This is a genomic window from Bradyrhizobium ingae, assembly GCF_055791185.1.
In genome coordinates this window covers 224,114-281,141 of sequence record NZ_JBVUBB010000001.1, presented here as the reverse complement: position 1 = coordinate 281,141, position 57,028 = coordinate 224,114, and the positions used below count along the sequence as shown (strand labels likewise).

The following is a 57,028-nucleotide window of genomic DNA, read 5'->3' as shown; positions in this document are numbered from 1 at the left end:
CTTCGATACGATGATGGTCGGCCTGCCCCACCCGGACGCGACCGCGATGATGCTGAGTGGGTCGACCACAATCAACGGCTACTTCGGCAACGATCCCTTCATTACGGTTCTGGAGAAGAATCCCAAGCTCCATGTCGTCACGACATCGGACGAGATCCTCGGCCACCCCGCCACCAGCGGCCTGCTTGCAACGACCGGAAAATTTGTCGACGCCCAACCGCAAGCCGCGCGGGGGATCGTCGAGGCGGTCCGCGAGGCAGAAGATTTCATCCGCGCCAATCCGGCCAAGGCGGGCGAGATCTACCTCAAGTCAGAACCCTTCGATATCTCCGGCGAAACGCTGACGGCGATGATCCGGGACAACAAATGGTCGACCGAACCGCACGGCATCATGGCTTACGCCAACTTCATGGCCAAGCTCGGGATGATCAAGACGGCGCCTGCCAAATGGCAAGACGTGTTCTTTGCACCGGTCAGCGAAGGATCCGGCGACTGAGATCGCGATCCGGCACGCCGGTCAACCAGGGAAAGGAATGCTGATGACAGCTCTGCCGGTCGAGCAAGCAAGACCCGACCTCACGACCGCGTTGGCTAAGCCGCTGCTGTCGGTGCGAGATGTCACGCTCCAGTACAAGACGCGCGATCGGCTCGTTACCGCAACCTACCGCGCTTCGTTCGAGGTCCATCGCGAAGATCGCTTCATCCTGCTGGGTCCGTCCGGCTGCGGCAAGTCCACCCTGCTGAAATGCGCTGCCGGCTTCATGAAGCCGACCGAAGGCAGCATGACCATCGATAGCCATGCAATCGTGGGGCCGGGGCCCGATCGCATGATGGTGTTCCAGGAATTCGATCAGCTAATGCCCTGGCTTACCGTTCTCGACAACGTGATGTTTCCGATGCGCCGCTCGGGCCGCTTTCCCAATGAGGAGATTCGTGACCGGGCGCGCCGCGCCACCGTGAAAGTTGGACTGGAGCGCTTCCAGGATGTCTACCCCCATATGCTGTCCGGCGGCATGAAACAGCGCGTCGCGATCGCGCGTGCGCTCGCGATGGAGCCGCGCATCCTGCTGATGGACGAGCCATTCGCAGCTCTGGACGCGCTGACGCGCCGCCGCATGCAGGAAGAGCTGCTCGAATTGTGGGACGATGTTCGCTTCACCCTGCTGTTCGTGACCCATTCGATCGAGGAAGCGATCATCCTCGGCTCCCGCATTCTGGTGCTGACTCCTCATCCAGGTCAGGTCCGCGCCGAACTCGATGCCACCGCGTATGACTACAGCCATCAGGGCGATGCCGCTTTCATGGCGTTCAACCGCAAGATTCACAACATGCTGTTCGGAGACGAGGAGACCGCCCATGGCTGACTCCGCCATCCCCACCTGCGCTTCGTTGTCGCGTCCTGACATCGAGCGTACTCCCGCCGACATCAGCGAAATCGGCGACATCAGTCGTCCGATCGGCCTCCTCGAGGCCATCATGTCCGTCACCGCCGTCCGGCGAGGACTCGTCCTGCTGGTGCTGGCGATCATATGGGAGGTCTATGCGCGCTACATCAGCAATCCCCTGATGTTCCCCTCGCTGAGCGACACCCTGTCGGCATGGTCGGCCGATGTGATCGCGGGCAAGCTGCCGGCCTCCGCTGCGACGTCGCTGCGGATCCTGGTGATCGGCTATGCGACAGCGATCGCGATCGCGGCCGTCATGACAACCCTCGCGGTTTCGACGCGGATCGGCACTGATGTGCTTGCGACCCTGACGGCGATGTTCAATCCATTGCCGGCGATCGCCATCCTGCCGCTGGCGCTGCTCTGGTTCGGGCTTGGTACGACCAGCATCGTGTTCGTGATCGTCCACTCCGTGCTATGGGCGGTGTCGCTGAACACGTATACCGGCTTCCTCTCCGTGAGCCAGACCCAGCGCATGGCGGGCCGAAACTACGGGCTCGGCGGCCTGCGCATGGTGTTGTTCATCCTGATCCCTGCAGCATTTCCCTCGATCCTCGCCGGCCTCAAGATCGGCTGGGCATTCGCCTGGCGAACCCTGATCGCGGCCGAGCTCGTGTTCGGCGTTTCCGGCAATGCCGCCGGTCTCGGCTGGTACATCTTCGAGGCGCGCAACGCGCTGGAGACCGCCAACGTGTTCGCTGGCCTGCTGACCGTGATCCTGATCGGTCTCGCCGTCGAAGGGCTCGTTTTCCGCAGCATCGAAGCCATGACCGTTCGTAAATGGGGCATGCAGAACCACTAGAGCTATTTCCGTTCCGATCGAATCGGAGCGGGTTCGAGATCGTTGTCTGATGCGTTTTCCTCACGCGAACCGGTATCCACTTCGCCGGGAAACGCTCTAAAAAATGGAGAGCGGCAATGACGAGAGAAAGCCTGAGCCGTCGCGAGGTCGTTCGCACAATGGCGGCCGCGAGCGTTGGAGCCACGCTGTCGCCGGTTGTGGCTGCCGCGCAGCAAGTCAAATGGTCTGGTGGCACGGAACGACCGAAGATCCCGTTGCCGCCGGGGGCCGTCGATTGCCACCATCACATCTACGATGCGCGCTATCCTGCCGATCCTAAGGCGAGTCTGCGGCCCGCGGACGCGTTGGTCGCCGACTATCGCGATCTCCAGGCGCGGCTCGGCTTTGCTCGGCACGTCATCGTACAGCCGTCGACTTACGGCACCGACAACCGCCTGTTGTTGGATTCGCTGAAGGAATTCGGCGCCTCTGCACGCGGAATCGTTGTCGTGAAGGACGATATTGCGGACGCGGACCTCAAGTCCATGCACGACCTCGGCGTTCGCGGCGTAAGATTCAACCTCTCCTACCCTGCCGGCGCGCCGGTGGAAATGATGCAGCCGCTTGCGGGGCGCATTGCAGCTTTGGGCTGGCACGTCCAGGTCGTCGCCGGCGCCGAGCGGATCGTCACTTACGCAGACCTCCTCAGCAATCTGCCTGTGCCCGTCGTGTTCGATCACATGGGACAGCTTCCCGGAGTCTCGCATGCCGCCTTCGGCGTGATCGCAAAGCTCCTGGAACAGCGCAAGGCCTGGGTCAAATTGTCCGGCGCCTATACTTTCTCGAAGATTGGTCCGCCGACCTACTCGGACGCTGCAGAGATCGCCAAGGCCTTTGTGAAAGTCGCGCCGGGGCGCCTCGTATGGGGTACGGACTGGCCGCACCCCACCGCGGCCGAGAACGCAAAGCCCGATGATGCGCTCATGGTGGATCTTACGTCCGACTGGATTGGCAACGATGCTTTGCGCAAGCACATCTTCGTCGAGAATCCAGCTACCTTGTACGGCTTCTAGCTCGAAGGAGCAGGGCAAATCTGATGCCCCATTGGGAGGATAGGATGCTTGCCCGCAACTCGGAACCCAGTGCGACGACTGCCCGGCCGATCGACCGGCGACTCAAGAAGATCCTGTCACTTGCCGATTTCGAGACCGCCGCCAAGCGTCATTTGCCACGCCCTCTATTTGGCTATGTTTCCGGCGGAGCCGAGGACAATGCAACGCTGCGCGACAATCGACGCGTGTTCGAAGAGTTCAGCTTCGTGCCACGCGTTCTACGGAACGTGTCTGCACGCAGCCAATCGGTGACCTTGTTTGGTCAGGGCTATGCATCGCCCTTTGGACTGGCGCCAATGGGATTAAGCGCGCTAACCGCGTTTCGTGGCGATTTGGTGCTTGCAAGGGCGGCCGCGGCTGCCGGCATCCCGATGATCCTGAGCGGTACCGCACTCATTCCAATGGAAGAAGTTGTGGCTGCGGTCCCTTCGATCTGGTTCCAGGCCTATGTGCCCGGCGAAATCCCCAAGATCGCCGCGCTGATCGATCGCGTCGACCGCGCCAACATCCAAACCCTGGTGCTGACCGTCGACACCGCAGTTCTTGCCAACCGTGAGAACAATGTGCGGGTCGGCTTCTCTACGCCATTGAGGCCGAGCCTGCGGCTGGCGTGGGATGGCCTCACCCATCCCCGCTGGTTGCTGAACACCGCGTTGCGCACTCTTGTCACGCACGGCATGCCGCACTTCGAAAACTCGTCCGCAACACGCGGCGCCCCTATTCTTTCCTCACGAGCGATCAGGGACTTTGGCGCAAAGGACCATCTGAACTGGAAGCACCTCGAATTCATTCGCAAGCAATGGAAGCGAACTCTTGTGGTGAAGGGCCTATTGAGCCGAGAAGATGCACGCCTCGCCAAGGAGGGAGGCGCGGACGGCATCATCGTCTCCAATCATGGCGGGAGGCAACTGGACGGCGCGGTCTCTCCGCTTCGGGTTCTTCCAGAGATCGTCGAGGCCGTCGGGCCCGATTTCCCGGTCATGATGGACAGTGGAATCAGGCGCGGCACGGATGTGCTGAAGGCGCTGGCTCTGGGAGCGAAATTCGTCTTCGTCGGTCGCCCGTTCGGTTATGCCGCTGCCGTTGCAGGCGAGCTTGGCGTCAGGCACGCCATTCGAATTCTGTCCGATGAGGTGCAACGCGATCTCGGCTTGCTCGGCCTCCTCTCGATTTCGGAATTGAGCGCGGCGCAGTTGCGCGCCTCGCGTTCTTTCGAGCCCAATCTGATTTGAGTGGAAGGACCTCGTCGGCAGGGCCCACGTCACCCCTCAGGTGGCAGCGAAGCGCTCCTGCGATTGCCCCACTTCATGGAGGGCCGCCGCGGGAGCCGGTCCGCAGCGGAAGCCCTCACTTCCAGGACGCGAGCGTTGCCTGGGCGCATTCGTTCATGACGGTGAGCGCTCGTTGAACCGTCGCCTCACCCAGGACAAACGGGTTGGGACCACCGGCGGCTATCGCCGCGAGCTTGGCAAGCGCGCCATCGAAATGCTCGTGGTTTGAGATGAACACGTCCACGCCCTGCTCCTTGGCGATGCCGCGCGCTCGTGCCGTCGCATCGATGTAAGCCTGCATGCGTTCCGGCTTCTTTCCGAAATTGAAGCCGGTTCCGCCCCACAACAGCGCGCGATGCTTCTGTGAACCGGACCGGACGTCGAACAGCGGCGAGATGGTCCCCATCGTGTGGCCCGGCGTAACCAGAATGTCGACCGTCGTGTCGCCGAGCGAGACTTTTTGCCCATCAACGACCGAAATGTCCCGTTTGGGCGGCCTGCCCCAGAGTGGAGTGTCGAATTCGAGCTTGGTCTCCATCATGGACCAATCGGCCTCGCTTGCGACGATACGCGACTTGTATTTCTCCACGAAATAGTTGGCGCCACCATAGTGGTCGCCATGTCCGTGGGTGACGATGATGGTCTTGACCGCCGCCGGATCGAGGCCAAGCGTCTTCAACCCGCCCTCAACGATGCGCGCGGCCTCTTCCTCATTGTCCATCGCATCGATCAGAATGATGCCATCGGATGTCGTGATCGCCCAGCAGCTCACCCATGCGCTGCCGACGAAATACAGATTGTCAAATGCCTTTCCCGGCGGAGGCGCCGGAATCTTCATGCGCTCTTCGAGCGACACGGGAGGCGCCTTGTAGTCCGGATCCGCGGCGTCGCCGAGCACGAGGTAAGAGCCGAGATCAGAACCGGCAGCCTCCTTCGCGGCCGCCAAATGACGGGCGACATCCGGTGAAGGCGTCGCGGCATAGACGGCCGGTGCGGCCACGGCCAGGCAGCACGCGCATCCGAATTTCAGGAAACTTCGCCTGCTTGCACCGGCAGTGGAGATGCCCTCAGCGATCGAAGCTCCAGAGGTTTGTCGGAAAAGCGTCATTGCCGTACTCCCTGACTTATTGGTTTTCTTCCGGGGTGGAACGTGTTTCAGGCCAGGGCACAGCGCTTGTGCGCGCCACGCGCAGGTCGCGTCATGACTTCGCTGTCGCCATTTCCGTCTCGCGCGCGGCGCCGCGCCCCAGGGAGAGGACGCAAACCACCGCCACAGCGCAAAGCAGCGCGAGCGGCAACATTCCGAGCACAAAGCTGCCGGTCCGCTCCTTGACGAGCCCGACCACGTTCACCATGAGGCCACCGCCGATCAGGTTCGCAACCGCGTTGATGCCGGCAAGGCCCGCAGCGAGCGTGCTCGGCGAAAGCCAGCTCGACGAGAGCGCCCAGAACGGACCCTTGAAGGCATACGCACCGACCAGGCAGCAGGTTACCATGATGATGGTCGGCACAACCGCAGTTCCGGTCAGCCCCAGGGCGGTGAAGCCACCCGCCGCGAGCAGCAGCGGGATCGCCGTGTGCCAGCGCCGCTCGCCCGTCCTGTCCGAATGGCGTCCCCACAGCACCATGAGCACGGTCGCAATTCCATAGGGGATCGCGTTGACGAACCCTGTCTGCAGGGTCGAGAGGCCGAACGACTTCAGGAGCTGCGGTTGCCAAACCGACAAGACACTTCCCGTCGCGGACGCACCGGAGCACACCAGGGCCATCACAAGAAAATATTTGTTGGTGGCAAGTTGCCACAACGACAGGTGCCCGACCGGCTTGCGCGTGGCCGCTTCCGTTTCCATGCGCCCGGTCAGCCAGTCGCGCTGCTCGGCGGTGAGCCAGGAGGCCTGGGCGGGCTTGTCGGTCAACAAGAACAGGCAGGCTACCCCCAATAACACTGTCGGCAATCCTTCGAGAATGAAGAGCCATTGCCATCCGCGCAGGCCGAGCGCACCGTCAAGCTCGAGCAACCCGACCGATAAAGGCGAGCCCAGGAAGGTCGCGAGCGGAATGGATACCGTGAAGGTCGCCAGGATGCGCGCCCGGTACTGGGAGGGAAGCCAGTAGGTCAGATAGAGGATCGCGCCGGGAAAGAAGCCGGCCTCGGCAGCGCCCAGGATGAAACGCATGGCATACAGCGAATATGGCCCGACGACGAAAGCCATGCACGCCGTCACCAGCCCCCAGGTAATCATGATCCGGGCGATCCACCGCCTGGCGCCGATCTTCTGCAGTGCCAGATTGCTGGGCACCTCGACGAGGAAGTAAAAGACGAAAAACAGACTTGCCGCGAAGCCGAACATCGCGGGCGTAAGACCGAGATCCTTGTTCATCTGCAACGCAGCGAAGCCGACGTTTACGCGATCGAGCAATGCGAAGAAGTAGCAGACCATCAGGAACGGAACGAGGCGCAGGAGCACCCTGCGCATCGTCACCTTCTCGATCTGGCCGACGTCTGTCCGAACGATTGTCACGTCCGCCTCCCTGTTCATCTTGGACTTTGCCTCGGACCTATTCTGGTCCTATCCGGCTTTCGGCCTTATTTGGCGGCCTTGGTCTTGGCTACGATCGCGTCGATCGCGATCTTGTAGTTTTCGGGAACGACGCCCTTGAAGTGCTCCTTGAGGCCCAGGCTGTCCTTCCAGCGGAGCCGCGCCACCGTTGCGCGTGCCATCAGCGGTTCGACGCCGGCATCTTCCACCGCCTCTGCGGCCATCTCGATCTCTTCCGTTCGCCGCTTGGAATGAATGACGCCGGAGGGGGTCAGGCTCTCAACCGTATCCATGAATGGTCGGGTCAACGTCTTGGAGGCGGACGCCAGCACGGCTTCGTCGAGGCCGTAGGAGCGCGCCGCCAGCACCATCTCGTCGATCAGCGCCTCGGTGCCCTTGAGCAGCACCGAGCGCAGAATCTTGATGCCGGAGGCGGTCCCGAGCTTCTCGCCCACATATTCGATGCTCATGCCCCAAGGCACGAGCAGTTCGATGACGCGTGGCGCGGCGGCACCACTCGACAGCATATGCATCGAATAACCATTCTTGGGCGTCCCCATGATGGAGCCATCGCCGAGAATAGCGCCGGTCTTGGCCAGACGCTCGGCCACGCCGTATTTCACCTTCGGGGTGGCGGAGGCGAAATCGAGGAAGGTGTGGCGGCCGTCGAGCACGGACACGAACGCGTCCGCGCTCGCGAGCGATGAGGAGCCCGGAGTTACACTGAAGATCAACTCGGCCGCATCCGCCAGTTCCTTATTTGATTTGACCAGCGTGACGCCGGCCGCTTTTGCGCGACTCTGGATCAGGTCGGCATAAGGCCCGTCAAAGGCGTATTTGTCATAACAGAAGATCTGCTCCAGGCCCGCCCCGCGCAGGCCTTTGCCCAACGTGCTGCCGATCTCGCCATAGCCGACCAGGCCGAGGCGAAACTGTTGCTTTTGGCTCATTCTCTACTCCTTCGCTGAATTTCTTGAGGTCATGCGCGCGCCACTCTGGATGAGGCGGACTTGCCTTCCCGCAAGCTGACGCCGACGAACCGGATGAGGACGGCGGCCAGCGCAAGAAATCCGGCCACCGAGATCAGCGCCCAGGAGAAGCTGCCGGTAGCCTGGCGGATTTCGCCAATGAGATACGGGCCGACGAAACCGCCGAGATTGCCGATCGAGACGATGAGCGCAAGTCCGCCCGCGGCGGCGCTGCCGGTGAGGAAGCTCGAGGGGATCGGCCAGAAGGTCGACTGGTAGCACATGATCCCGACGACGGCGCCGCAGAGTGCGATGATGGAGATCAGGGCCGACGACGTCGCATAACCGCACACGATCAGCGCCATAGCGCCCACGAGCAGCGCGGATGCCACGAACCAGCTCCGTTCGCCGCCGCGATCCGAGAGGCGCGCCCACAGCATCATGGCCACAGCGCCACAAACATAAGGCAGAGCGGCAAGAAAACCCACGGTCACCACGCTGAAGCCGAACCCTTTCAGGATCTGCGGCATCCACAAGCCGAGACCGACCGAACCGATGATGGCACAGAAGTTGATGCACGCGCATGCGAGCACCCGCCAGTTGGTGAAAGCATCCCTCAACCTCGATGGGTGCTTGGTGGCAATCGCCTCGCGCTCGCTGGCCAGCACACCGGCAAGCCACGCCCGCTCCTCGACGCTCAACCATTTTGCCTGATCCGGCTTGTCCGTCAGGGTGAACAGGCAGACGAAGCCGAGGATCGTTGCAGGCAGACCTTCGATGACCAAAAGCCACTGCCAACCGTGCAGGCCTCCAAGGCCGTTCAGGGTCAGCAGCAAACTCGAAAGCGGTGCGCCCAGGATGTTCGCGATCGGGATACCGAGCAGGAACGCTGCCGTCGCCCTGCCTCGGACGCGCGCGGGAAACCAGTAGGTGAAATACAGAAACACGCCCGGCGTGAAGCCCGCTTCGCCGAGCCCCAGCAAGAAGCGCATGACGCCGAAGCTTACAGGGCCGACCACGAAAGCCGTAGCGGCCGAGAGCAGACCCCAGGTGATCAAGATCCGCGCGATCCACTTTCGCGCGCCGACGGCCTGTAGGGCGAGATTGCTCGGCACCTCGGCCAGGAAGTAGCCAAAGAAGAACAGGCCTGCGCTCCAGCCGAACTCGGACGGCGAGATGCCGAGATCATGGTTCATCGTCAGGCTGGCGACCCCGACGTTCACCCGATCGAGGTAGGCGACGATGTAGCAGAGCAGCAGGAACGGCACGATCCGCCAAAGGACCTTCGAGAGGATCTTCTCCTGCTCGGGCGTAAGATCGGCGCCGGCCGAAACGGCGGTAACACCTGCCATGAAGTTCCTCCAGAACGACCGTTGTTCCCCCGGTCGTGGTGTCCCATTAACAAAAATAGAACGGCGTTGCAATCGATTTTAGAACGCCGTTTCATTTTGCGAGTTTGCCCAACGGGCTTCTACCGGCCCATGACAGACGGTTCCTGGTGTTCTGCTCAGATGGCTGGGATCACGGCGGGCATTATCCGCGCGACCTGGGAACCGGAAAATACTGCAGGGCTCGATGTTGTCGTGGGCCCGACGCTCCGCCGCGCGCATCCGCCTCAGGCCTGAGTGCCCCCAAAGATCTCACCATTTGCGATGACTTGACGAGCCAGATCGGCCAATCGTTTGGCAGCGGGCGACAGGGTCCGGTCGCTGCGCGAGATCAACGCGATGCTCCTGGCGAGCTTTTCAGGCCCGATCGGGATCCCGGTCATCGAACGACTGGCCGTGAGCTTGAGGACCGAGCGTGGGAGGATAGCAACGCCAAGGCCCGCCTCTGCCATCGCGAGCAACGTCAAACTATGAAGACAATCGTATTTGCAGGGCGAGGGAAGCCCACGCTTCTTCATCTCGGCCTCGAACAGCTGACGCATCGACGTCGCGGGTGCAAGATGCAGAAGCGGCAACTTCGACAGCTCTCTCAGTGAAATGCTGCGCCTCGGTCCGGGAATGATGCTTTTCGGCGCAAGCGCAACGATTGGATCGTGCAGCAACACCTCGACCAGGAGATCTGGCTCCTGGGGAACGGCCTGGGCTATCGCGAAGTCGATGGAGCCATCGCGTAGCGCGGCAAGCAGCCCATCCGATGCAATCTCGCGCAGAAAGACCCGCACATTGGGATAATCGCGCTCGAACGTTGCCAGGATGGTCGGCCCGCAGCCCGCCGCGATCGTTGGAGCGACGCCGAGGACGACCCGTCCGTGCCGAAGCTCTGCAGTTTCGTTGATCACACGGAGGCTATGTTCGATCTCCTTGAGAGCCAGGCGGGCACCGTTCAGCAATTCATCGCCTTCCGGCGTCAACCCAACGGATCGCGTCGTGCGATGCAGCAGCGCCAATCCGAGCTGACGCTCCAACTCCTTCACTTGCGCGGATACGGCGGACTGGGACCGCCCCGTCATGTCCGCCGCGATCCTGAAGCTCTTGTGCTCGGCCACAAGCACAAAGGTCTGCAACAGCTTCGGATTGAAGTTCATCAGGTTGAGTGTCGGCCGCGCCATCGCACGCTTGGATCCCTGCATTCGAGAATTATCCTGCAAATCTTATCAATCGCCAAGATAAATTCGCTTCACGGGCTATTCCGACGTCTCCACACTGGCTGAAAGAGAAGTGCGGGAGGATGACGACGTGGATATTGGCGTGAAGGGCAAGGTTGCTCTTGTTTTCGGCGCAGGCGGCGGACTTGGCGGCGCGATTGCAAAGGCGCTTGCAGCCGAAGGTGCAAAGATCGCATTGGCCGATATTGCCGAGGACGCGGTAAAAGCCACCGCCGCAGAGATTGCGAAGTTTGGCGGCGCTGCCCGCGCTTATCAATGGGACCTCGTTGACATCGCAGGTATCCCGCACAAGATCGCGAAAATTGAAGCCGACCTCGGCCCCGTCGACATCCTGGTCAACAACACCGGCGGCCCTCCTCCGACCCCCGCCTCAGGCCAGGATGCTGCGCTCTGGTCGAAAAGCTTCGAGAGCATGGTGCTCTCCGTCATAAAAGTAACGGACGCCGTCTTGCCCGGCATGCGCGCGCGCAAATGGGGCCGGATCATCACGAGCACGTCGTCCGGGGTCGTCGCTCCAATTCCAAACCTGGGCATCTCGAACGCCCTGCGCGCCGGCCTGGTCGCCTGGTCGAAAACGCTTGCCCGCGAGGTCGGGACCGACGGGGTGACCTGCAACATTGTCCTTCCCGGCCGGATCGCCACACCGCGCATCAAGTTTCTGGACGAAAAGAAAGCTGAACGCGAGGGACGGTCGGTCGCCGACGTCTCGCGCGAAAGCGAGAGCTCGATTCCGGTCGGCCGCTATGGCGATCCCGCTGAATATGGAGCTGTCGTCGCCTTCCTGGCCGGTCGGCCCGCATCCTACGTGACCGGATCCGTGATCCGTGTCGACGGAGGGTTGATCGCGAGCATCTGAGACGACGAGTCGACATCGCGCATCAAGACGCGAGACGAGCGAACAATACTGAAAAACATGGGAGAGAGATGCACATGAGTGCCACGACCAGTCACGTCGGCGACGTGCCGACGATCGGAGTTGGAAGAGCAAGATGGCTGATTGTTCTGCCGGCAGTCTTCATCATGTACACGATCTCGTTCTTCGATCGCGTCAACATCGGGATGGCTCTCCCGCACATTGCCAAGGAACTCGGACTGACGCCGGTCCAGGCCGGTTGGGTTGGCGGCTCGCTGGCCTGGGGCTATGCGATCACGCAGCTCGCGGGCGGCTTTCTGGCGCTGAAGTTCGGGTCGCGGCGACTGATCGGGTTGTGCCTGGTGCTGTTCGGCGGTGCGGCCATTGCGACCGGACTGGTGCGGAATCTCTGGGAGCTCATCGCAGTCCGCTTTCTGCTCGGCCTGTTCGAAGGTCCCATCTACGCAGCGACGTCGATGTTTCTCGCCCAATGGTTCGTCAAGCGCGAACGTGGACGCGCATTCGGCATTTGGAACCTGAGCCTGGGAATTGGTGGCTTTCTTGCCGGCCCGATTTCAGGAGCGATTCTGTCGACGTATGACTGGCGCCTTATGATGATCGTGGAAGGCGTCCCTGCCTGGATCTTCTGCGCGATCTGGTTCATGTCGGTTCCCAAGTCGATCGACACCGCCTCCTGGTTGTCCGATGGGGACCGTCGGCTCATCAAGAGCGAGCTTGCCGCCGAGCAAGCGGCTTATTCCACTTCGACCACCGAACCCTGGTGGAAGATCTTCAATGAGCCTGCGGTATGGCTGATGACGGCCGGATTTGGCCTCAACAGCATACTCCTTTACGGTTTCACGCTGTGGTTGCCCGCGATTCTCAAATCATACGGGACGCTGAGTGAATTCATGGTCGGCCTGTATGCCGGCGCTCCATTCCTGACGACGATGCTCGGCATCCTCTACATCACCAATCGATCCGACAAGCACGGTCAGGAGCGTCGCTGGCACGCCGCAGTGCCAACGATGCTGACAGGCACGCTGATGATCGCGGCGGCATTCATTCCGCTGCAGTTCTATGCGCTCCAGATCGCAGCCTTCATCATCATCGGCTTTCTCATGAAGATGCTGGTGCCGCTCATCTTTGCGCGGTTGACCGAAATCCTGCCGCTCGGCAAGGCCGTTCCCGCGGTGGCATTCGTGAGCGGCGTCGGCAATCTGCTCGGACAGTTCTTCGGTCCGCTGATCATCGGATATGCGAAATCGATCTCTCCGACCTTCACGCTTTCACTGGTCATCATCGGGGTTTGCTCCGTCGCAGGCGGCATCTGCGTTGCGCTGTCCCGCAGCCGAACCACGGTTTCCACGACTTAGCCTCCGCCTCTTCTTGCTTTGAGAGACCACGACATGACGAAACTTATCGACGCCACGGCCCGAGGGGTCTATCCGATTTCCGTGACCCCGTTCCTGGACAACGGTGCCATTGACGTTGCGAGCATGGACAGGCTCGTCGACTTCTTCCTGGAGATCGGCGTGCCCGGGATCACCCTGCTCGGCCTTCTGGGCGAGGCAAACAAGCTGTCGAAGGAGGAGTCGATCGATCTGGTCCGCCGTGTCGTTCGCCGCCTCGACGGGCGCGCCCAGGTGATCGCCGGGGTCTCACAGGCCGGGTTCGACGAGTTTGCCTCCCTCGCGACGGCAGTGATGGGCGAAGGAGCCTCCGGCATCATGGTCGCGCCGGCCCCCTCGTTGAAGACCGAGGATCAAGTGCTCGGCTTCTTCGAAGCGATTTCCGCGCGCATCGGCGAACACGTGCCGATCGCGCTCCAGGACTATCCGCAGAACACCGGCGTCTATATGTCGGTCGACACGCTTGGCCGCATCATCGAACGCGTACCGAACGTTCAGATCGTCAAGCACGAGGAAGGCTCGGCGCTGCGCAAGATCACGAAAATGCGTGCGCAGGAGGCGAACGGCGGACGTCGCCGGGTTTCGATGCTCGTCGGCAATAGCGGCCTGCATCTGCCTCAGGAGCTCGCGCGCGGCGTCGACGGCGCCAATACCGGTGTTGCTTTCCCCGAAATCCTGATCGAGGTCTGCAACCGCTTTTTCGCCGGGAATGCGGAGAGCGCCGAAGATCTCTACGACATCTTCCTGCCCGTCATTCGCCACGAGTGGCAGGTCGGGATCGGGCTCGCAATTCGCAAGGAAGTGTTCCGTCGCCGCGGCCTGATCGCAACGGCCAAAACGCGAGCGCCCGGCCCTTCGCTCGATCGCGACGACCATGCCGAGCTGTCGCGTCTGCTGGCGCGCCTCGAGCGCCGCGTGGAGGCGGCCGGAGAGTCCGGTCTCATCCGGTCCTATCGCGTGAAGCAGGCGGCCTGAGATGAGTCGCGCTCTCAAGCTTCAGTCGGAGCCCGACGCACTGCCGGCGCTCGATGATGTCCGCGCCGCGGCTTCCCGCCTCGCGGGTGTGGCACATCGCACGCCGGTCATGACGTCCACCACCGCCGACGCGCGCGTCGGCGGGCGGCTGTTTTTCAAGTGCGAGAACTTCCAGCGGATGGGGGCCTTCAAGTTCCGCGGAGCCTATAACTTCATCTCGCAGCTCAGCGATGCGCAGCGTCGTGCGGGAGTGATCACCTTCTCGTCGGGTAACCACGCCCAGGCGACGGCGCTGGCCGCGAAGCTGTTGGGAGCCCCGGCGCGGATCCTGATGCCACACGATTCCGCGGCATCGAAAGTCGAGGCAACCAAAGGATATGGGGCAGCCGTCCAGATCTACGACCGCTTCTCGACCGATCGCGACAAGCTCGCTGCCGACATCGCCGCAGAGCATGGACTCACGATCGTCCCTCCCTATGACCACAAGCAGATCGTTGCCGGCCAGGGCACGGCGACCCTCGAGTTGACCGAAGAGGCGCCTCCTCTCGATGTGGTGGTGGCAACGTTGGGAGGCGGCGGCTTGCTCTCCGGCGTTTCGATCGCGGCGCATGGCATCAACCCGAACTGCAAGGTGATCGGCATTGAGCCGGCTGGCGGCGACGACGGCTTGCAATCAATCAGGGCAGGTAGGGTAATCCGGATCGCACCTCCGAAAGGCCTTCCCGAAGGCGCTCTCGCAACCCACCTTGGCGCGCTCAATTTCGAGATCATCCGCCACCACGTGCACGACATCGTGCTCGTCACCGATGACGAGATCATTGCGGCGATGAAATTTCTCGCTCAGCGCATGAAGCTCGTCGTCGAGCCGACCGGCGCCCTTCCATTGGCCGCTTTGCTAGCAGGCAAGTTGGACGTCGCGGGCAACAATGTCGGCGTGATCGTCAGCGGCGGCAATGTCGATCTCGATCGTTTCGGCCGGCTTATTTCCTGAGGATTTCTGATGTCGTCCTTGTTCTCGAACATTCCGTCGATCCCGATCGATCCGATCATCCGGCTCTGGCAGGACTTCACCGCCGATCGCAATCCTGACAAGCTCAACCTGGTGCTCGGGGTCTACACGGATGCCGATGGCGCCGTGCCAAGACTGCGCTCCGTCCAGAAGGCCGAGCGCAAATGGATCGATCAGGCGCTGCCGAAGACTTACCGTCCGCTCGAAGGCACCCCTGGCTATCGCACCGCCGTGCAGGATCTGCTTTTCACGGCAAATGCCGGCACGATCGGCCGTGAACGAGTCACTACGCTCCAGACGATCGGCGGCACCGGGGCTCTGAAAATCGGGGCTGACGTGCTGGCGCGCCTCGCTCCACGGGCGACAGTGGCCGTCAGCAATCCGAGCTGGGAGAACCATCGCTCTTTGTTCGATGCGGCCGGCTTCGAGGTGGTGAGCTACCCCTATTACTCGGCCGAACTCGGCGGCATCGATTTCGAGGCCATGCAGGCCTTCCTGCGCCGCATGACGTCGGGATCGATCGTTGTGCTTCATGCCTGCTGTCACAATCCGACCGGAAACGACCTGACGCCCGATCAGTGGCGGACTGTCATATCCATCCTGAAGGCGCGAGGCCTCATTCCCTTCATCGACATTGCCTATCAGGGCTTCGGGGACGGTCTCGATGACGACGCCCTGGTGCTGGGCATTCTCGCTGAAGCCGAGATGGAATTCTTCGTGGCTTCGTCGTTCTCGAAATCCTTCTCTCTCTATGGAGAACGGGTCGGAGCACTGACTATCGTCGCCGAGAATGCCGATGCCAGGAAGAAGGTCGAAGACCTCGCCAAACGTATCATTCGCACGAGCTATTCAAATCCACCAACCCATGGCGCGGTTCTCGTCGAGACCGTCCTGACCACGCCGGAGCTCCGTGCCGACTGGGAGCGGGAGTTGGGAGAGATGCGCGAGCGCATCGTGGCGATGCGTCGACGGCTCGCCGAAAGCCTGCAGCAGCAATTTCCCGAGCGCAGCTTTGATCGCATCAAGGCACAGAAGGGCATGTTTTCCTATTCCGGCCTGACCGCCCAGGAGGTCGAACGGCTCCGCGTCGAGCACAGGATCTACGCCGTCGACACGGGTCGCATCTGTGTAGCGGCCTTGAACGAACACAATATCGGACGCGTCCTGGATGCGCTCGGACAGGTATTGGCCGGCTAGACGCAGGAAGATCACCGATGTCCCCTCCCCTCAAGCGCGTATTCCGCTTCGATCTCTGGATCAATCCGGTCTTCGACGAGCGCATGCGCACTCAGACTGACATCCAGCTCGATATTGGACGTCTGGCCGAGCCGGATGAACGCAACGCGGCCCTGCTCGAGCAGGCCCACATCTACCAGATCTCACCGGCGCGAGATGAATTGCCACTCAAATGGCACGCGCGCGGGGACCTGCTGAAGCGCTTTCCCAATCTCCTGGCGGTATCCTCGGGAGCAGCAGGCTTCGACACTGTCGATGTCGATGCCTGCACCCGTGCCGGCGTTGCCGTGGTCAACCAGGTCGGCGGCAACGCACGATCGGTAGCCGAGCTCGCCATCGGGCTGATGTTGTCAGTATCGCGCAAAATTCCGGTGTCCGACCGAAAGCTTCGGACGGAGCGCGGCTTTTCCCGTGAATCCCTCATGGGGCACGAGATTTCGGGAACTACTATCGGCATCGTCGGCATCGGACATACGGGACGCCAGGTCGCACGCCTGGCAAGCGCTTTCGACATGAAGGTCCTTGCTCACGACCCGCTGCTCTCAGACAAGGAAATCCGGTCACGAGGCGCCGAGCCGGTCGACCTCCCGACATTGCTGGCCGCTTCCGACTTCGTCTCTCTCCATTGCCCGCTCGACGATACGACGCGTGGCATGTTCGGTGCGCACGCGTTCGCGTCCATGAAGAAGGGCGCAGTGTTCATCTCGACGGCGCGCGGCGGCGTTCACGACGAAGCGTCGCTTGCCGAGGCGCTGACATCGAGCCATCTCGCAGGCGCCGGGCTCGATGTGTGGATGCCGGAGCCGCCACCGCTCGATCATCCGCTCCTCAAGCTCGACAACGTCGTCGCCACCTATCACACGGCGGGCGTAACACATGAGGCGCGCCGCAACGTTGCCGCTTGGGCCGCGGATCAATTGATCGGACTGCTGCAGGGCGAGAAGCCGCCGCGCCTGGTCAATGCCGAGGTTTGGCCGGTCGTCCTCGAGCGCAGCGCAGGCCTCCTCAAGGCCAACGCGCCATGCGCGTTGCAATCGTCGTGAATGTGGAGAGAGCTGTGATTTTCATATCTGAGCAGGAGACTGCCGCTGCCATCAGCCACGAACTGGCGTTCGAGGCGGTTCGCGAGGCGTTGATCCTGGCAGTATCCTCCAACAGCAAAGTCTTTCCCGCCGTCATTGCGCATGGCTCCGACAACGGCAATCGCTTCTCGGTCAAGGCTGGCGTCGCCGGCGACATCGCCGGCACCAAGATGGGGTTCAACTGGCCTGCCAACAAGAAGAGAGGCGTTCCATCCCACAATTCCGTGACGATCCTCATCGACCAGACCGTCGGCCGCATCGGCGCCGTCGTGGAGGCCGGACTCGTCAACGCCTACCGGACGTCAGCGGCGGACGCGGTGGCCGCTGATCGTCTTGCACGCCCTGACTCGCGTACCCTGGCAGTATTTGGCGCCGGCAATCAGGCCGGATACGAATGTCTGGCTTTGGCCCGAATCCGGCCGATTGATCGCGTTCTCGTCGTCACGCCCGATGTCGAGACGGAAGGCGATCGTTTCATCGCGCGTCTGGCTAAGCACGGCTTGCGCGCGGAGATATCCGATCGCGAGGCTGCTTGCCGGACGGCCGACATCATCGTTACCGCGACGCCGTCCACCTCGCCGCTTTTTGAAGCGGATTGGGTCAAGCCGGGAACGCACATCTCGTCCATGGGAGCCGATTCCAAAGGCAAGCAGGAGCTGCCCCCTGCACTGTTCAAGCGCGCAAAGCTGTTCTGCGACCTGCCGGAACAGTCGACGACGATTGGCGAATTCCAGCATGCCGCGCCGCTGATCGCGACCGGGGATGTCGGCCTGACGGCGATCGGCCTGGTCCTGACGAACAAGGCCGACGGCCGCACATCGCCTGACGAGATTACGATTTTCGACAGCTCGGGCATCTCGCTACAGGACCTCTGCGTGTGCCAGAAGCTCGTGGAACTCCTTCGGCCAAAACGGGCCAAGGACTGACGATATTAGCTGGGGACAACCGTCGCATGCTCCTCCATATCGGCCCCTGCTCCCAGCGGCGGCGCCGAAATAGAGCATTGCAAGTTTTTTAGAACGGTGTTTCATTTTATAAGGCGTGGCTTGGAAAAGGATCGAGCCCGGCCTTTATTTGCACCGTCTTGAAAAGCCTAGAGGGACAGCATGCTGCCACGGATTGCCGATATGCCGGCCCCTGCTCCGCTGCATGCCGAATTGACTGCGGAGCTCCGGCTGCGCGGGTTCGAAGGAGATCTGGCCGCCGCCTTTGACGACCGAATCGTCTCGGCGACAGACAACTCGATCTACCAGCTCCTCCCCCAGCTCGTGGCCTTCCCGCGGAGCACCGAGGACCTCGTGCGCATCGCGCGCGTCACGGCCGAGGATCGCTTTGAGAACATTGTGTTCGCACCTCGCGGCAGTGGAACCGGCACCAACGGCCAGTCACTGACCGAAGGCCTTGTGGTGGATGTGTCTCGCCACATGAACCGCATCCTTGAGATCAACCCGGCGGAGCGCTGGGTCAGGGTTCAGGCCGGCGTGGTGAAGGATCAGCTCAATGCCGCGCTGGCCGAACATGGCCTGTTCTTCCCGCCGGAACTCTCGACCTCCAATCGCGCCACGATCGGTGGCATGATCAGCACCGATGCCAGCGGCCAGGGCTCGTGCCTTTATGGCAAGACGCGCGACCATGTGCTGGAGCTCACGACCGTATTGCTCGACGGCACCGTCTGGACGTCGCGTCCGTTGGAGGACGAGGAGCTGGAGGAGATCCAACGACGAACGGATCTTGTCGGCGCCGTACACAAGCTGATCGACGCGATACAACGCGAGCAAGGCGACCTGATAGCGGCGCATTTCCCGAAGCTGAACCGATGCTTGACCGGCTACGACCTCGCTCACATCCGCGACGAGCACGGTCGCTTCAACCTGAACTCGATCCTCTGCGGCAGCGAAGGCACGCTCGCGCTGATCGCCGAAGCCAAGCTGAACGTAATGCCGATCCCGAAATACAGTGCGCTGGTCAACGTGCGCTACGGCAGCTTCGATGCGGCGCTACGTGACGCGCAGGAGTTGATCCGGTTCGGCGCAGCATCGATCGAGACGGTCGATTCCACGGTGCTCACGCTCGCGCAAGGCGATGTCGTCTGGGAATCCGTCCAGCAATACTTCCCTGCAGACGAGGGACAGCAGGCCACGGGGGTGAATCTTGTCGAGTTCGTCGGCGACGCGGAGCAGGACGTCGAAACTCCCGTTCGCCGGCTGACGGAGAGCCTCACGTCGGCACGGCAGTCGCGCGGCCGCCGCGGGTTCACCGTGGCCCGCGGCGAAGCCGACGTGACCGCGATATGGAACATGCGAAAGAAATCGGTCGGCCTCCTCGGCAACATGCACGGCGACAAACGGCCGATCCCCTTCGTGGAAGATACGGCCGTCCCACCGGAGAATCTGGCCGACTACATCGCGGAGTTTCGCGCAGCGCTGGACGCACGCGGGCTGACTTACGGCATGTTCGGTCATGTCGATGCCGGCGTGCTGCATGTCCGCCCGGCGATCGACATGAAGGACCCGGCACAGGAAGTGCTCATCCGGGAGATCACGGAGGACGTGGTCCGGATTACCAAGAAATATGGTGGGTTGCTCTGGGGCGAGCACGGCAAGGGAGTGCGCTCGGAGTTCTCACCGCGCTTCTTCGGTCCGCTCTACCCGACGCTGCAATCCATCAAGGCCGCGTTCGACCCACGCAACCAGCTCAACCCTGGCAAGATCGCCGCGCCCAAGGACGGACAGTTGCTTGCGATCGATGGGTTGACCACGCGCGGTCAGCTCGACCGGACGATCCCCAGACCGATCCGCAGCGCTTACGACGAGGCGCTGCATTGCAACGGCAATGGCGCCTGCTTTACCTGGGATCCGGACGAAGCGATGTGCCCCTCTTACAAGGCCACGCGCGATCGGCGGCATTCACCGAAAGGCCGAGCATCGCTCATTCGCGAATGGCTGCGGCAATTGGCGGCGCTCGGCATCGATCCCGCGAGCGAATCTGCGGCGCTCCGGCAAGGCGCGCGCTGGCGCGATTTCCCCTTGAAACTGCGCAATACGTGGGCTCGCGAGCCAGACTTCTCTCACGCCGTGAAAGAAGCGATGGATGGATGCCTCGCGTGCAAATCTTGCAGCGGACAGTGTCCGATCAAAGTCGATGTACCGACCTTTCGCGCGAAATTTCTCGAGATCTACCACGGTCGCTATCTGCGGCCGCTGCGGCACCAGTTGATGGGCTCCCTGGAGGGGATGTTGCCGGCGCTCGGAAAGGTGGGCTGGCTATATAATATTCTGGTCGGGAGCCCGCCGGGCCGCTTGGCGATGCGGACACTCGGCCTGGTGCACACACCAAAATTTTCCGGCCTTTCGATGCGACGGGAATTGTCTGCCCGCGGGATCTCGGACGCAACTCCCGAAGCCCTGGCTGGCCTGTCGACCAAAGAGCGGGCGCGCAGCGTGGTGCTGGTCCAGGACGCCTTCACAAGCTGGTACGAATCCCACGTCGTGCTGGCCGTGCTGGACCTCATACAGGCGATCGGGTTCAGGCCTTTCATCGCGCCGTTCCGCCCGAATGGAAAGCCGCTGCATGTGCACGGCTTTCTCGGCGCCTTCACCCGCGTCGCATCGCGGAACGCAGCCATGCTGCGCGAACTGGCCGCCACCGGTGTCGAGCTGGTCGGCGTGGACCCATCCATGACCCTGACTTACCGATCAGACTATGCCATGCTGGCGGAAGCCGACCGGCCACCGGCCGTGCTCCTGTTGCAGGAATGGCTGGTGCGACACCGCAATGCGATCCCGAGGCCCATCAAATCCGGTAACGAATATTTCGTGCTGCCCCACTGCACCGAACGCTCCCTCGCCCTTTCCAGCCTGCGGGACTGGCAAACCGCATTCACCGCGGCGGGCGCGAGCTTGCGCGTGCTGCCTTCGGGTTGCTGCGGCATGGCCGGGACCTACGGCCATGAGGCCGAACACCGCGCAACGTCCGAGCAGATCTATGCAATGAGCTGGGGACCGCGGGTTGCGCGGCTGGCTAAGACGGGCCGTTTGCTCGCGACCGGCTATTCCTGCCGATCGCAGGTCAAGATCATGGATGGGCAGATGCTGCCCCATCCGGCACAGGCGCTGCTTGCATCACTCCGCGGCTTCTAAGCTCAAGCCCGATAAGTTCGGACCGTGTCATCATCGCGGGCGCGGGCCACCGCGCAGCATGGACTCATGTGGGCGGCCCAAGGCGAGTTCGGCCAGCCCGTTGAATTACGGTCAGTGCAAATACGGGAGCGCTTCAGCCACGCGCCTGAAGCGTTCGTTCCTCGTCATCAGCTTGATCTCTGATTGAACACGGCACCTCAAAGGTCCGCCTTCACCGCCGCGAGCTGCGCAGAAGGCCCGTCTTCATCGAAGAAATAGGCCTGCCGCGCGCACATTGCCAGCCATCGCTCAGCTCGAATCCTGACACCCGAGGAGTCAACTGGCGGACGCGAACAGGATCTGGAAACGGGACGCGTCCGCCTGTTTTCAAGGCAAGCGGCGGATGGTCGCTTTGTGCCCAAGTTTAATATTTCATACAGCCAAGCCAGTTACCGTCGCGGCGCCTATGGAGGGCACTCGATGAAGCCGCAATCGATTCGTCTGGCCAGCGTTGTCCTGGCGCTATCCTCGTTCTCTGTGCTGCCCGCCATGGCCGATCCTCAGATGGTGTCGCTGGTGTACAACGGCGCCCCGCAGTCGCCGCAGCAGATTGGTTCGGACGGATTTCAGCGCAAGCTCGCCGAGATTGCAAAGAACCGGATCCTTCTGGATGAGCGCGGTGGCACCACGATGGGTAGCGAGACGGCGATCATCGCCGCCATGCGACGCGGCGAGGTTGACATCGCGACGCTGTCCGCCACGGTCGTAAGCTCCATCGTGCCGGAATTCGGCGTGTTCGACGTGCCCTTCCTGTTCCGTGACGCCGCGCATGCCAGGGCGGTAGCCGAAGGCCCAGTGGGCGCCGCACTTGCGAAACGTTGTGCCGACAAGGGGCTGGTGCTGCTCGCCATTGGCAAGCAGGGTTTTCGCAACGTCACCAATTCGAAGCGGCCAATCCGCTCGCCCGCGGACCTCCAAGGGATGAAGATTCGCGTCATACCCAACGAAGTCTATCAGATGACCTTCAAGGCGCTCGGCGCCGAGGTCGTGCCGATGGAGTTCACGCTTGTGTACTCGGCGCTCAAGGATGGTCGCATCGACGGGCAGGAAAATCCCGTCATGACGATCGCCAGCGCCCACCTTGAGGAAGTCCAAAAATATATCAGCCTGACCGGGCATTTCTTCGCGCCGGTCGCGTTCATCGCCAATCGCGACATGTTCGAGGCGCTCAAACCCGCGGATCAGGCCGCCATCATCGCTGCGGCCAAGGCCGGTGCGGAGGCGACCTGGCAGGCCGGCATTCAGGAAGAGGCGAAGAAGCTCGATGAACTGCGCAAGGGCGGCATGGAAATCATCGACAAGGTCGATCGCCAGCCCTTCATCGATGCCGTGAAATCTCTGGAGCCCGAGTTCGAGAAGCACTTCGGCAAGGATGTGCTCGCCCAGATCCGGGCAACACCGTAACTCTCAGGGAAACGTCATGACTTTGACCAGACTCCTGTCGCGCATCGGCATCCGTCCGCGCATCTTCGGCGGCTTCGCGCTGATCCTGGGCTGTCTCACCGTGCTGGCACTCCTCGCCATGCTGCGGTTGTCCGAGATCGGCGGCACCGTCGGCGATCTCGTCACCAGCGCCGATGGCGACGCCGCCATGGCGCGCGTCCATGCTGCGCTACTGTCAGCCAATGGAGCAGTCGAGAAGTTCGTCCGCACGCGCAATCTTGGCGATCGCGACGCTGCTGCCAAGGCGATCGATGGATTTGGCCAGGTGTTCGGCGAGACGGACCAGCAATTCGGTCGTCTGACGGCGATCACGGCCGGCCGCAGTGTGCTGGTGGACGCGCTCGACAATTACAGGAAATCCTTCACAGCCGTGGCCGCTGCCGTCGACCATCTCCGCACCGCGAGCGCCAAGAGCGAGGCGCTCGGGGCTTCGGCGAGCCTCGACATCGCCGCGATCAATGTTGCGCTTGGCAATCAGCCGGAGCGCCTTCTCCAACCGCTACGCCTGGCGGGCACGGTCGATGCGGTGCGCGTTGCGGCGCTGCATTTCATGATCACCCAGGCCCAGGGCGACGCCGACGATGTCGCGTTGACGCTCGGCTATGCGAAGGCTGCAATCGCGGACAGCGAGGCGGAGATCGCAGGCCTCGAGGCGCCGCGCTTGAAGAGCCTGCTCACGGCGCTTAAGAAGGTGCTCGCCGACCAATCGGCGACGCTGACGGATCTTTCCGCTGCGGTCGGTGAGCTGCGCAAGAGCCAGGCAGATCTCGTCAAAGCGAGCGGCGCGATCGACGCGCAGACCGGTAAGATCAGCCAGGCGTTGGGTAGCGCGCGCGCTGAACAGAGTCGACTCACCACCGAAACGGTCGAGCACACGCACAGCATCGTGTTGGCGGTCGCAGGCTCCGCCCTCGTCCTCGGCGCGCTGCTTGCCTGGCTGATCGGGCGCAGCGTGTCGCGACCGATCGGTCAGATGACATTGCGCATGCAGAGGCTTGCGGCTGGCGAACTCGACGAAGCGATCCCGGGCGGCGGGCGCGGCGACGAGATCGGGCATATGGCCAGCGCGGTTGAAGTCTTCCGGCAAAATGCGCAGACCGTCCGCCGCATGGAGCAAGAAGCCACAGCCCAGCGCGCCGCGGCCGAAACGGAACGTTCGGCGATGATGGGAAGCCTGGCAGATCGCTTTGATCGTGGCATGGAAGGCGTCATCGACGGCGTGTCGAGCCGTGCCGCAGAGATGGGACAGAGCGCCGAGAGTCTTGCTCGCGTCGCCGAGCGCGGTCGCTCCCTTGCCGAGCAGGTCGCGGCAACTTCAGCGCAGGCGTCCTCAAATGTTCAAACGGTAGCGGCCGCCACGCACCAGCTCGCGGCTTCCATCAAGGAAATCTCGAGCCAGGTGGCCCGCTCTGTCGCGGTGTCGGATCAGGCCAAGGAAGAAGCGTCGCGCACCGAGGCGCTGATGCGTGCGCTATCGAGTTCGGCCGAGCGGATCGGCACCGTGGTTCAGCTAATTCAGGCGATCGCAAGCCAAACCAATCTGCTTGCACTCAATGCCACCATCGAATCGGCACGCGCCGGCGACGCTGGTAAGGGCTTTGCCGTGGTCGCCAATGAGGTGAAGAGCCTTGCGACGCAAACGGCGCGCGCCACCGAAGAGATATCGACACTCGTCGCCGAGATCCAGAGTTCGACCGGCCAGTCGGTCACAGCGATCGGCCAGATCGGCAAGACCATCGCCGCCATGACCGAGATTGCGACCACGATTGCCTCCGCCGTCGAGCAGCAGGGTGCCGCGACCAGCGAGATCGCCCGTAACGTCGAGCAGGCCGCCAACGGCACCACAGCCGTGAGCGATCAGGTCGGCTCGGTCCGCACGGTCGCCGGCGAAACCGATGCCGGCGCCGAAGCCGCGCTCGCGGCAGCCGCAGCCCTGCAGGACCAGGCCCATGCGCTCAAGCGTGACGTCGCGGAATTTCTGCAGACGGTGCGTAAGGCGGGTTAAAATCTGGCGAGCCTTGGCGGCGCGATGCCATGCGCCCCCTTGGCTCGCATGATTTAGCCGGGCAGCAATCGGCTCTTGATGTAGTCCCAATTGAACGTAAAGCCCCAGCCCGGCCGGTCGGGGACCACAATCTGGCCATCAGACATCTCGACCTGCTCGTTGAAGAGCGCAGCAAACCACGGCACATATTCCAGCTGTGGCTTGCCCGGCACCGCGCCAAGAACCTGCAGGCTGTATTCGGGAAAGAGGTGGCTGGAGACCCCTACCCCATGCGCCTCCGCCAGGTTCCCCGCTCTCACAAATTCGGTAACCCCGCCAATTCGCTGCAGGTCCGGCATGAATACGTCCAAGCACTTGGATGCGAGCATCGCTTGCGCATCATAGCGGCTGTATGCGTTCTCGCCCGATGCGATCGCGATTTTGAGCTCGCTCTTGATGCGCGCAGCCGCCGCTAGATCATATTGATCGGAGGGCTCCTCGAACCAGACATAGCCGATATCCTGCAGAAGCCGGCCGACGCGCACCGCCGCCTCCTCATCATAAGCTTGATTTGCGTCAGCCATCAGAGAGAAGCCGGGTGGAACAATCGTCTTCAAGCGTCTCGCACGATCGAGATCATCCTCGATCGATTCCCGCCCAAGGCGCAGCTTCATGGCACGGAAGCCGGCGAGAAGACTCACCTGCACATAATCGTCGATTTGATCGTTCGTCATATGCAGCCAGAGACCACCGCTGTCATATGTATCGACGACGTTCCGCTTCCGGCCTAGAAGCCGACTGATGGAACAGCCACATTCCTTCGCGCGCAGATCCCAGAACGCCCCGTCAAGGGCGCTAATTGCCATGGTTGAAAAGCCTCTGATGCCGAAGAAGCTCAGCCTCGTCTGCATCCGATCCCAGATCGACGAAATGTCGTCCGGTTGCGGACCGATCATCGTGTCTCCAAGCTCGGAGATCAATTTGGCGAGAACGCCCGTGAATCGATCATTGAGCGTGAAGACGAGGTTTTCGCCGCAGAGACCATCTGCATTGGCTGCGGTCACCAGGACGCAACCAAGATGGTCGACGCTCCCGACCGCGCTGACGATCTTTGGGGCGAGCGGGATAGTTATGGTTCGGACATCGATCCGATCGACAATCAAATGTGCCCCCTCATGCGAAGCGTCTTGCTAAGGCCGGCACCCGGTCGATCGATCCGCCGAGCGCGTATTCAAAGGCTCATCGCAGAAAAAATTGACCTTGATATCCGCGCAACTTCCGTAACGAGACGAACAGGGTCGGGCTTCCCATCGAGGGGACGATCAATCTTGGGGCAACGAAGCTGCCTGAGTCAAAATTGAGGCAGGCAGATCGAGATTGTGAAAATCCCGATAAGCCTTGTTCAGGAAGCCGTTCTTGGCGTTATCGTTGATCCATTTGTTCAGCCACGCCTTCAGCTCAGGCTCGTTCTTCTTGATGCCGATACCGAAAACCACCTCCTCCAGCACGAACTTCATTTCGAAATTCCTGTCCGGAACCTGCTTCTGCAGAACCGGAAGAATGGACTTCGATTGCGCAACGATGTCGATCTGGCCGGACGTCACGGCGGAGAGCGTCGTGCTTTCGTCCGGGAAGCGGACGATTTCCGTGTCCTTCGGTGCGGTCACCGTCAGCTTTTTGTCGTAGGTCGTACCGCTCGTCGTGGCGACGCGCTTGCCTTTCAAGTCCTCTACTGATTTCAAGGACATATCTTTCGGCGCGGAGATGATGTTCAACCCGGCGGAATAAGGAAGCGTAAAGTCGATGACCTTCTTGCGCTCGTCGGTGATCGCCAGCGTCGAGATGACGATGTCGACTTTGTTGGTCAAAAGGAACGGGACGCGATTGGCGCTGTTGAGCGCAACGATCTCAGGCTGGACACCAAGATCGGTCGCTATCTTCTTCGCAACGACGACATCTGAGCCAGTCTCGGCGAACTTGTCATCCTTGAACGCGTAGGGCGCAACGGCCACGTCCATACCGACGCGAATCTTGCCTGCCGAACGGATTGTTGCGAGCGAATTCTGAGCCTGCGCAAGAGACGATGACACTCCAACGCACACGGCAATCGCAAAAAGCAGCTTTCCGAAGCTCATCGTATCCTCCCCGCATTCATGTTCTTCCGCTGAGAGATCAGGATTGCCCGAAGACGTCAAAGAGGTAGGCGCCCCTCCTCAGAGCTTGTCTCACGAATTGAGACTCAACCCCATTCGCGCTTGACGGGCCATCGTCCAAATTTTCCGCCGGACCTTTCTCCGGCCGCGCTCCCCCCGCCGAGAAGAGGCTTCAGAGGCTCTTCTCGGCCACGAGTCTTGCCGCTTCTCGATCGCCCGGCGCTAGAGAGCCACCATCCCGCACCAGAACATCCAGTCGCTCCCGACCTCAACGTCGTACTTCCGGACGAAGCTCAGCTTGCCGTCGTCGCCGATGCTGAAGACCGACAAGCCCGCGGGCACGGTCTTGACACTATCCCCCTCGCGAACATCCAGCGGCGCAACAGCCGCCGTCACCAACATGCGTCCGCTCGGATGGATGGAGAACGTTCGGCAGTGGAACGTTTGCGTGTCGATCGTCTGGATCAGCGTAGGCTCGCCGCTCGTGGGATCGATCGAGAACACGGCAACGGTGTTTTCGCCTTCGCCATGCACCTTGCGGCCCGCGAACTCGACCGTTCCGTCCGAGCGGTTGGCGAGATACACGAACCGCCCGTTGGGATGCAGGTGAATCGGGCCGACGAACTGCACCGGCAGCCGCGCTTCGTGCTTGGCGGCCGTGTATTTCTCGTAGAGTGGCTGGGCGCTGATACCCTCATCCGTCGCGCCGTAGACCAGGAGCTGGTTGTTCCGCTCCATCGATACGAACATCCATGGCTTGGTCGGATGAAAGTCGACGTGGCGCGGACCAAATCCGAGGCCATTGCCCTTCGTGACCGACATCTCGTGCGAGAGCTGCCCTTCGTCAAATCTGAAGACCTTGATGGCGCCGGGATCCTCCGGCTTGCTGGCGGTCGGATCGTTGCCGCGCGTCGGAAGCACCACCACCTTGCCTGAGGGCGAGACCCGAACCTGATGCGCGTAGATACCGCCATCAACCGGTTCGGACTGCTTGATCTCTGCTCCGATGGACCCATCGCCTTCGAGGCGGTGGACCGTCAAGGTGGACGGCGCGTTGTAGGCGACGAGCAGATATTTCCCCGCCGGATCGAGCGTGATGTTCACCGGCCGATTCTTGAAGAACTGAGGTTCGCCAAAAGGCTTCAGACGCCCGGTCTGCTGATCGATCGCGTAGACCGCAACGCCGTGCCGATCGTCCGTCTTCGACGTAAAGCGATTGCTGAAGGAAACGTAGAGCAGCGGTTTGGACGGATGCTTCCAGATATACTGAACCGCTGCGGGTACTTGAACAACATCCACCTTCTGCAAGGTGAACTTGGTGTCGTCTGCCTCGTAGAGTACGAGGTCGGCTCCGACAGCGACGTAGAAGACGGCGCGCTGGTTGGCTTGTGCCCAAAAAGCGCGCGTCGAAAGTCCCGCTGCGGCAACGAGCCCTACAAAGGTCCGGCGGTTCAGCGGCAGTGAATGATTCATACGTCATCTCCTTCAGATTGGCTTCTATTGGCCGTACAGATGGTCGCTTCTTCCACAACGATTCGATTGTTCTCTAGGTTGCGCGAGCCTCTCCCTCCCGTGCCCAACAGACCGTCAGCGCGACAGGCGCGACGCTGCCCGCAAGATCCGGATAGCAGCGCAGGCCGCGCCAAAGCCATTGTCAATGTTCACGACCAGCAGTCCCGGCGCGCAAGAGGCCAGAGCACTGTGTAGTGCGCTTCTTCCGCCGGCTGCCACGCCATAACCGATCGAGGACGGAACCGCGATGACAGGCGCTTCGACGAGGCCAGCGAGAACACTGAACAACGCACCTTCCATCCCGGCGACCGCGATGACGACCGGGCAGGCGCGGATTTCCTCCAGCCGCTGCATCAGGCGCCACAACCCTGCGACCCCGACGTCCGCGATAACGGAGGTCGTGTAACCAAAAAAGGCCAGCGTGCGCGCGGCTTCCCGAGCAACCGGCAAATCCGATGTTCCGGCGCAGACAATGCCCGGTCCGGGCGTGGTCGCAGCGGCGGGTGCGCCAAAAAACGCGGTGCGCGACAGTGGATCGTATTCCAGCTTTTCCCGTTGCGATGGCGAGATCTGCTCGAGCTTCTCTTGATCCAGCCGGGTGAGCAACAACGAGCGCCCTTCCGTTGCTGACAAGATGGCATCAATCTGCGCGGTGGTCTTGGAGTCGCAGAGCACCGCCTCGGCAACTCCAACCCGCCGCTGCCTGTCCCAATCGATGACAAAATCATTCATGCTGAACCGCCGGTCAGGAATGCCGAGCCGCGCTGATAGAGTCGCATGCCCGCGAACCGTCGTCCGGACCTGGCACAGAGTTGGCTCGCTCTTTGCTCGGCGCGCCGCCGGTCCTCCCCTGTCGGAAGCGGAGTGCACTCGATATAGACGCCGAGAGCCGTCAGCCGGCAGCGAAGGGACTGTGCAGTTGGCAAGATGTCGTTCAGGTCCGTCTCGACCTCCTCGATGAAGCGCAGGGAGACCTCATCAACGCCAAGACCGGTCTCGACGCGGCTAGCCAGGCAAGGTTGCGCGGGCAGCACAGCCAGGTCGTCGAGCCCATGCGCCTGTGCCAAAGCGTAGATGTCGGATTTTCCAAGACCCGCCTCGACGTAGGGGTGAACGACGCCGTGCTGGCGCGCGGCATCGAGGCCGGGACGAAAATCGCCGAGGTCTTCCAGATTGGTGCCCGAGGCGATCTGCAAACCGGTAACCGCTCGGATGCGGGCGTACAGATTTGTCTTGCAATAGTAACAGCGGTTGACCGGATTGGCTCGATATGTGGGATCCTGCAGCTCGCCGGCATCGATGAGATGCAGGCGCCAACCATGGCGGCGAGCGTGGGTCTTGACCCGCTCTGTTGCCAGAGCTGGCACGGCCGGCGAAACGGCATGGAAAGCAGTGATCCCGGCCCGCGAGAAGCCATGGGCCAGATAGGCGAGCACCATGCTATCGACGCCTCCGCTGACAGCGATCGCGAGTGACTCGTGGGAGTCGAGCACCGAGACAAGTCGCGACTGTTGCATCACTCCTCCTCGGTCAACGCTTTGGTCCGGCGCCGCGCGACGAGGCCCGCGGAATCCGCCAGATCATCGCTCTCGGCTTTAACGGTCACCTGCCCGTCTGGTCGGACAGTCCGTTTCCGCCGGAGCATCTGTCCCGCAACGGGGACCGTTTCTGTCGAACGGGAGAGGCACGTCCGTTGCTCCACTCGCCAGCGCAGACCGATCGTCGAGGTTTCCAGAAAGCAACGATCCATAACTGCTTCGAGTGCAGGCGGCCTGACCAGGAGACGGAACTCGACAACGGGACGGCCCTTCTTGCCCTGGCGGCTTCCCAGCGTGAGATCCACGACATCGCCCTCGCTGCGCAGCTGCTCGGCCGCCGCGCCGATCTCTTCACCTGTCATATCATCGACATCGAAGGACAAGACGACGATTTCCTCCCGCGCCTGCCCCTCTCCTCCAAACATGAGGACGCGCAGGATGTTCGGCATCCCGGGCAACTCGCGCGTGCCCGCCCCCATGCCGACGGCCAGCAGAGATCCCGATGCTTTCCTGGCGCCTGCATCTTTGACGAGATGGGCCAGAATTGCCGCCCCCGTGGGAGTCACCCTTTCGCCGGCAACGCCATCGTCGTGCCAGCGGAAGCCTTTCAGAATGTCGGCCGTGGCCGGCGCCGGCACGGGAAGAAGGCCATGCCGGGTCTGGATCGGGCCGCGGCCAATCGGCAAGTCGGACACGCTCCAGCTCACGCCCGGGAGCGCCGCTGCGAGACTTCCGGCTGCCACGACGTCCATCAGCGAATCCCAGTCCGCGATCTCATGAAAGTGCACCTGCTCGATTGGGACGCCATGCATCCTGCTTTCAGCCTGCGCAATGTGGGTAAGGATGGCGATTGCCTGCTCGGCCGTCCCCGCCTGCAGCCTGGCAGCGGAAATCCGCGCAACGATCTCCAGGAAGTGCAAGGCCGAGCCATGATGACCGTGATGACCGTGATGATCATGATGGCTGTGGTGATCATGATCACCGTGATCGTGGTGGTGGTGCCGGTGAGCCGCGCGGTTCTCGTGCGGTGTCGCTGAAAGACCGAATCGAAGAACGGCCATTCCGCCGCTCAAGCCCTCGTGCAGAGCCGCAGCGTATTCTTCAGGGAGCACGGCCGCGACGTCGGCCAGGACGCGCTCCTTCAGCTCCGGCAGTGCCCCGAGCACGGCCGCAACGAACATGTCGCCGGCGACCCCGCCCAACGCATCAAGGTGAACGTGGCGGATGGAGTCCTCTCGCATCTCAACCAGGACTCCGCCTCATGACGCATTCAATTGACAAGCTCGGCATCCCACTTCCGAAGCTGATCAGGCGTCAGCCAACGACCAACATCCGGCAGATTTCCTGCATGGTCGAATGATATCGGGCGCACCTTGCCAGGTACGGTCAGGTTCGGATGCTGCTTTGCTTCGTCCACCATCGCTTCAGATACATAGATCTCGTGCAGATGACCGGTGTTGGGGATCCGGACCATTCTGACTTTGGAAGGATCAGGAGCGCCGCACACCTGAATGGCAGCCTTGATCGCCATTTCGTCGCTCGGCATGACGAGAGGGATTTTCGAAGAGTTTGGCGCCCTGGATGTGAGGGTGTTGGCGTAGGTGTGCGTCATGCTGATCTTGTCGAAGAGCCTGCGCGTCGTGATGTCGGCGATGCCCATCCCCGAGCAATTGCCATGGCTGTAATCGCTGACATCAAGGACCGCGAGGGCACTCACGTTGATCCCCAGATCCTTCACGTAGGGGGTTGCGGCCCGCCCCGTCACATATGGATCCATCCCGCTTCCCGAGAATTCCTTGCCGAGCTGATCCACCACCAGGACGTCGATCGGATCAAGGAGGACGCGCGGAAGGGCGCGCTTGGCCTCGACAAGATATTGCCGTTCCTCCTCGATGATGTTCTCCGCGGGAATGGCAATGATCCGCCCGATCTTGTCTTCAGCGTTTTCCACCGTTCCGACGCCGAACAGAATCGGTGTCTTCTCCAATTTGACCTTCGCCATCTCGATGACCAGGCGCGCCATATGCGCCCAGCCAAGAGCATGGCAGGCGTCCGCGCCCTTTTGCTTGCCGAGGCCGATCGTAATCATCTTGACGAGACCGCTCTCGTTGGGTCCGACGAAGCCGCTATGCGCCTTGATCCGGTTGATGACCACGATGCCGTCGGCTTCATGGGCGTTCTTGTCCATCAAGACGGCCATGCCGTCTTCCAGCTTGCCGACCTCGACGACCTCCATCGACGAGAGGATTGGGCAGCCCACCCGCTCCTCGGTGACACCGAGTCGGGCGAGGACCTCGGTCTGGCCCTCGGCCGTTGCGCCGCCATGGCTTCCCATGGCCGGCACGATGAAGGGCTGCGCCCCGCGCTCCCTGAGCTCCTCGACGACAGTTCGCGCAACAACGGCGATATCGGCCATGCCGCGGCTTCCAACGCCGACCGCAATGCGTGCGCCCTTCTTGATGCGACCAGCGATGCTGTCCTTTCGCATCTCTTCGCGGACGGTTCCCGCGATATCTTTGACTTCGGTGCAAGGAAATTTCTGATGGACGCGAACCATCTTGGGAATTTCCACGCGCTGAAGAAGCTGCGCAATCATGTCCATGTCAGGATCCCCTTGGGTCGTAGCCTCGATTGCATGCCCGACGCCGCGACGATCGAGACACGTAAGCCCGCCTATTCATTATCGGAGCTGTAGTCCGGAGGCTCGCCCATATGGGCCAGTTTGGACATATAGGAGTGCTGCACGTTCAATTGCGTGCTCGCCTTCTGAGCGGCCTTGGCGGCCAGCTCCGCCAGCCGCTGGCTGTCGTTGATCAGCGCGTCCATGTTGTCGCGCAAGATCCGGCGCTGGATATCGCTCACACTCGGCAAGGACTCTGCCCGCAACAGCTCGTCGAGCAACGCCATGTTGCGATGGAGTCCCTCCTGCGCCAGCTTCATCCATTCGCGCGTGATCTCGTGCGCGGTCTCGGCGGCGGCACCCTGGTGCTCAGCGATCGCTTTCGAGGCCTCTCGCAAAAACGCGTCCGCCGCCTGCACAAGACCTGGAGTATCAGGGACTTTGTTTTTATCGGACATCCCAATCTCCCATTCAGAAGAGCGCCGAATGGCCTTACGAGAGCACGCCGATCGGCCACGGCGCGAACTCATTTTCGCCCATGCCGCTCAGCTCGCTCTTGGTCTTTTCGCCGGAGGCGTGCCGCAGAAGCTGCTCGAAGATGCGCTGCCCCATCTCGGCGACCGTGGTTTCGCCGTCGATGACCACGCCGCAATTGACATCCATATCCGACTGCATACGGGTGTACATCGGCGTATTGGAGGCAAGCTTCATCGTGGGCGCCGGCACCGAGCCGAAGCAGGAGCCGCGACCAGTCGTGAAACAGACCATATTCGCACCGCCCGCGATCTGACCCGTTGCCGACACCGGGTCATAGCCGGGGGTGTCCATGATCACGAGGCCCTTCACCGTGACCGGCTCGGCATATTTGTAGACTTCCATAAGCGGGCTGTTGCCGCCCTTCTTGGCACCGCCAAGCGATTTCTCCAGGACGTTCGCCAGACCGCCGGCATTATTGCCCGGACTGACCTTGCCGTTGATCTGGCAGTCGCGTCCTTCGTTGTATTTGAGCCACCACTCGATGCGATCGACAAGCTTGCGTCCCACCTCTGGCGTGACCGCGCGCGCGGTCAGTGTGTGCTCCACGCCGAACAGCTCCGTGGTCTCCGACAGGATCGCCGTTCCACCATGGCGCACAAGGATGTCCATGGCGGCGCCGAGCGACGGATTTGCGGACAGGCCGGAGAAGCCGTCCGAGCCGCCGCACTGCATGCCTACCGTGATGTGCTCCGCCGAAACGGTCTGGCGCGTCGCCTGGTTGGCGAGCGGCAGCATCTCGGCGACCAGGCTCTTGCCCTGCTCGACCGCCTTGCGAAAGCCGCCGGCGTCGGCGACCACCAGGGTCTTCAGCTTCGGGCCGACCTCGAGCTTCTGGTCGCGCAGGAATTCCTCGAGATCGTTGACCTCGTAGCCCTGCGCCACCACCAGCGCGGCCGCGGTGTTCGGATGACGGATGTAGCCGCCCATGGTGCGGCGAAGCAGATCCATCGCTTCTCCGCTGCGCTCCATGCCGTGTCCCATCTGATGTACATAGGGGACGACACCATCGACGTTCGGGTAGTCGGTCAACCGGTCCGGCGTAAAGTAGTTCGCAATCTTGCGGGCGGTCGATGCGCCGAGATTGCCGACGACGAAGACGCCGACAAAGTTGCGGGTCGCCACCGCCCCGTTCTCGCGCACAATGCCCTGGAAGGTCGCGCGCTCTTTTTCAGGAACGTACTGCGTGGGCTTGTAGGCCTTCCCGAAGGCGTAATCCTTCTCGACCTCGTCGAAAAAGATGTTGTGGCTATGCATGTGCGTGCCAGGCTCGAGATCTTCCCCGGCGAAGCCGATGACGGTGTTGTACTTGAGGACCGGCTCACCCTTGCGGATGAACCTGGCCGCGATCTTGTGTCCCGAGGGGACCTCCTGGCGGGTGACCAGATCCTCGCTTGGCACGGGTGTTCCGGCCGGAACGCCCATTCGCGCAACGACCACGTTGTCCTTGGGGTCGAGCCGGATAAACGGGTTGAAAGCACGGTCAGACATGGACGTTTCCTTCGACGTTTCTTTCGGGTTCACTCAAGTTGTCGATCAGGCGAGCACGCCGATCGGCCACGGCACGAATTCATTCTCGCCCATGCCGTCGAGCTCGCTCTTGGTCTTCTCGCCCGAGGCGTGCCGCAGAAGCTGATCGAAGATGCGTTGCCCCATCTCCTCTACGCTCGCGGTGCCGTCGATCACGGGCCCGCAATTGAGGTCCATATCGTCAGTCATCTTCTCGTAGAGCGCGGTGGAAGCGGCGAGCTTCACGGTTGGCGCCGGCAGCGAGCCGAAGGACGAGCCGAGCCCCGTGGTGAGGGCGACCAGATTGGCTCCTCCCGCAATCTGGCCCGTGACGGAGACCGGCTCGTAAGCCGGCGTATCCATGAATACGAGCCCCTTGTCGGCGATCCGTTCTGCATAACGATAGGCACCCATCAGCGGGCTGTTCCCGGCTTTCTTGGCCGAGCCAAGCGACTTCTCCATCAGATTAGCGAGCCCGCCGGCCTCATTCGCGCGGCTCACGCGTCCATCGAGCTGCGTGTCCTTGTTCTGGTTGTACTGCTTCCACCAGTTCAGGCGCTCAACAAACTTCTGACCGACGTCCGGTGACTGTGCGCGGGCCGCCAGATCAGGCCCGAGCGCGAAGAGTTCCGGCGTGCGGGACAGGATGGCGGTTCCGCCGTTGCGGACGAGGATGTCGACCGCAGCGCCGAGCGCCGGGTCGGCCGAGAGACCCGAGAAGGCGTCCGTGCCTCCGGATTGCAAGCCCAGCCGGAGGTGCTCGGCCGAGACGGACTGCCGCTTGACGTTGTTGGCCTCGGGCAGCATCTCGTGGACGATGCGCTTGGCGTCCTCGACGGCGTTGCGGATTCCGCCCGCCTCCTGGATCGTGACCGTCCGCAGCTTTGGCCCGACCGCCAGCTTTTCCTGCTCGAGGAAAGCTCTGAGGTTGTTCCGCTCGCAGCCGAGCGCCATGACGACCGCAGACGAGATGTTGGGGTTATGGATAAAGCCGGAGAGCGTGCGGCGGAGCAGATCCATCGGCTCGCCGGTCATCTCCATGCCGCAGCCGATTTCATGTATGAACGGCACGACACCGTCAATGTTGGGAAATTCGGCCAGCCGCTCTTCGTCGAAATAGTCGGCGGCTGCGCGGGCGGCCGTTGCAGCACAGTTGCCGACCACAAGGACGCCGACGAAGTTCCGTGTTGCCACCTCGCCGTTGCCGCGCACGATGCCCTCGAAAGTCGCGCGCTGTCCGGCGGGCAGCAGATCGACCGGGCGATAGTCGCGACCAATCGCATAATCCTGCGCCTTTGGCGCTTCAGATCGGACGGCCTGAGACGTGACATGCGTCCCCGGCGCGGTATCGGCGGCAGCCAGTCCAATCACGGCATTGCCCTTGATGATCGGTTCGCCCTTGCGGATGAAACGAGCCGCCACCTTGTGCCCGGGCGGAACGTCGCTGGCAATGATGAGGTTCTCGGCATCGATCCGGACTCCGGCGGACAGCCCGGCACGGGCGACCACCACGTTGTCCTGGGCGCCAACGCGGATCACCGGGTTGAGAGCGCTATGCATGACTTGTTATCTCCTCCTAGTGCTCGGCGCTCTACAGTTGAGAGACCGTCCAAGCCGCGTGTGGAACATCCAGAACGAACTCCTCAGCGGTCACATCGCTTCGGTCGACGTACGTTTTTAGGCGCTGCAACATATCCATGCTCATGGCCGAGACGGCTCCATGGTGCCGGCCGGAGCGACCTGAAGATCACTGAGATCGAGCCGCTGGATTTTCCCAACGATCACCCAGTAGCAGAAGATCGCAATGAGCCCGTGCAAGCCGACATAGAGCAGCGCGCCGTTGAAGGAGCCGGTGCCGGCAAGAATGTAGCCGATCACGAGTGGGGTGAAGATGCCGGCGACATTGCCGATCGCGTTGAACACGCCCCCGGTCAACCCGATGATCTCCTTCGGAGCCGTGTCGGCCACCACGGTCCAGCCGAGCGAGCCAAAGCCCTTACCGAAGAAGGCCGCGCACATCAGCATGATCACCACCCAATCGGTATCGACATAGTTGCATCCGATCATCAGGGCGCTCATCGCAAATCCGATCGTGATCGGAATCTTTCGTGCCAGGCTGAGATCGCCGGTTCTCTTGAGGATCCAATCCGAGAAGAACCCGGTCGATACGCCGCCGATGAATCCGGCGATCGCCGGCAGCGCTGCCACGAAGCCCGCCTGCAGGATGGAGAAGCCACGGCCTTGGACGAGGTAGGTCGGGAACCACGACACGAAGAACCAGGTGATTGCCGTGATTCCATACTGGGCGATGAAGATGCCCACCAGCATGCGGCTTCTGAACAGCATGCCGAGATCGGCGAAGCTGGAACTGGCTGCCGACGACTTGCCGTTCGCGCCCCCGGTGCCGAGGTTGGCGTCTGTCTCGATGAGCGCACCGCCACCTTTGATAAGTTCGATCTCGCTCGCCATGACGCTGGGATGCTTGGAAGGCATATAGAACGTCCTGGCCCAGAGAATGGCAAGCAACAGCCCCAGCCCGCCCATCACATAGAAAATGTGCTCCCAGCCGAACTGATAGGAGAGCCATCCCATGAGCGGATTGAAAATCGCCAGGGAGACATACTGAGCGCTGTTGAAGATGGCCCCGGCCACGCCGCGTTCCTGAGACGGAAACCAGGCGGCGATAATTCTCGCGGATCCCGGGCCAACGGGAGATTCGAAGAGCCCGAGGAAAAATCTGAGGACGAGAAGCACGGCAAAGGGATACGCGATCCACGGTACGAGGCCCATCGCCACAGTCACGGCGGACCAGATCGCCAATCCGACAAGCATGCCCCGCTTGGCTCCGATCTTGTCAATCAACCAACCGGCAGGGATCTGGAAGAGAACATAAGCCCAGGCGAACGAGGCGAAAAGCCAGCCCATCTCGACCGGACTCAGGTGAAGCGCCTTCGACATGTGTGGTCCGGCCACCGAGAGCGTGGCGCGGTCGCCTGAACTAAAGGCAAGAAGGATCGTGATGAGGGCCAGAACCCAAAACCTATGCCGTCCCTTCAGCATGACGTCTTCTCCCCTGTTGTTTTATTTGTCTTGCCCCTCTGTTCTTTTTTCTTTTCAGAGCGAAACGGCGGCGGCCCAACCATGACGGCCAAGCGCGTAGCCAAATCATCAGCTTCTGCGCGAACGCGCATCCGGTACTGATGCAAAACCATCGCGGGAATGGTCAGTTGGAGCAAGGCGGGAATTACCTGTGTTCGCCCCAAATCCCACAAGGCGAGATTCCGTCAGAAGGAACGTGGATATTCGTGCTGCGGCGCACACTCAGATGGTTCTGACCGAAGTCGGTCGGTACAGTCGCCGGAAGGAAGGAAGCCTGCGAACCTAGGTCTCCGGTACGGCGCCAGCCAGTAGCAGGCATGCCAACCCTGATGCTCCATAAGCGCGAGAACGCCATTCGCCTAGGTCAACCAAAAATCATCTCTGCCTCCCTTTTTGTCAGTTGTGAGCGCCAGCGGTCTGATCGAACATCAGAGACAAGGAAAAGGCGGGCGCGCAGAAGCTGACCAAAAATCGGAGGATGCTGGCCAGACGATGCAACCGCGTTCCGGCTTGGCGTGATAGCGATCGCGATCAGCCTCGCCATGGGCGCGGGAACGCTGGCCAATGGGCAGACGCTAGCATTCCAAAGACTCAGCGCGCGTTGCCACCATTCTTGGTGGCGCTGGACCCGATGTAGGTCGACTGGCGGGCGCGCAGCAAGAGGAGTGAGCTGCGGAAGCGGGCAACATATTCCCTGCATGGACGTTCTTCTCTGAGACCGCGGCCCCACGTCACCGCGCTCAATGATGGCTATGACGGCTTCACGAGATGGCGCGCGTCCTGATTGGTACTTCCGGCTGGCATTACGACTCCTGGCGCGGTCCTTTCTTCCCGGAAGGGCTGCCAATGAAAGAGCAGCTTCGCTACTATGCCAGCCAATTCGAGACCACCGAGCTGAACGCAGTGTTCTACCGCACGCCGACACCTGAAGCGGTCAGGACATGGCGGGAACAGACCGACGAAAACTTCATCTTTGCCTGGAAGGCGTCCAAGTTCATCACGCATTGGAAGCGTCTGTCCGACGCTTGCGAAAACAGCCTCGAGCTGCTGGAGGATCGCATGTCATTCTTGCGCGGCAAGGTGGGGCCGATCCTGTTTCAGCTGCCGCCGCAATTCGAGGCGAATGCCGACAGGCTTGCCTCCTTCTTCAAACTGCTCTCGAAGAAACGACGCTACAGTTTCGAGTTCCGACATCCGAGCTGGTATCAACCCCGCATCCTCCGGATGCTGGCAGACGCAAACATCTCTCTTTGCCTCTCGGATCACCATGATGCACCGGCGCCCTGGAGGCGCACCGCGGACTTCGTCTATGTTCGCGGTCACGGCCCGAGCGGGCGCTATCATGGTCACTACACGAGGCCGACGCTCGCACAATGGGCACGGCGCATCAGATCCTGGAGAGGGCAAGGCTGCGACGTCTATGTCTATTTCGACAATGACCAGAAAAGCGCCGCTCCGGCCGATGCGCTGAAGCTGAAAGCAATGCTTTAACGCACGAGCTACGGACCGCCGGCAACCGAGCCGGCGATCACCATGACGAGTTCGGCAAGATCGATCTTTCCGTTGACGACCAACTCCTCCGAGGAGCCTTCGACGTTCAGCGATTGCGGTCGATTCGCCGCCTGACGCTTGAGCTCGCTGATGATGGCTTCCTTGAGCTTCTCTTCCAGCATGCGCTTTTCCTCAGGCTGCCATAGCGCGACAGGATTCGGCACACGACCGGCACATGGCGACACATTCGTCCATGCCTCCGATCCGCTCGCAATCCTGCGCGCATTCGGTGCAGATCTCAGCACACTCACCGCAAGCATGCCTGTGATGCGGCGTATTGATCAGCATGAAGTGCGCAGCCGTCCGGCACATTTCGGCGCACGCCATCATCAGGCGGAAATGTTTCGCCTCGACATGTTCTCCGCCGGTTTCGAGACAATGATTCATCGCGGTGCCGAGACAGGTCTTGTAACAACTCATGCAAAGTTCGATACAGCGGGCCATTTCTCGTGATTGATGCATATCTGCTCCCTTCCAGCGATCGGGCCTGCCTCTCTCCGTCGAACCAAAGCGAGGGGACACGCTCGGTTCCTGGCTTCCGTTGGACATCGCCCTTTCCGCGTTTCACCCACCCTTCACTTAGGAGCCGGATCCGAGAGCTCGGCTCCGGGCTCCTCGAACCGTCCGCTCCTGGCAAGCTTCACGGCACGGCCCAACGCTCGGGCCGTATTCCTCACCTCCTCCTGAAATTCGCGGTCCTCGTCCAGCGCCTGATGCGAAGTCGCATATGGCTCCATGTAGCCAACATAGCCATCGAGTTCGGCAAAACGGCCGGCAGAGATCAAGCGCATGTCAGTGAGCCAGTCCGACAGGGTTCGACGCACGCCTTCGGCGCCAACGCTGTCGCCGTGAACGATCAAACCGAAGTGGCGGCCGGCAAGGTGACGCGGATAGGACCAGCCCTTGAGCTCCAGCGCCTTGGCCTCGTCGGCCTTCTTGCCGTGCGTCGACGTCGGATCGGGATTGCCACCGTCTGCGCAGACCAGGCGATCCATCATCGCCTTAAGTCCGCCCGGCACGTGATACCAGTTCACCGGCGTCGCGATCAGGATGCCGTGCGCGGCTACCCACTGGGGATAGATCTCGTTCATCCAGTCTGCGTCCTGCCCGAGGGAATAGTTCGGATAGCAGCTGCACGGCCAGTGGCAGAGCGGCATCGCGGTTGCGACGCAGGACTTGCAGGGATGGATGTTCCTGCCGAACTCCGAGGTCAGCCGTGAAAGATCGAGGATATCGACGGCGAAGCCCATCTCCACAAATAACGGTTCGGCCATCTTCACGATCCGCCAGGTCTTCGACATCTCGCCGGGACAAGTGTGCTCGCTGCGAGCCGAGCCGTTGATGATGAGTATGCGCGGGGTCTCGTTCGCATCATCGTGCCGTCGCTGTGCCTCGAGGATCGCGGCGCGCGCCTCGAGCCAGTCTACCGCAAGATCGTAGTCAGGATCGGCAAAGCCGGCGCCCGCTTTTTGCGTTACCGGTGCCTTGCGCGAATGGCTGTAAGCATCCCAGGCCGCGGCGACGATCGCATCAAGTTCGCGCTCAAGCGACGAAAATGCAGGATCGATGAACCGGTTTCGGTAGCGACTCTCGAACTCCTCACGCGACAACTTGACGGGCGGCATCCCCTTGCGAATGTCCGGTTCTTGCATGGTGTCTCCGAGGGGCCGTCATTTACTCGTCGCACCAACGTTGCGCATCCGCGCACGGTTCCTCAGCCCCGGCCGCGTCGCAAGGATTGTGCTGTCCTGATCTTGTCTTGACATCATTGTGTAGAGCGACTGGTGATCGTCCCGGCCCTTCCCTGGCCGAAAGCGCGCGCTCGAGCAGGCTTGGGAACAATATGGTCGTGCCCGGATTTCCCCCGACGCGAGCAGCCAGTTTTGGCGCGTGATCGCGCGCCGGCTTGGATGTCCCAAACACAGAGCCGAACCGTGCCCGTCCAACGATCGACCGACGCACGCATGATGCGAGTTGCCGCGACAATCGTGGAATGGGTGGCCGTCCTTTCCATTCTGATCGGTGTGCCCTGTGCGGCGGAGGCGGCCGTCACCGGTTCGCAGCTTGAACAAATCGCGCTCGCGCCCCGCACCAATGCGCAATTGCCGCTTTCGACCCCGTTGAGCGACCTGGACGGTCGGACCGAGCCACTGCAAAGCTGGCTCGGAGGCGTTGCCACCGTCTGGATCCTGACTGACTTCACCTGCGAAACACTATGCGGGCCGGTAATATCGATCGTGTCGAACGCGCTGGCCGATACCGGCCTGAGCGCCGGCAAGGACTTTCGGCTCATCGTAGCCGGCTTCGACCCCAGGGATACAGCCGCTCAGGCGCTAGCCATGAAGAATGCGCAGCTGAGTGCAAGGAGCGGCCTCTCCGAACACAGTGTCTTCCTGCGGACGGCCGCTCCTGACGTTGGCGCGTTGATCGACGCGTTCGGTATACGAACTGTCTATGACCGCGAGCACGATCAATTTGCTCATCCCGCGGCTACCTTCGTGGTGACGCCTGATGGGCGGATTTCCCGTGCGCTCTCGGCGCTGGCGGTGGATTCAACGAGTCTGCGTTTGGCCCTGATCGAAGCGGACCAGGGGCATATCGGGCGCTGGACCGATCAGGTCCATCTCCTTTGCTACGGTTTCGATCCCGCCAGCGGCACCTATACGCTGGCGGTGCGGCGACTATTGCTCAGCGCCTCCTTCGTCAGCATCCTCATCCTCGGCGCACTGATCGGGCTGCTCGTTCGGCGCGAATACGCCACCAGATAGCACCGAGCGGCTCCCTCTCGCCTCCCTCCCTCGCCAGAGCTATGTCGAACGCCAGCCAGAACACTGTCGCGAGAAAACTCCCAGCCGCAAGCAGCATAACGCTGGTGATCGTCACGGAGAGCCCGTGAATTGCCGGCAGGATGAGGATCGCGGATTCCAGCCACCGCATCGCCAACGTCAGTCCGCACAGTCCCAGCAGCCAATGCGGGTCCGATCGCACCCTCGCGCTCAGCATCGCGCAGAACGGAAATACGAATTGCCCGAGGGAGAGCATCGCCAGGACGAACTGCCAGCCGTTTTCCGATCGCGCGATATACCAAGTGACTTCCTTGGGGATATTTCCGGACCAGATGACGATGTACTGCATGGCGTGGAGGTAGCACCACAGCAGAAGCACAGAGAGCAGCAGGCCGCTATAGCCACGGGTCGGACCGATCCTCCGCGTCGATAACAGGCCGGCGCCGATCACAAAGGCCGTTCCGTTGGTCAGCAGGAAGCTGAGGTAGATGAGACCATAGATCGATGAATGGAATTCGGGCTCCAGTGATTCCATCCAGTCGATCCCCGCAAATGACACGGTCAAGGTCCACACGATCGATCCGACCGACGCGGCATGCACCATGGCCGTATCATCGCGCCAGGATCGCCGGAGCCATTCGGCAAGGGTGATCCAAACCGCGAAGTAGAGCACGGTCCGCATCACGAAGAACCAGGGAACGAACCAGTGCGCCTTGAACGGTGGCAACGACGCTCCATCGGCGATGGCTGGATAGATTTCCCTCATGAAGAGAAGGACAGGAACGACCGTCAACGCCACGACGGGCAGAATGCCCGTTGCCGCAACGAAAGTCGGATGCAACGCCTCGGTCCAGCGCCGCCGCACCAGATAGCTGGTCATGAAGACAATGAGCGCTCCGATCGGGATGGCGCCCCAGGCGATCCAGGCTACGAGATAGGCAGCAGTGGTCGACCGTGCGTCCACGACGAATCCGGCGATCAGGGCGAGGCCCGAGACCACCGCCAACCTGCTCCTTGCGCCGGCCCGCACTCTCATGGCGAGCTCTCGAGCTTGGCCCGCTCATCCGCGGGCACGTCGTCGAGCGAAGCGTGGCGGCTGAGCTGAAGCGCGCGAATATAGGCGACGATCGCCCAGCGATCCCCCGGCGGCACGCGGGCCGCATAGGAATACATCGCGCCATGGCCGTTGGTGATCACATCGAATAGATATTGATCGTCCGCGGCGCGGAGCCGATCGTCGTGATAGCTGGTCGGCCGCGGCATGCCGCGCTCGACGATGATGCCGTTACCGTCGCCGCCGGCGCCGTGGCATGGCGAGCAGAAGATGCCGAAGCGCTCCCGCCCCCGCTCGAGCAACTCCGCCGAGAGCGCTGGCTTGGTTCCAGTGGCCTTCTCGCGCTCGAGATCATCGCGGGCAACGGTGTTCGGCGGCGGCCGGCGCAAGACGCCCCCGCGAAACAGCGGCGCCTTGGAATATTCGCTATAGCGGGGCTGCACATCCATGTTCTGGTCGCAAGCGGCGAGCAGAGCTGCAAGGACGATGATGAGCGGCAGCCTGTTCATCCCGGCACCAGCTCCACCGAAAGCGCGCCCGCTCCGCTGAGGAATGCTACGGTCTCGCTTGCGCTAAACTTGGCATCCTCGGCGCTCACACAAAGGAAGAACCGATCCCTGCTGGCACGATGAAATCGCTCGCTGCCGAATACCGGATAGTTGAGCCGCGGCAGCCCGTTCTGCCACAGCATCCCGACCAGCATGGCAAGTGCGGAGAACAAAATCGTGAGCTCGAAGGTCACGACCGCGAAAGCCGATATCGCATAGATCGGCCGGCCGCCGACGTTGAGCGGGAAGTCGTAATTCACATAGAACTGCATGACGAGCGCGGTCCCGGCTCCGGCCATGGCTCCCACGAGCCCGACGAAAGAAATCGTGGGACGCGGAATCCTCAACATGCGATCCAGCCCCTCAACCGGAAACGGCGTGAAGGCATCGAGATCGCGGTAGCCAGCTTCCCTCGCCTTCCGGGTCGCCGCCAGGAGGTCTTCCGGACTCTCGAACTCCGCCAATGCGCCGTAGAGCTCTTCAGCCATGTTGCTCCTCCTCTTTCTCTTCGTGGAGAAGCTCCTTGCTTTCGAAGATCGAGATCATCGGAACGAGCCTGATGGCGACGAGGAATGGGACGAGAAAAAGTCCAATCGTGCCGAAATAGGTCGACCAGTCCCAGAAACTCGGCGTGAAGTGGCTCCACGACGAGACCAGGAAGTCACGATAGAGGCTGGTGACGAGGATCATGTAACGCTCCAGCCACATTCCGATCGCGACAGACACGGAGATCAGCAGCAGCATCCATCCGGTCCGCCGCACGGCGCGCCACCACAGCGCCTGGAGCGGAATGAAGTTGAAGATGACAGCGCCCCAATAGGTCCAAGCGTAGGAGCCGGTGAAACGGTCGGCCAGCGTTTGAATCTCATGGCTCTCCCCCGAATAGACGGCGTCGAACACTTCAAAAACGTAGCCGTAGCCTGTCATCAGGCCGGTCGCGAGCAGGACCTTTCCGAGCAGATCGAGATGATCGTCGGTCACGAGGTTTCCGAGGCCGAACCACGAGCGCAGCGCTACGGCGATGATGGAGACGACAGCAAAGCCGGAGAACGCAGCGCCCAGCACGAAATAGGGCGGAAAGATCGTCGAGTGCCAGCCCGGGATCTGCCCTACCGCAAACAGCAGCGACACCTCGCTGTGGACGGACACGACCAGTGGCACTGCAAGGCCAGCCGTGAGCCTGTAAGCCTGCGACCAGCGCAGCCAATGTCTGGCTGAACCGCGCCATCCGAGCGCCGTTATGCCGAAGAAAATCTGCCAGCCGCGACGCGTCGCCCTATCGCGCGCTGCCGCAAGATCGGGGATCAGTCCCGTGTACCAGAAGGCCAGTGAGACCGTCAGATAGGTCAGCACCGCCCAGATGTCCCATTCCAGCGGGCTGCGGAACTGCGGCCACACACCCATGGTGGCCGGGTAAGGAAACATCCAATAGACGTACCACGGCCGGCCGAGATGCAGGATCGGATAAATGCCCGCGCAGACCACGGCGAACAGTGTCATCGTCTCGGCGAAGCGATTGAGCGAATTGCGCCATTCGCTTCCGGTGAGGAGCAGAAGCGCCGAGATCAGCGTTCCCGCATGACCGATACCGAGCCACCAGACATAGTTGTGGATCGCAAAGGCCCAGTTCACGGGGATGTTGATGCCCCAGATGCCGACGCCCCGGGTGAACAGTTCGACCACCGAGACCGTCAATAACAGCAGCAGCGCGCACGCGAAACTCATCGCGATCAGCCACCGCCGCTCCACCGGAAAATGCAGGGGAATACCAGTGAGCTGGTCGGCGATGCCGCCCATACTCTGGCGCGTCGGCAGAATGTCCGATCGGTCGCTCATCCCTGCCCCGATCCCGGTTCATCCTCGCGCCAGCGCGCCAGATAGGTCGTGCGCGGCCGCGTTCCCAGCTCCTCGAGCAAAACGTAATGCCGGCCGTCTCGCTTCAGCCGCGAGACTTCCGAACTCGGGTCGTTGATGTCTCCGAACACAATTGCCTTGGTTGGACAAGCCTGCTGACACGCCGTCACCACCTCGCCGTTGCGCAGTGGACGGTTCTCTTTGTCAGCGGCAACATGCGCCGCTTCGATGCGCTGGGTGCAATAGGTGCACTTCTCCATGACACCGCGCGAGCGCACGGTCACGTCAGGATTGTGGGCGGCGTGCACCGGTGAATCGGCCGGCGCACGATAATCGTAGAAGTTGAAGCGCCGCACCTTGTAGGGACAATAGCTGGAGCAAGTGCGCGTGCCGATGCAGCGGTTATAGACCATCTGGTTCACACCCTCGGGGCTGTGCGTCGTGGCATGCACCGGGCAGCCCATCTCGCAGGGCGCGTCCTCGCAATGCATGCAAGGCACCGGCTCAAAGAAACTGCGAGGCTCCGCGATGTCTCCGGTGTAGTACCGCGCTATCCGCAGCCAGTGCATCTCGCGGCCGGCCCTGACCTGATCTGCTCCCACCACAGGCACGTTGTTCTCGGCCGTGCACGCCGCCACGCAGGCGTTGCAGCCGATGCAACTATCGAGGTCGATCACCATGCCCCATGCGTTCTTCGACGACGGCCAAGGGGCGTAAAGGCTTGCCTTGTCGGACGATGTCCGCTGGACTTGACCTGGACTGACCTCGCGGACGAAATCGAACCCCTCCATGCGATGATGCAGCTGGGTTACCGCCAGATCTTCGCTGGTCTCGAGCTTGCGCAGAACTCCCCGTGTCAGCCATGGATCCGTGGCTGGTTGCACGCGGTAAGCATCATAGCCGAGGTCATTGCCGACCCGCCCGGCTCGGGTCCTTCCATAACCAAGGAAGAGCGCGACCGTATTGTCGGCTTGCCCCGGCATGATCCAGAGTGGCCCACCCACACGACGTTCGCCGATCGTGACTTCAATATGATCGCCATTGCTGGCTCTGAGACTTTTTGCCAATGCCGGACTGACGGCAACCACGTTGCTCCAGGTGAGGGTCGTCAGCGGCTTCGGAAGTTCCTGGAGCCAGCCGACATTGGCGAACTGGCCGTCCCAGATTGTCGGATCCGGCCGAAACACGATATCGAGGTCCCCGGCCGTGCTTGACGGCGTCATCGTACTGCTCACAGGCGGGGCTGTGATGAACGACGCAGCGCCCTCGATGAAGCCGTCGTGCAACGCCTGTTTCCAACGGGCGTCAAATGTGTCGCCAAAGCTCGCCTGCCAGGTCTCGCGGACGGCACTGTCGGCGGCCGGACTGATTTCCCCGAGCAACATCGCCAGGATCTGGTGCACCGTCCTTACGTCGTAGAAGGGTGAAATCACCGGCTGGAGGATGGTGGCGGTGCCGTCGACGGCGCGGGCGTCGCTCCAGCTCTCCAGCGCATGCGCAACGGGCAGCTGCCACTCGCAGAGCGCGCCGGTCTCATCACGCTGCAGGCCGAGATACAGCGAAGAGCGGACTTGCTTGATAGCTTCGCCGACGTCGAGTTCACCGGGCGCGCCGTACGCGGGATTACCCTCGAAGACGATGAGCGAATTCACCCGCCCGGCGTTGATGTCGGACACAAGCTCGGCAAGCGTCCCCGCATTCGCCGGTCCGGAGATAGCCGGTGTCAGCTTCAAAGTCCGGCCGGCATTCTCGAGCTGTTGGTTGATTCTGGCTACCCAGAGTCCGGCGGCCGCACCTCCGCTCAGACCCGAGACGATCAGAGACCGCCCTGACCGACCCTTGCAGGCCGCTGCGGCACGCGCAATCCAATGGCCCTCGGCATCGGTCAATTCTGGCCGGGATGCGCCCTCCACGCCGAGCGCGCTTGCAAGCGCTTCCGCGAGCGCGGGCATGCTACGTGCGTCAGCGATCAAGCGCCGAGTAGCCAATGCACCCGTCGCGGAAGGTGCGCTCTCCGCCATGAACAATTGATTACCGGGCCGATCCGCGAACTTTCGGCGCGATTGCGACCAACCCAGCGCATTGCGCACCTGGTCTGGTCCCGGTCCCAGAAAGTCATCGTCGAAGCTGACAATGACGTCGCACTCCCCGAGCAGATAGTGCTGCTCCACCGCCTGCCCATACACTGCGGCCCCGATTTGCCGTCTTGCATCAAGACCAGTGGCCGCATGCACATGAACGCGCGCTTTTGAAAACTGCTTCAGAAAGGAATCGATCTGCCGCAGCAGTGTTGGCGACGTAGTAGGCCCGAGCAGCACCCGCACGCCCGCGCCCTGATCCGCTCGCCAGCCTTCGCGCATTGTCCCGATAGCGGCTTCAACATCCGCCCAGCTCACGGGCTCGCCGTGCCGGCTCGGCGCGGCCGCGCGGTCGGGATCGTAGAGTTGCAGCACCGCGCTCTGCATGAAGATGTCGCTACGGCCCTGCGTGACCGGATGACCCGGATTGCCGTCGAGCTTGGTGGGTCGCCCCGCGAAGGTCGTGGCGATCACGGGTTGCGCATAGCCGTCAAGCAAGACCGCAGTAGCATAGTAGCGCGGCAGGCCAATCGTCTCGTTTGCAGGTTGGTCGACGTACGGCAACGCCGCGACGAACGAGCTTTTCTCGCAGCCCGTCAGCCCTGCGAGCGCGAAGGACGCGCCCATCAACTTCAGGAATTCTCGGCGTGCGGCCTTCGATAATTGCTGGATCGCAGGATACTCCGCGTCGACGAAGGCCTGAAACCGCGGATCATCCGACAGCTCCTCGATGCCCGCCCACACTCGCGGTCCCCCTGTCGTTCGGGATTGATGGTCGATGCGGCGCTTCATCGGTGGCACACGTAGCAGTGCGTGAGTTCGCCGAGACGGATGCCCTCATGCGCAGCGATCGCCTCACCTTCCTTGCTCGCATCCGCAGGCGGTTTCCACGCCATATCGGTAATATGATTGGACGGTCGCAAATGAGGCGCGGGATCACGATGGCAATCGAGGCAAAACTCCATCGTGAACGCTTTGGCGCGATAAGTCAGCGCCATCTGGTCGACGCGGCCGTGGCAAGTCTCGCAACCGACGCCCTTGGCGATATGGATGTCGTGCCGGAAGAATACGTAGTCGGGCAACTTTGCGACCCGCGCCCACTGGATCGGTGAGTTATCGGCAAGGCTCTCCCGCACTGGCTCCAGCATCGACGCATTGGTCCAGATTTCCGAGTGGCATGTCATGCAGGTCTCGGTTGGGGGGAGGCCCGCCTGCGGCCCGGCCTCAACATTACTGTGGCAATAGCGACAGTCGATGCCGAGTTCCCCCGCATGATGTCGGTGACTGAAGGGCACCGGCTGATGCGGTCGAATATCGGTGTCGGTCATGTACGCCGATCGCGCAAACCCGACGACCGCGACAGTGCCGCCGCCGGCCAACGACAGGCCACCGATGAGAAACAGGCGTAACCAGGTGTCCGCCACAGAGGAGAATATCTGGACCATTCTCGCTGTGAACCGGTGGCGAGCTGTCGGGTCGACAATCTTGCCGTCGTGCATTGGTTCCTAAGTAGGAACGCTATTCCAGATGCGGCATTGTCCCACCGCGATCGAGGACAGCAGCATGGCGGACAGCAAGCGCTTCGACTACGAACGGTCGGACGTCGGGCTCCACCTGATCGGCCTGCTTGCGGGGAGCCTTGCGACTTTCGTAGCGGCCGCGCCTCTCGTGTTGCCGCTGCTGTTTCCTCAATCCACGAAGCACATCACGCCGACAAGCCGCCCTGCCTTGAGCTCGGATGCGCCCCCCCTCGAGATCACACCCAGGGATACGTTGCAGAGATCCCGACAAGGCGAAGCGCGGATCGAGCGCAGCTACGGCTGGATCGATCGCAATCGCGGGGTCGTCCGCATTCCGCTTGACCGCGCCGTCGATCTTCTCCTGCGCAAGGGGTTGCCGGGGTGGCCATCTCCATGAGCTTCCGCCCAGGCTGCCGATGGAGGTCGGCCTAGATGTGGCACCAATGGATCCCGTTCTGGCAACCTGGACTTTCGCCGCACAGCGCCGACGTCGATCTACTGTTCGCCGGTCTCTTGATTGCAAGCGCGCTGGTGCTTGGGCTGCTGTTCTTTCTGCTCACGCTGTTTTGCGTACGCTATCGCGCGAGCAACCAGACTGACCGCGACCACCGCGTCGCCAAAAGCTGGCATTGGGAGGTCAGCTGGACCACCGCCTCGTTCGTCTGCTTCCTCGGGCTCTTCGCATGGGGCGCGAGCGTGTACTTTCAGGTCTACAAGACGCCTGCGGACGAGCAGGACGTGTTCGTCGTCGCCAAACAATGGATGTGGAAGACGCAGCATCCCGGCGGTCAGTCGGAGATCGATGCGCTTCATATCCCAGTCAAACGTCCCGTGCGCCTCGTGATGGCGTCGCAGGATGTCATTCACAGCTTCTTCATCCCCGCCCTTCGGCTCAAGCATGATGTGGTTCCAGGCCGCTACCAGGACCTCGAGATCGAGGTGGACAAGCCGGGGCACTACCACCTGTTCTGCGCGGAATATTGCGGCACCGATCATTCGGGCATGATCGGCGAGATCGTGGCGATGGACCCGACCGATTTCTCCAACTGGCTCGGACAGCAGGCACCTTCAAGTCCCCTTGCAGCCGAAGGCGGCGCCCTATTTCGAGAGCTCGGATGCAGCGGTTGCCATGGCAACGGCAGCAAGGTCCGTGCACCGCCGCTTGAAGGTCTGTACGGCAAGCCCGTGCCGCTGTCCGACGGCAGCAGCGTGATCGCCGATGACAGGTACATCCGGGATTCGATCCTTCTGCCACGCAGCCAGGTCGTCGCCGGCTACGAGCCGTTGATGCCTTCGTTCGAAGGCAAGGTCAGCGAGGATCAGCTCTTGCGGCTGGTGCTCTACGTCAAATCGCTCGCAGGACACCAATCATGAGCGAGAAGAACTATCTCACTACCGACTACACGCTGAAATCCTGGTTCTTGACGACGGACCACAAGCGGATCGCGATCCTTTATTTTGCGAGCCTGATCTTCTTTTTCTTCATCGGCGGCGCGGCAGCTACTGCAATCCGGATCGAGCTCGCAACGCCGCAAGGAGACTTCGTCAGCTCGGATGTCTACAATCGCCTGTTCACCATGCATGGCATCATCATGGTGTGGTTCTTCCTGATCCCGTCCATTCCCAACACGCTCGGCAACTTCATCGTCCCGCTGATGATCGGCGCGCGCGACCTCGCCTTCCCCCGGCTCAACCTGATGAGCTGGTACATCTTCATGCTCGGCGGCTGCACCACGCTGATTGCCATTCTTGCAGGTGGCGTCGACACCGGCTGGACCTTCTACACGCCATTCTCGACGCTCTACTCCAACAGCTACGTGATCGCTGCCGCAGCCGGTGTCTTCATCGCCGGCTTCTCATCGATCCTGACCGGCTTGAATTTCATTGTCACGATCCACCGCCTTCGGGCCCCTGGAATGACCTGGTATCGCCTTCCGCTGTTCCTGTGGTCGCTCTACGCGACTTCAGTCATCCTGGTACTGGCGACTCCCGTACTCGCGATCACGTTGCTCCTGATCGCGACGGAACGCTTCTTCGGCGTCGGCATTTTCGATCCCAGGATCGGCGGTGATCCGCTGCTGTTCCAGCACCTGTTCTGGTTCTACTCGCATCCCGCTGTGTACATCATGATCCTTCCGGGCATGGGGGTGATCAACGAGCTGATCTCCTGCTACTCGCGAAAGCAGGTCTTCGGCTACAAGTTCGTAGCCTGGGCGAGTCTCGCCATCGCCGCGGTCGGCTTCCTGGTGTGGGGCCACCACATGTTCGTCAGCGGCCAATCGCTGGTCGCAAGCCTCGTGTTCTCCTTCATGAGCTTCATCGTCGCGGTCCCCTCCGCGATCAAGGTCTTCAACTGGACTGCGACGCTGCATAAGGGCTCGATACATTTCGATGCTCCCATGCTTTATGCGCTGGCCTTTATCGGTCTGTTCACCATCGGCGGCCTGACGGGACTGTTCCTCGCCTGCCTCGCCTTCGACGTGCATGCGACCGACACTTATTTTGTCGTAGCGCATTTCCACTACATCATGGTCGGCGGCATGGTGACGGCCTATTTCGGCGGCCTGCACTACTGGTGGCCAAAAATCACGGGCCGGCTCTACTCGGAATATTGGGCACGCACGGCCGCAGTCCTGATCTTCTTCGGCTTCAATCTAACGTTCTTCCCACAGTTCATTCTCGGCGCGGAGGGAATGCCGCGGCGTTACCACGTCTATCCGCCCGAGTTTCAGGTCTGGAATGTGCTGTCATCCGGAGGCGCCGTGATCCTCGCCGTCGCCTATTTCATGCCGCTGTTCTATCTCGGCTACTCCGCATTCTTTGGTCGTCGCGCGTCTGCAAACCCATGGAATGCTCCCGGGCTCGAATGGCAGACGTCATCGCCGCCTCCGGAATTCAACTTCACGACACAGCCCGTGGTCACGCGGCCGCCTTACCAGTACAATCGGGATTTTCAGGCGGAGCCGCAAAATGCCTGAAAGCTCCGCCTTCGCACCGCAGTATGCGTCAATACCTCACCGTGACCATACCGCCGAGCTCGGCATGTGGGTGTTTATCGCCACCGAGGTCTTGCTGTTCGGCGGCTTGATCCTCGCCTATTTCGTGTACCGGCACGCGTTCCCGCAGGGCTTCGCCGAGGGGAGCCGGCACACCGATATCGTGATCGGAACGGCCAATACGGCCGTTCTGCTGACCTCGAGCTTTCTCGTTGCGTGGGCGGTCGAGATCTTCTCGCCCGACACCGCCAAGATCGCCACCTGGCTGCTGGTGGGTGCGGCCTGTCTTGGCCTTGTCTTCCTCGTGCTCAAGGGGATTGAGTACAGCAAGGAATATGAAGAGCATTTCGTCCCGGGCATCGACTTTCAATTCGCCGGGCCAATGGCCAATGGTGTCCAGCTTTTCTTCATCTTCTACTTCGTGGCTACCGCGATCCACGCCATCCACATGCTGGTTGGGATCTGCCTGTTGCTCGCACTTGCGACCATTTGCCGGAAGGCGCCGACCACGCGTCATCATACGGCTCTGCACAGTGCAGGGCTGTACTGGCACTTCGTCGACGTAGTCTGGATATTTCTGTTCGCGCTGATCTACCTGCCGGGGCGCTCCTCATCATGACGCAATGGCGGCCCCCACTTCTCCTCATCGGAGCCTGGCTTGGCCTGTTGGTCTTGCTGGCATTGACCGTGACGCTCGCCTATGTGCCGCTCGGAGCCGGCAACGCCGTCATGGCCTTAAGCATCGGCACCATCAAAGCGGGACTCGTCGCGGCCATCTTCATGGAGCTGCGACACCGGGGCGGCCTCACGCTCGTCTTCGCGGGTGCCGGGCTGTTCTGGCTGGGGATCCTTCTCTGGCTCGGCCTGATGGATTTCATGACCAGGACGTAACGCTCAGTTGGTAGACTCAGTTTGTCCTGGCCTCTAGCCGCGCGCGCTCCTGCTTGACCTCGTCCTCGCTGATCGCCGGCGCCTTGCCCCAATGGTTGCGGACATAGGTCGCGACCGCAGCCACCTGCGCATCATTCAACTGCCACCCGAACGCGGGCATGGCCGGGCCGGTCGGCTCCCGCTCCGTCGCGACGCTCTGCGCGCCCTGGAGTATCACTCGCAACACCGTTGTAGGGTCCTTCGTATTGACGGTGGACGCCTCCGCGAGATTTGGGATGAGATTGGGCACGCCCGTGCCATCCGACTTGTGGCAAGCCGAACAGAGATCCTGATAAATCGCGCCGCCCGCCGTGAGCACTTTAGAATCGGCAGAGCTCTCAGCCGCAGGCTTCGGTCCCGCTACGTCCTTCAGATAGGTTGCCATCGCCTTGACGTCATCGTCGCTCAGTTTCGACGTCGAGAGCTCGACGACCTCGCCCATCAAGCCGGCCGCGGCAGCAAAGCGGTTGTGGCCGGTTTTGAGATATTGCGCGACGTCGTCGACCGACCATTGCGCGAGCGGCCCCTGCCCGCTGGTGATGTCGGGCGCGACCCAGCCCTGGAGCGTATATCCCTGCAACGCCTTTGAGGATTCATCGCCTCCCAGGAATGTCTTGGGCGTGTGACACGCACCGCAGTGTCCGGGCCCCTCGACCAGATACGCGCCGCGATTCCACTGCTCCGACTTGCCGGACTGTCCTGTGAACTCGCCCGGCCTGAAATAAAGCTTGTCCCATACCGTCATCGCCATTCGCTGGTTCAGCGGGAACGGCAGATGGTTGACGGTGACGGGGTTGTGGACCGGCTCGACGGTCGAGAGAAAGGCGCGGATGTCCTTGACATCCTCTTTCGCCATCCGGGCGAAGTAGGGAAACGGCATGGCCGGGTAAAGCCGCTTTCCGTCCCGGCGCCGGCCGTTGCGCACCGCCGCGTCGAACTCTTCGTCGCTCCAGGCGCCGATGCCGGTCTCTCGATCCGGCGTGATGTTGGGGGCAACCAAGACGCCGAACGGTGTTTCGATCGGCCTTCCGCCACTGAACGGATGATCGCTGCCGGGGATGGTATGGCAGCTTCCGCAGTCGGCCGCAGCGGCGAGATAGCGGCCGCGCTCGACGGCGGCAAAATCCTGCAAGCCCGCGCCCGTGGCTTTGCCTACCCCGGCAGCGAGCGCGAGTGCGGTCAATGCAAATCTTGCAGATCTACGCATTGATCAACTGCCCGGGGTTCTTGAGATATCTGCTGCGGATCGCATCAGCTGCCCAGTACGCGAGTGCGGCTACGGTTCCGGTCGGATTGTAACCGGCATTTTGCGGAAACGCGCTTGCGCCTGTAACGAACAGGTTCGGCACATCCCAGCTCTGGAGGTAACGATTGAGCGCGCTCGTATTGGGATCACTGCCCATCACCGCGCCACCGCAGAGATGTGTGGTCTGGTACTTGGTGATGTCGTAAGGCGCCTTGCGATATTCCTTGTGCACCTGTTTGGCGCCCATTGCCTGGAAGATCTCGGCGAATTTGTCCGTCAGGAATTTGTTCTGCTTGATCTCGTTATCGTGAAAATCCATGGTGATGCGCACCAGCGGCCGGTTGAAGCGGTCCTTATAGGTGGGATCGAGGTCGACATAGACATCGCGATAGCTGTACATGCTGCCGTGGACGCCCGTGCCGGGCTTGATCGCGCTCTGATAGTTCTCCTTGACGGCCTTCTTCCATTTCGCGCCCCACAGCGGCGTTCCCGGCGGCACAGGTGTGGTTTCAATCGGCCGGCCATTGGTTTGCACCTGTCCCACATAGCCGCCGCCGACGAACCCATGCGGACCGTGATCGAAATTGTCGCCGTTGAACTCATCGATGCACATTCCGATCGCGCCGGAGGCAATGAAGGGGTTGAAAATGAACTTTGCCGGGTCGAAGAAGCTGACGACGTCGGAGATGGTTTGGTGGGTGAAATTGCGGCCGATCACGCCAGCGTTGGCGGCGGGATCGTATGCCTTGCCGATCCCCGACAGCAGAAGGAGCTGCACATTGAAGATCGTGTAGGCGGAGAGCACGACAAGGTCGGCCGGCTGCTCCCACTCGTCGCCCGCGGTGTCCACAAAGGTTACGCCAGTGGCGCGTTTGCCGGAACTGTCGAGATTGATCCGCGTGACCTCGCTGTTGTCGCGTGCAGTGAAGTTGGGTTTGCGGACCAGTACCGGCAGGATCGTGGTCTGCGGCGAGGCTTTTGAGTAGTTGCCGCAGCCGAACCACTCGCAGAATCCGCAATACGTGCACGGTCCGAGGCGAACGCCCAGCGGATTCTGGTACGGGCGGGACATGTTGCCGGAAGGTTGCGGAAACGGCTTGTAGCCGAGGTCGCGCGCCGCCTTCGCAAACAGCGTGTGGCCGAACGGCTGATCCTGTGGTGGATTGGGATAAGGCCGCGAGCGCGGCCCCTCGAAGGGATTGCCGCCCTCCACGATCGTGCCCTTGATGTTACCTGCCTGACCCGATGTGCCGCAGAGATATTCGAAGCGGTCGTAATGCGGCTCGAGCTCGTCGTAGGTCACGCCCCAATCCTGGATCGTGATGTCCTCGGGCAGGAAGCTTGCGCCGTAGCGCTCCGTCAGGTGCGTCTTGAGTACGAAATCCGACGGCAGGAAGCGCCACGTCTCGGCATTCCAGTGCACGCCGCCTCCACCAACGCCGTTGGGCGGCATGAATGCACCCCAGCTCCGGATCGGCAAGGCCGTCTGGTTCGCCTTGTTGCGGAAGGTGAAGGTGGTCTGACTCGGGTTGAGAAACAATTCGTGACGGATGCGATATCGCAATTCATCCGCCGCATATCCCGGTGGGTAATCCGTCGCCGTGTTGCGCCAGGGGCCGCGCTCGATCGCGATGACATCGAGTCCTGCGTCGGCTAACTCGTACGCCATGATTGAGCCGGTCCAGCCAAGCCCAATGATGACGACATCTTTCGGCGGGAGTTTGCGAGCCATCTGTCACGCTCACGATTTAGCCGGCGTCCAGTCGGTACGCCCCGCAATGCCGACCGGCGGATACGGATAACGCTCGTTGTGGCGGTTGACCCAGTCGCGATAGTCGTAGCGGATGCCGGGAAAGCCGATCATCTTCCAGCCGACCATGTCGCGATTGCCGCCATGGATGGGGTCGGCGAAGAAGCCTTCCGGAACATCCTTCAGCAGCGCGGAGAAAAATCCCTGCGCATCGACAGTCTCGAATTTGACCCCGCCGGACTCGATCTTGCCGAGTACATCATCCTGCTCGGTGGCGCTCAGCTCCGCGAAAGCCTTGCCTCCGTGCGTCGATTTGCAGTGCTTGTCGAGTTCAGCCAACGCCTTGCGATAGAGCCCGGCGTGCGTCAGCGCCGATTGCGGGCCCTGCTCTTTTGTGCCTTTGGTGTATGGACCAAGCGTGTAGAGGCCTTGGTTCGATCCATATGGCCCCTTAAGCTGACGATCGATGAAGACGGCACAACCTGCGTCCTTGCCGCCTGGCGTCTCCGGATCCGGCGGAATGATGCGATCGACGATCGCTTCCATCGCGCGGGCTTCGTCGAGGGTGAAAAATTGCCATGGTCCCGGCCGCTCGAATTCCGGCGGCGAATTCGGATAAGGAGACCACGGGACGTGACCGCGAATTGTCCTCGCATGGGTCAACGACGTCGTGCTGACAAGGCACGCTGCGAGTGAGACCAGAAACGTTCGGCGACGCATGGAACATCCGTAAAGTCACGTCGGCAACGTCGACCGGGTCGGTATGTTCCTATGAGATCTCCAGACGGCTGACGGTTCGGGCGCACCATTCCCCGCCGAAGAGCCCCGGCGGGCGAAATGTGATCGC

51 protein-coding genes (1 of these 51 only partly in view) are annotated in these 57,028 nt (G+C 61.8%); 22 read left to right on the top strand and 29 right to left on the bottom strand.

Features of this window, described 5'->3' with window-relative positions; genetic code table 11:
• The 5 genes from ACV1FX_RS01325 to ACV1FX_RS01305 form a co-directional block, all read left to right on the top strand.
• On the top strand, positions 1-496 hold the final stretch of the coding sequence (locus tag ACV1FX_RS01325; protein WP_473115728.1) for an ABC transporter substrate-binding protein. Its footprint begins 512 nt before the window's first position; the window shows 496 of its 1,008 coding nt (coding positions 513-1,008); its start codon lies beyond the left edge, outside the window; the stop codon is at positions 494-496.
• Positions 497-539: 43 nt separating this feature from the next.
• Entirely contained in the window at positions 540-1,364 is an 825-nt protein-coding gene (locus tag ACV1FX_RS01320; RefSeq protein WP_473115727.1) for an ABC transporter ATP-binding protein, read from the top strand.
• Positions 1,357-2,247, top strand: coding sequence for an ABC transporter permease (locus ACV1FX_RS01315; protein ID WP_473115726.1), 891 nt, complete (start codon positions 1,357-1,359; stop codon positions 2,245-2,247). The genes ACV1FX_RS01320 and ACV1FX_RS01315 overlap by 8 nt, the downstream gene beginning before the upstream one ends.
• Positions 2,248-2,363: 116 nt before the next feature.
• Positions 2,364-3,299 (top strand): amidohydrolase family protein, encoded by a 936-nt coding sequence (locus ACV1FX_RS01310; protein WP_473115725.1) that lies wholly within the window; start codon positions 2,364-2,366, stop codon positions 3,297-3,299.
• 44 nt (positions 3,300-3,343) lie between these two features.
• Positions 3,344-4,570 carry an alpha-hydroxy acid oxidase gene (locus ACV1FX_RS01305; protein WP_473115724.1) on the top strand — a complete coding sequence of 409 codons (1,227 nt, stop codon included), beginning with the start codon at positions 3,344-3,346 and terminating at the stop codon, positions 4,568-4,570.
• Between the two features lie 115 nt (positions 4,571-4,685).
• Here ACV1FX_RS01305 and ACV1FX_RS01300 read toward each other — a convergent pair whose 3' ends face one another.
• The 5 genes from ACV1FX_RS01300 to ACV1FX_RS01280 form a co-directional block, all read right to left on the bottom strand.
• Entirely contained in the window at positions 4,686-5,717 is a 1,032-nt protein-coding gene (locus tag ACV1FX_RS01300) for an MBL fold metallo-hydrolase (RefSeq protein WP_473115723.1), read from the bottom strand.
• 91 nt (positions 5,718-5,808) lie between these two features.
• On the bottom strand, positions 5,809-7,149 hold the full coding sequence (locus ACV1FX_RS01295) for an MFS transporter (RefSeq protein WP_473115722.1): 1,341 nt from the start codon (positions 7,147-7,149) through the stop codon (positions 5,809-5,811).
• Positions 7,150-7,196: 47 nt separating this feature from the next.
• Entirely contained in the window at positions 7,197-8,099 is a 903-nt protein-coding gene (locus ACV1FX_RS01290; protein WP_473115721.1) for a DUF1932 domain-containing protein, read from the bottom strand.
• Between the two features lie 29 nt (positions 8,100-8,128).
• A complete protein-coding gene (locus ACV1FX_RS01285) occupies positions 8,129-9,469 on the bottom strand; it encodes an MFS transporter (RefSeq protein ID WP_473115720.1) in 1,341 nt (446 codons plus the stop codon).
• Positions 9,470-9,732: 263 nt separating this feature from the next.
• On the bottom strand, positions 9,733-10,695 hold the full coding sequence (locus ACV1FX_RS01280) for a LysR family transcriptional regulator (protein ID WP_473115719.1): 963 nt from the start codon (positions 10,693-10,695) through the stop codon (positions 9,733-9,735).
• A 106-nt stretch (positions 10,696-10,801) separates the two neighbouring features.
• Here ACV1FX_RS01280 and ACV1FX_RS01275 point away from each other — a divergent pair, with 106 nt between their 5' ends.
• From ACV1FX_RS01275 to ACV1FX_RS01230, 10 genes are all read left to right on the top strand, one after another.
• On the top strand, positions 10,802-11,587 hold the full coding sequence (locus ACV1FX_RS01275; protein WP_473115718.1) for an SDR family oxidoreductase: 786 nt from the start codon (positions 10,802-10,804) through the stop codon (positions 11,585-11,587).
• A 74-nt stretch (positions 11,588-11,661) separates the two neighbouring features.
• A complete protein-coding gene (locus ACV1FX_RS01270; protein ID WP_473115717.1) occupies positions 11,662-12,960 on the top strand; it encodes an MFS transporter in 1,299 nt (432 codons plus the stop codon).
• Positions 12,961-12,993: 33 nt separating this feature from the next.
• Complete coding sequence (locus ACV1FX_RS01265) at positions 12,994-13,971, top strand: dihydrodipicolinate synthase family protein (protein ID WP_473115716.1); 978 nt, start codon at positions 12,994-12,996, stop codon at positions 13,969-13,971.
• Between the two features lies 1 nt (position 13,972).
• A complete protein-coding gene (locus ACV1FX_RS01260; RefSeq protein ID WP_473115715.1) occupies positions 13,973-14,962 on the top strand; it encodes a threo-3-hydroxy-L-aspartate ammonia-lyase in 990 nt (329 codons plus the stop codon).
• A gap of 9 nt (positions 14,963-14,971) precedes the next feature.
• Positions 14,972-16,177, top strand: a complete 1,206-nt coding sequence (locus ACV1FX_RS01255) for an amino acid aminotransferase (protein ID WP_473115714.1) — start codon at positions 14,972-14,974, stop codon at positions 16,175-16,177.
• 17 nt (positions 16,178-16,194) lie between these two features.
• Entirely contained in the window at positions 16,195-17,259 is a 1,065-nt protein-coding gene (locus ACV1FX_RS01250) for a hydroxyacid dehydrogenase (RefSeq protein ID WP_473115713.1), read from the top strand.
• A 14-nt stretch (positions 17,260-17,273) separates the two neighbouring features.
• On the top strand, positions 17,274-18,224 hold the full coding sequence (locus ACV1FX_RS01245) for an ornithine cyclodeaminase family protein (RefSeq protein ID WP_473115712.1): 951 nt from the start codon (positions 17,274-17,276) through the stop codon (positions 18,222-18,224).
• Between the two features lie 180 nt (positions 18,225-18,404).
• Entirely contained in the window at positions 18,405-21,437 is a 3,033-nt protein-coding gene (ydiJ, locus tag ACV1FX_RS01240) for a D-2-hydroxyglutarate dehydrogenase YdiJ (RefSeq protein WP_473115711.1), read from the top strand.
• A 543-nt stretch (positions 21,438-21,980) separates the two neighbouring features.
• A complete protein-coding gene (locus ACV1FX_RS01235) occupies positions 21,981-22,880 on the top strand; it encodes a TRAP transporter substrate-binding protein (RefSeq protein ID WP_473115968.1) in 900 nt (299 codons plus the stop codon).
• A gap of 16 nt (positions 22,881-22,896) precedes the next feature.
• The gene (locus ACV1FX_RS01230; protein WP_473115710.1) at positions 22,897-24,924 is read left to right on the top strand and encodes a methyl-accepting chemotaxis protein; all 2,028 of its coding nucleotides are present in this window, start codon (positions 22,897-22,899) and stop codon (positions 24,922-24,924) included.
• A 53-nt stretch (positions 24,925-24,977) separates the two neighbouring features.
• On the opposite strand, the gene ACV1FX_RS01225 is transcribed toward ACV1FX_RS01230, so the two are convergent.
• The 12 genes from ACV1FX_RS01225 to ACV1FX_RS01170 form a co-directional block, all read right to left on the bottom strand.
• Positions 24,978-26,066: a mandelate racemase/muconate lactonizing enzyme family protein gene (locus tag ACV1FX_RS01225; RefSeq protein ID WP_473115709.1), complete on the bottom strand. Its 1,089-nt coding sequence runs from the start codon at positions 26,064-26,066 to the stop codon at positions 24,978-24,980.
• Positions 26,067-26,225: 159 nt separating this feature from the next.
• Entirely contained in the window at positions 26,226-27,038 is an 813-nt protein-coding gene (locus ACV1FX_RS01220) for a transporter substrate-binding domain-containing protein (protein ID WP_473115708.1), read from the bottom strand.
• Positions 27,039-27,278: 240 nt separating this feature from the next.
• The gene (locus ACV1FX_RS01215) at positions 27,279-28,529 is read right to left on the bottom strand and encodes a lactonase family protein (RefSeq protein ID WP_473115707.1); all 1,251 of its coding nucleotides are present in this window, start codon (positions 28,527-28,529) and stop codon (positions 27,279-27,281) included.
• 114 nt (positions 28,530-28,643) lie between these two features.
• Positions 28,644-29,300 (bottom strand): nickel pincer cofactor biosynthesis protein LarB, encoded by a 657-nt coding sequence (gene larB, locus ACV1FX_RS01210; RefSeq protein WP_473115706.1) that lies wholly within the window; start codon positions 29,298-29,300, stop codon positions 28,644-28,646.
• Positions 29,297-30,085, bottom strand: coding sequence for an ATP-dependent sacrificial sulfur transferase LarE (larE, locus tag ACV1FX_RS01205; protein WP_473115705.1), 789 nt, complete (start codon positions 30,083-30,085; stop codon positions 29,297-29,299). Before larE ends, larB begins: the two co-directional genes overlap by 4 nt.
• Positions 30,085-31,347 carry a nickel pincer cofactor biosynthesis protein LarC gene (gene larC / locus ACV1FX_RS01200; RefSeq protein ID WP_473115704.1) on the bottom strand — a complete coding sequence of 421 codons (1,263 nt, stop codon included), beginning with the start codon at positions 31,345-31,347 and terminating at the stop codon, positions 30,085-30,087. The genes larE and larC overlap by 1 nt, the downstream gene beginning before the upstream one ends.
• A 29-nt stretch (positions 31,348-31,376) precedes the next feature.
• On the bottom strand, positions 31,377-32,663 hold the full coding sequence (locus ACV1FX_RS01195) for a nickel pincer cofactor-dependent isomerase, group 22 (protein WP_473115967.1): 1,287 nt from the start codon (positions 32,661-32,663) through the stop codon (positions 31,377-31,379).
• Positions 32,664-32,779: 116 nt separating this feature from the next.
• Positions 32,780-33,184, bottom strand: a complete 405-nt coding sequence (locus tag ACV1FX_RS01190; protein ID WP_473115703.1) for a phasin family protein — start codon at positions 33,182-33,184, stop codon at positions 32,780-32,782.
• Between the two features lie 34 nt (positions 33,185-33,218).
• Positions 33,219-34,751, bottom strand: coding sequence for a UxaA family hydrolase (locus tag ACV1FX_RS01185; RefSeq protein ID WP_473115702.1), 1,533 nt, complete (start codon positions 34,749-34,751; stop codon positions 33,219-33,221).
• 45 nt (positions 34,752-34,796) lie between these two features.
• A complete protein-coding gene (locus tag ACV1FX_RS01180; protein WP_473115701.1) occupies positions 34,797-36,329 on the bottom strand; it encodes a UxaA family hydrolase in 1,533 nt (510 codons plus the stop codon).
• A gap of 141 nt (positions 36,330-36,470) precedes the next feature.
• Positions 36,471-37,829 carry an MFS transporter gene (locus ACV1FX_RS01175; protein ID WP_473115700.1) on the bottom strand — a complete coding sequence of 453 codons (1,359 nt, stop codon included), beginning with the start codon at positions 37,827-37,829 and terminating at the stop codon, positions 36,471-36,473.
• Positions 37,823-38,005 (bottom strand): hypothetical protein, encoded by a 183-nt coding sequence (locus ACV1FX_RS01170; RefSeq protein ID WP_473115699.1) that lies wholly within the window; start codon positions 38,003-38,005, stop codon positions 37,823-37,825. Before ACV1FX_RS01170 ends, ACV1FX_RS01175 begins: the two co-directional genes overlap by 7 nt.
• 631 nt (positions 38,006-38,636) lie before the next feature.
• On the opposite strand from ACV1FX_RS01170, the gene ACV1FX_RS01165 reads away from it, so the two are divergent.
• Positions 38,637-39,359 carry a DUF72 domain-containing protein gene (locus ACV1FX_RS01165; protein WP_473115698.1) on the top strand — a complete coding sequence of 241 codons (723 nt, stop codon included), beginning with the start codon at positions 38,637-38,639 and terminating at the stop codon, positions 39,357-39,359.
• An 8-nt stretch (positions 39,360-39,367) separates the two neighbouring features.
• Here the strand turns inward: ACV1FX_RS01165 and ACV1FX_RS01160 are convergent, their stop codons facing one another.
• The 3 genes from ACV1FX_RS01160 to ACV1FX_RS01150 all read right to left on the bottom strand — a co-directional run bounded on the left by ACV1FX_RS01160 (position 39,368) and on the right by ACV1FX_RS01150 (position 41,071).
• Positions 39,368-39,541, bottom strand: coding sequence for a hypothetical protein (locus ACV1FX_RS01160; RefSeq protein WP_473115697.1), 174 nt, complete (start codon positions 39,539-39,541; stop codon positions 39,368-39,370).
• A gap of 10 nt (positions 39,542-39,551) precedes the next feature.
• Positions 39,552-39,881: a four-helix bundle copper-binding protein gene (locus tag ACV1FX_RS01155; RefSeq protein WP_473115966.1), complete on the bottom strand. Its 330-nt coding sequence runs from the start codon at positions 39,879-39,881 to the stop codon at positions 39,552-39,554.
• 113 nt (positions 39,882-39,994) lie between these two features.
• Complete coding sequence (locus ACV1FX_RS01150) at positions 39,995-41,071, bottom strand: flavodoxin family protein (protein WP_473115696.1); 1,077 nt, start codon at positions 41,069-41,071, stop codon at positions 39,995-39,997.
• Between the two features lie 312 nt (positions 41,072-41,383).
• Between ACV1FX_RS01150 and ACV1FX_RS01145 the strand changes: the two genes are divergently transcribed.
• Positions 41,384-42,187, top strand: coding sequence for a thioredoxin domain-containing protein (locus ACV1FX_RS01145; protein WP_473115695.1), 804 nt, complete (start codon positions 41,384-41,386; stop codon positions 42,185-42,187).
• Here the strand turns inward: ACV1FX_RS01145 and ACV1FX_RS01140 are convergent.
• Genes ACV1FX_RS01140 through ACV1FX_RS01115 form a run of 6 tightly spaced genes read right to left on the bottom strand, consistent with a single transcriptional unit; the run spans position 42,132 to position 49,184 of the window.
• Complete coding sequence (locus ACV1FX_RS01140) at positions 42,132-43,241, bottom strand: hypothetical protein (RefSeq protein ID WP_473115694.1); 1,110 nt, start codon at positions 43,239-43,241, stop codon at positions 42,132-42,134. The genes ACV1FX_RS01145 and ACV1FX_RS01140 overlap by 56 nt on opposite strands.
• Positions 43,238-43,768, bottom strand: a complete 531-nt coding sequence (locus ACV1FX_RS01135) for a c-type cytochrome (protein WP_473115693.1) — start codon at positions 43,766-43,768, stop codon at positions 43,238-43,240. The genes ACV1FX_RS01140 and ACV1FX_RS01135 overlap by 4 nt, the downstream gene beginning before the upstream one ends.
• Positions 43,765-44,295: a DUF3341 domain-containing protein gene (locus tag ACV1FX_RS01130; RefSeq protein WP_473115692.1), complete on the bottom strand. Its 531-nt coding sequence runs from the start codon at positions 44,293-44,295 to the stop codon at positions 43,765-43,767. Before ACV1FX_RS01130 ends, ACV1FX_RS01135 begins: the two co-directional genes overlap by 4 nt.
• Positions 44,288-45,643: an NrfD/PsrC family molybdoenzyme membrane anchor subunit gene (gene nrfD, locus ACV1FX_RS01125; RefSeq protein WP_473115691.1), complete on the bottom strand. Its 1,356-nt coding sequence runs from the start codon at positions 45,641-45,643 to the stop codon at positions 44,288-44,290. Before nrfD ends, ACV1FX_RS01130 begins: the two co-directional genes overlap by 8 nt.
• Positions 45,640-48,531: a TAT-variant-translocated molybdopterin oxidoreductase gene (locus tag ACV1FX_RS01120; RefSeq protein ID WP_473115690.1), complete on the bottom strand. Its 2,892-nt coding sequence runs from the start codon at positions 48,529-48,531 to the stop codon at positions 45,640-45,642. The genes nrfD and ACV1FX_RS01120 overlap by 4 nt, the downstream gene beginning before the upstream one ends.
• Entirely contained in the window at positions 48,528-49,184 is a 657-nt protein-coding gene (locus ACV1FX_RS01115; RefSeq protein ID WP_473115965.1) for a cytochrome c3 family protein, read from the bottom strand. The genes ACV1FX_RS01120 and ACV1FX_RS01115 overlap by 4 nt, the downstream gene beginning before the upstream one ends.
• Before the next feature lie 118 nt (positions 49,185-49,302).
• Between ACV1FX_RS01115 and ACV1FX_RS01110 the strand changes: the two genes are divergently transcribed.
• Genes ACV1FX_RS01110 through ACV1FX_RS01090 form a run of 5 tightly spaced genes read left to right on the top strand, consistent with a single transcriptional unit; the run spans position 49,303 to position 53,146 of the window.
• A complete protein-coding gene (locus ACV1FX_RS01110) occupies positions 49,303-49,656 on the top strand; it encodes a hypothetical protein (RefSeq protein ID WP_473115689.1) in 354 nt (117 codons plus the stop codon).
• Between the two features lie 35 nt (positions 49,657-49,691).
• Positions 49,692-50,633: a cytochrome c oxidase subunit II gene (coxB, locus tag ACV1FX_RS01105; protein ID WP_473115688.1), complete on the top strand. Its 942-nt coding sequence runs from the start codon at positions 49,692-49,694 to the stop codon at positions 50,631-50,633.
• Positions 50,630-52,237, top strand: a complete 1,608-nt coding sequence (ctaD, locus tag ACV1FX_RS01100; protein ID WP_473115687.1) for a cytochrome c oxidase subunit I — start codon at positions 50,630-50,632, stop codon at positions 52,235-52,237. The genes coxB and ctaD overlap by 4 nt, the downstream gene beginning before the upstream one ends.
• Positions 52,230-52,874 carry a cytochrome c oxidase subunit 3 gene (locus ACV1FX_RS01095; RefSeq protein WP_473115686.1) on the top strand — a complete coding sequence of 215 codons (645 nt, stop codon included), beginning with the start codon at positions 52,230-52,232 and terminating at the stop codon, positions 52,872-52,874. Before ctaD ends, ACV1FX_RS01095 begins: the two co-directional genes overlap by 8 nt.
• Complete coding sequence (locus ACV1FX_RS01090) at positions 52,871-53,146, top strand: cytochrome C oxidase subunit IV family protein (protein WP_473115685.1); 276 nt, start codon at positions 52,871-52,873, stop codon at positions 53,144-53,146. Before ACV1FX_RS01095 ends, ACV1FX_RS01090 begins: the two co-directional genes overlap by 4 nt.
• Positions 53,147-53,162: 16 nt before the next feature.
• On the opposite strand, the gene ACV1FX_RS01085 is transcribed toward ACV1FX_RS01090, so the two are convergent.
• Genes ACV1FX_RS01085 through ACV1FX_RS01075 form a run of 3 tightly spaced genes read right to left on the bottom strand, consistent with a single transcriptional unit; the run spans position 53,163 to position 56,901 of the window.
• On the bottom strand, positions 53,163-54,392 hold the full coding sequence (locus ACV1FX_RS01085) for a c-type cytochrome (RefSeq protein WP_473115684.1): 1,230 nt from the start codon (positions 54,390-54,392) through the stop codon (positions 53,163-53,165).
• On the bottom strand, positions 54,385-56,163 hold the full coding sequence (locus ACV1FX_RS01080) for a GMC family oxidoreductase (RefSeq protein ID WP_473115683.1): 1,779 nt from the start codon (positions 56,161-56,163) through the stop codon (positions 54,385-54,387). Before ACV1FX_RS01080 ends, ACV1FX_RS01085 begins: the two co-directional genes overlap by 8 nt.
• A 9-nt stretch (positions 56,164-56,172) precedes the next feature.
• Entirely contained in the window at positions 56,173-56,901 is a 729-nt protein-coding gene (locus tag ACV1FX_RS01075) for a gluconate 2-dehydrogenase subunit 3 family protein (protein ID WP_473115682.1), read from the bottom strand.
• Between the last annotated feature and the right edge of the window lie 127 nt (positions 56,902-57,028).

Excerpts from the sequence above, each read along its gene's own strand:
- ACV1FX_RS01320 (WP_473115727.1), top strand. The coding sequence starts at position 540 with ATGACAGCTCTGCCGGTCGAGCAAGCAAGACCCGACCTCACGACCGCG.
- ACV1FX_RS01315 (WP_473115726.1), top strand. The coding sequence starts at position 1,357 with ATGGCTGACTCCGCCATCCCCACCTGCGCTTCGTTGTCGCGTCCTGAC.
- ACV1FX_RS01310 (WP_473115725.1), top strand. The coding sequence starts at position 2,364 with ATGACGAGAGAAAGCCTGAGCCGTCGCGAGGTCGTTCGCACAATGGCG.
- ACV1FX_RS01305 (WP_473115724.1), top strand. The coding sequence starts at position 3,344 with ATGCTTGCCCGCAACTCGGAACCCAGTGCGACGACTGCCCGGCCGATC.
- ACV1FX_RS01300 (WP_473115723.1), bottom strand. The coding sequence starts at position 5,717 with ATGACGCTTTTCCGACAAACCTCTGGAGCTTCGATCGCTGAGGGCATC.
- ACV1FX_RS01295 (WP_473115722.1), bottom strand. The coding sequence starts at position 7,149 with ATGAACAGGGAGGCGGACGTGACAATCGTTCGGACAGACGTCGGCCAG.
- ACV1FX_RS01290 (WP_473115721.1), bottom strand. The coding sequence starts at position 8,099 with ATGAGCCAAAAGCAACAGTTTCGCCTCGGCCTGGTCGGCTATGGCGAG.
- ACV1FX_RS01285 (WP_473115720.1), bottom strand. The coding sequence starts at position 9,469 with ATGGCAGGTGTTACCGCCGTTTCGGCCGGCGCCGATCTTACGCCCGAG.
- ACV1FX_RS01280 (WP_473115719.1), bottom strand. The coding sequence starts at position 10,695 with ATGCAGGGATCCAAGCGTGCGATGGCGCGGCCGACACTCAACCTGATG.
- ACV1FX_RS01270 (WP_473115717.1), top strand. The coding sequence starts at position 11,662 with ATGAGTGCCACGACCAGTCACGTCGGCGACGTGCCGACGATCGGAGTT.
- ACV1FX_RS01265 (WP_473115716.1), top strand. The coding sequence starts at position 12,994 with ATGACGAAACTTATCGACGCCACGGCCCGAGGGGTCTATCCGATTTCC.
- ACV1FX_RS01260 (WP_473115715.1), top strand. The coding sequence starts at position 13,973 with ATGAGTCGCGCTCTCAAGCTTCAGTCGGAGCCCGACGCACTGCCGGCG.
- ACV1FX_RS01255 (WP_473115714.1), top strand. The coding sequence starts at position 14,972 with ATGTCGTCCTTGTTCTCGAACATTCCGTCGATCCCGATCGATCCGATC.
- ACV1FX_RS01250 (WP_473115713.1), top strand. The coding sequence starts at position 16,195 with ATGTCCCCTCCCCTCAAGCGCGTATTCCGCTTCGATCTCTGGATCAAT.
- ydiJ (WP_473115711.1), top strand. The coding sequence starts at position 18,405 with ATGCTGCCACGGATTGCCGATATGCCGGCCCCTGCTCCGCTGCATGCC.
- ACV1FX_RS01235 (WP_473115968.1), top strand. The coding sequence starts at position 21,981 with ATGGTGTCGCTGGTGTACAACGGCGCCCCGCAGTCGCCGCAGCAGATT.
- ACV1FX_RS01230 (WP_473115710.1), top strand. The coding sequence starts at position 22,897 with ATGACTTTGACCAGACTCCTGTCGCGCATCGGCATCCGTCCGCGCATC.
- ACV1FX_RS01220 (WP_473115708.1), bottom strand. The coding sequence starts at position 27,038 with ATGAGCTTCGGAAAGCTGCTTTTTGCGATTGCCGTGTGCGTTGGAGTG.
- ACV1FX_RS01215 (WP_473115707.1), bottom strand. The coding sequence starts at position 28,529 with ATGAATCATTCACTGCCGCTGAACCGCCGGACCTTTGTAGGGCTCGTT.
- larB (WP_473115706.1), bottom strand. The coding sequence starts at position 29,300 with ATGAATGATTTTGTCATCGATTGGGACAGGCAGCGGCGGGTTGGAGTT.
- larE (WP_473115705.1), bottom strand. The coding sequence starts at position 30,085 with ATGCAACAGTCGCGACTTGTCTCGGTGCTCGACTCCCACGAGTCACTC.
- larC (WP_473115704.1), bottom strand. The coding sequence starts at position 31,347 with ATGCGAGAGGACTCCATCCGCCACGTTCACCTTGATGCGTTGGGCGGG.
- ACV1FX_RS01195 (WP_473115967.1), bottom strand. The coding sequence starts at position 32,663 with ATGGTTCGCGTCCATCAGAAATTTCCTTGCACCGAAGTCAAAGATATC.
- ACV1FX_RS01190 (WP_473115703.1), bottom strand. The coding sequence starts at position 33,184 with ATGTCCGATAAAAACAAAGTCCCTGATACTCCAGGTCTTGTGCAGGCG.
- ACV1FX_RS01185 (WP_473115702.1), bottom strand. The coding sequence starts at position 34,751 with ATGTCTGACCGTGCTTTCAACCCGTTTATCCGGCTCGACCCCAAGGAC.
- ACV1FX_RS01180 (WP_473115701.1), bottom strand. The coding sequence starts at position 36,329 with ATGCATAGCGCTCTCAACCCGGTGATCCGCGTTGGCGCCCAGGACAAC.
- ACV1FX_RS01175 (WP_473115700.1), bottom strand. The coding sequence starts at position 37,829 with ATGCTGAAGGGACGGCATAGGTTTTGGGTTCTGGCCCTCATCACGATC.
- ACV1FX_RS01165 (WP_473115698.1), top strand. The coding sequence starts at position 38,637 with ATGGCGCGCGTCCTGATTGGTACTTCCGGCTGGCATTACGACTCCTGG.
- ACV1FX_RS01160 (WP_473115697.1), bottom strand. The coding sequence starts at position 39,541 with ATGCTGGAAGAGAAGCTCAAGGAAGCCATCATCAGCGAGCTCAAGCGT.
- ACV1FX_RS01155 (WP_473115966.1), bottom strand. The coding sequence starts at position 39,881 with ATGCATCAATCACGAGAAATGGCCCGCTGTATCGAACTTTGCATGAGT.
- ACV1FX_RS01150 (WP_473115696.1), bottom strand. The coding sequence starts at position 41,071 with ATGCAAGAACCGGACATTCGCAAGGGGATGCCGCCCGTCAAGTTGTCG.
- ACV1FX_RS01145 (WP_473115695.1), top strand. The coding sequence starts at position 41,384 with ATGATGCGAGTTGCCGCGACAATCGTGGAATGGGTGGCCGTCCTTTCC.
- ACV1FX_RS01140 (WP_473115694.1), bottom strand. The coding sequence starts at position 43,241 with ATGAGAGTGCGGGCCGGCGCAAGGAGCAGGTTGGCGGTGGTCTCGGGC.
- ACV1FX_RS01135 (WP_473115693.1), bottom strand. The coding sequence starts at position 43,768 with ATGAACAGGCTGCCGCTCATCATCGTCCTTGCAGCTCTGCTCGCCGCT.
- ACV1FX_RS01130 (WP_473115692.1), bottom strand. The coding sequence starts at position 44,295 with ATGGCTGAAGAGCTCTACGGCGCATTGGCGGAGTTCGAGAGTCCGGAA.
- nrfD (WP_473115691.1), bottom strand. The coding sequence starts at position 45,643 with ATGAGCGACCGATCGGACATTCTGCCGACGCGCCAGAGTATGGGCGGC.
- ACV1FX_RS01120 (WP_473115690.1), bottom strand. The coding sequence starts at position 48,531 with ATGAAGCGCCGCATCGACCATCAATCCCGAACGACAGGGGGACCGCGA.
- ACV1FX_RS01115 (WP_473115965.1), bottom strand. The coding sequence starts at position 49,184 with ATGGTCCAGATATTCTCCTCTGTGGCGGACACCTGGTTACGCCTGTTT.
- ACV1FX_RS01110 (WP_473115689.1), top strand. The coding sequence starts at position 49,303 with ATGGCGGACAGCAAGCGCTTCGACTACGAACGGTCGGACGTCGGGCTC.
- coxB (WP_473115688.1), top strand. The coding sequence starts at position 49,692 with ATGTGGCACCAATGGATCCCGTTCTGGCAACCTGGACTTTCGCCGCAC.
- ctaD (WP_473115687.1), top strand. The coding sequence starts at position 50,630 with ATGAGCGAGAAGAACTATCTCACTACCGACTACACGCTGAAATCCTGG.
- ACV1FX_RS01095 (WP_473115686.1), top strand. The coding sequence starts at position 52,230 with ATGCCTGAAAGCTCCGCCTTCGCACCGCAGTATGCGTCAATACCTCAC.
- ACV1FX_RS01090 (WP_473115685.1), top strand. The coding sequence starts at position 52,871 with ATGACGCAATGGCGGCCCCCACTTCTCCTCATCGGAGCCTGGCTTGGC.
- ACV1FX_RS01085 (WP_473115684.1), bottom strand. The coding sequence starts at position 54,392 with ATGCGTAGATCTGCAAGATTTGCATTGACCGCACTCGCGCTCGCTGCC.
- ACV1FX_RS01080 (WP_473115683.1), bottom strand. The coding sequence starts at position 56,163 with ATGGCTCGCAAACTCCCGCCGAAAGATGTCGTCATCATTGGGCTTGGC.
- ACV1FX_RS01075 (WP_473115682.1), bottom strand. The coding sequence starts at position 56,901 with ATGCGTCGCCGAACGTTTCTGGTCTCACTCGCAGCGTGCCTTGTCAGC.